44 protein-coding genes are annotated in these 45349 nt (G+C 61.2%); 4 read left to right on the forward strand and 40 right to left on the reverse strand.

Annotated features, from left to right (window positions below; all coding sequences use genetic code 11):
• On the reverse strand, positions 1 to 806 hold an 806-nt coding region (locus JMJ95_RS03335), incomplete at its 3' end, for a sodium-dependent transporter (protein WP_290682630.1).
• A 235-nt stretch (positions 807 to 1041) separates the two neighbouring features.
• Between JMJ95_RS03335 and JMJ95_RS03340 the strand changes: the two genes are divergently transcribed.
• The 3 genes from JMJ95_RS03340 to hypE are packed head-to-tail and all read left to right on the forward strand — an operon-like array spanning position 1042 to position 3333.
• A complete protein-coding gene (locus JMJ95_RS03340; RefSeq protein ID WP_290682632.1) occupies positions 1042 to 1281 on the forward strand; it encodes a HypC/HybG/HupF family hydrogenase formation chaperone in 240 nt (79 codons plus the stop codon).
• On the forward strand, positions 1271 to 2338 hold the full coding sequence (hypD, locus tag JMJ95_RS03345; RefSeq protein WP_290682634.1) for a hydrogenase formation protein HypD: 1068 nt from the start codon (positions 1271 to 1273) through the stop codon (positions 2336 to 2338). The genes JMJ95_RS03340 and hypD overlap by 11 nt, the downstream gene beginning before the upstream one ends.
• Entirely contained in the window at positions 2335 to 3333 is a 999-nt protein-coding gene (hypE, locus tag JMJ95_RS03350; RefSeq protein WP_290682636.1) for a hydrogenase expression/formation protein HypE, read from the forward strand. Before hypD ends, hypE begins: the two co-directional genes overlap by 4 nt.
• Positions 3334 to 3374: 41 nt before the next feature.
• Here hypE and JMJ95_RS03355 read toward each other — a convergent pair whose 3' ends face one another.
• The 11 genes from JMJ95_RS03355 to queD all read right to left on the reverse strand — a co-directional run bounded on the left by JMJ95_RS03355 (position 3375) and on the right by queD (position 12956).
• Positions 3375 to 4154, reverse strand: a complete 780-nt coding sequence (locus JMJ95_RS03355; RefSeq protein WP_290682638.1) for a TIGR00282 family metallophosphoesterase — start codon at positions 4152 to 4154, stop codon at positions 3375 to 3377.
• A 7-nt stretch (positions 4155 to 4161) separates the two neighbouring features.
• On the reverse strand, positions 4162 to 5703 hold the full coding sequence (rny, locus tag JMJ95_RS03360; RefSeq protein ID WP_290682640.1) for a ribonuclease Y: 1542 nt from the start codon (positions 5701 to 5703) through the stop codon (positions 4162 to 4164).
• Positions 5704 to 5797: 94 nt separating this feature from the next.
• Positions 5798 to 6268, reverse strand: coding sequence for a regulatory protein RecX (locus JMJ95_RS03365; RefSeq protein WP_290682642.1), 471 nt, complete (start codon positions 6266 to 6268; stop codon positions 5798 to 5800).
• Positions 6252 to 8330: an ATP-dependent DNA helicase RecG gene (gene recG, locus JMJ95_RS03370; protein ID WP_290682644.1), complete on the reverse strand. Its 2079-nt coding sequence runs from the start codon at positions 8328 to 8330 to the stop codon at positions 6252 to 6254. The genes JMJ95_RS03365 and recG overlap by 17 nt, the downstream gene beginning before the upstream one ends.
• Positions 8327 to 8809 carry a DivIVA domain-containing protein gene (locus tag JMJ95_RS03375; protein ID WP_290682646.1) on the reverse strand — a complete coding sequence of 161 codons (483 nt, stop codon included), beginning with the start codon at positions 8807 to 8809 and terminating at the stop codon, positions 8327 to 8329. Before JMJ95_RS03375 ends, recG begins: the two co-directional genes overlap by 4 nt.
• Entirely contained in the window at positions 8802 to 9188 is a 387-nt protein-coding gene (sepF, locus tag JMJ95_RS03380) for a cell division protein SepF (protein ID WP_290682648.1), read from the reverse strand. Before sepF ends, JMJ95_RS03375 begins: the two co-directional genes overlap by 8 nt.
• Positions 9189 to 9205: 17 nt before the next feature.
• Positions 9206 to 9901 (reverse strand): YggS family pyridoxal phosphate-dependent enzyme, encoded by a 696-nt coding sequence (locus tag JMJ95_RS03385; RefSeq protein WP_290682650.1) that lies wholly within the window; start codon positions 9899 to 9901, stop codon positions 9206 to 9208.
• Entirely contained in the window at positions 9895 to 10824 is a 930-nt protein-coding gene (locus JMJ95_RS03390) for a hypothetical protein (RefSeq protein WP_290682652.1), read from the reverse strand. The genes JMJ95_RS03385 and JMJ95_RS03390 overlap by 7 nt, the downstream gene beginning before the upstream one ends.
• Positions 10821 to 11792, reverse strand: coding sequence for an NAD(P)-dependent oxidoreductase (locus tag JMJ95_RS03395; protein WP_290682654.1), 972 nt, complete (start codon positions 11790 to 11792; stop codon positions 10821 to 10823). The genes JMJ95_RS03390 and JMJ95_RS03395 overlap by 4 nt, the downstream gene beginning before the upstream one ends.
• Positions 11789 to 12592: a GTP cyclohydrolase FolE2 gene (folE2, locus tag JMJ95_RS03400; RefSeq protein ID WP_290682656.1), complete on the reverse strand. Its 804-nt coding sequence runs from the start codon at positions 12590 to 12592 to the stop codon at positions 11789 to 11791. The genes JMJ95_RS03395 and folE2 overlap by 4 nt, the downstream gene beginning before the upstream one ends.
• Positions 12585 to 12956 carry a 6-carboxytetrahydropterin synthase QueD gene (gene queD, locus JMJ95_RS03405; RefSeq protein ID WP_290682658.1) on the reverse strand — a complete coding sequence of 124 codons (372 nt, stop codon included), beginning with the start codon at positions 12954 to 12956 and terminating at the stop codon, positions 12585 to 12587. Before queD ends, folE2 begins: the two co-directional genes overlap by 8 nt.
• A 948-nt stretch (positions 12957 to 13904) precedes the next feature.
• Here queD and JMJ95_RS03410 point away from each other — a divergent pair.
• Positions 13905 to 15983, forward strand: a complete 2079-nt coding sequence (locus tag JMJ95_RS03410) for a glutamine synthetase III (RefSeq protein WP_290682711.1) — start codon at positions 13905 to 13907, stop codon at positions 15981 to 15983.
• Between the two features lie 43 nt (positions 15984 to 16026).
• On the opposite strand, the gene JMJ95_RS03415 is transcribed toward JMJ95_RS03410, so the two are convergent.
• The 28 genes from JMJ95_RS03415 to dnaJ form a co-directional block, all read right to left on the reverse strand.
• Positions 16027 to 17805: an O-antigen ligase gene (locus JMJ95_RS03415; RefSeq protein WP_290682660.1), complete on the reverse strand. Its 1779-nt coding sequence runs from the start codon at positions 17803 to 17805 to the stop codon at positions 16027 to 16029.
• Between the two features lie 6 nt (positions 17806 to 17811).
• Positions 17812 to 18708 carry a ParB/RepB/Spo0J family partition protein gene (locus JMJ95_RS03420; RefSeq protein ID WP_290682662.1) on the reverse strand — a complete coding sequence of 299 codons (897 nt, stop codon included), beginning with the start codon at positions 18706 to 18708 and terminating at the stop codon, positions 17812 to 17814.
• Positions 18709 to 19084: 376 nt separating this feature from the next.
• A complete protein-coding gene (gene dnaB / locus JMJ95_RS03425) occupies positions 19085 to 20437 on the reverse strand; it encodes a replicative DNA helicase (protein ID WP_290682664.1) in 1353 nt (450 codons plus the stop codon).
• Complete coding sequence (gene rplI, locus JMJ95_RS03430; RefSeq protein WP_290682666.1) at positions 20437 to 20883, reverse strand: 50S ribosomal protein L9; 447 nt, start codon at positions 20881 to 20883, stop codon at positions 20437 to 20439. The genes dnaB and rplI overlap by 1 nt, the downstream gene beginning before the upstream one ends.
• Positions 20880 to 21857 carry a YybS family protein gene (locus tag JMJ95_RS03435; protein WP_290682668.1) on the reverse strand — a complete coding sequence of 326 codons (978 nt, stop codon included), beginning with the start codon at positions 21855 to 21857 and terminating at the stop codon, positions 20880 to 20882. Before JMJ95_RS03435 ends, rplI begins: the two co-directional genes overlap by 4 nt.
• Positions 21858 to 21975: 118 nt before the next feature.
• Positions 21976 to 22260, reverse strand: coding sequence for a 30S ribosomal protein S18 (rpsR, locus tag JMJ95_RS03440; protein ID WP_290682670.1), 285 nt, complete (start codon positions 22258 to 22260; stop codon positions 21976 to 21978).
• 30 nt (positions 22261 to 22290) lie between these two features.
• Positions 22291 to 22779, reverse strand: a complete 489-nt coding sequence (locus JMJ95_RS03445; protein ID WP_290682671.1) for a single-stranded DNA-binding protein — start codon at positions 22777 to 22779, stop codon at positions 22291 to 22293.
• A gap of 12 nt (positions 22780 to 22791) precedes the next feature.
• Positions 22792 to 23076: a 30S ribosomal protein S6 gene (rpsF, locus tag JMJ95_RS03450; protein WP_290682672.1), complete on the reverse strand. Its 285-nt coding sequence runs from the start codon at positions 23074 to 23076 to the stop codon at positions 22792 to 22794.
• Positions 23077 to 23155: 79 nt separating this feature from the next.
• The gene (locus tag JMJ95_RS03455) at positions 23156 to 23458 is read right to left on the reverse strand and encodes a septum formation initiator (RefSeq protein WP_290682673.1); all 303 of its coding nucleotides are present in this window, start codon (positions 23456 to 23458) and stop codon (positions 23156 to 23158) included.
• Position 23459: 1 nt separating this feature from the next.
• Positions 23460 to 25136, reverse strand: a complete 1677-nt coding sequence (gene argS / locus JMJ95_RS03460) for an arginine--tRNA ligase (RefSeq protein ID WP_290682675.1) — start codon at positions 25134 to 25136, stop codon at positions 23460 to 23462.
• Between the two features lie 29 nt (positions 25137 to 25165).
• The gene (locus JMJ95_RS03465) at positions 25166 to 27004 is read right to left on the reverse strand and encodes a hypothetical protein (RefSeq protein WP_290682677.1); all 1839 of its coding nucleotides are present in this window, start codon (positions 27002 to 27004) and stop codon (positions 25166 to 25168) included.
• Positions 27005 to 27032: 28 nt separating this feature from the next.
• Positions 27033 to 29702, reverse strand: a complete 2670-nt coding sequence (secA, locus tag JMJ95_RS03470; protein ID WP_290682679.1) for a preprotein translocase subunit SecA — start codon at positions 29700 to 29702, stop codon at positions 27033 to 27035.
• A 126-nt stretch (positions 29703 to 29828) separates the two neighbouring features.
• Positions 29829 to 30404 carry a CDP-diacylglycerol--glycerol-3-phosphate 3-phosphatidyltransferase gene (pgsA, locus tag JMJ95_RS03475; protein ID WP_290682681.1) on the reverse strand — a complete coding sequence of 192 codons (576 nt, stop codon included), beginning with the start codon at positions 30402 to 30404 and terminating at the stop codon, positions 29829 to 29831.
• 192 nt (positions 30405 to 30596) lie between these two features.
• Positions 30597 to 31316: an ABC transporter ATP-binding protein gene (locus JMJ95_RS03480; protein WP_290682683.1), complete on the reverse strand. Its 720-nt coding sequence runs from the start codon at positions 31314 to 31316 to the stop codon at positions 30597 to 30599.
• Positions 31303 to 32097, reverse strand: a complete 795-nt coding sequence (locus JMJ95_RS03485) for an ABC transporter ATP-binding protein (RefSeq protein WP_290682685.1) — start codon at positions 32095 to 32097, stop codon at positions 31303 to 31305. The genes JMJ95_RS03480 and JMJ95_RS03485 overlap by 14 nt, the downstream gene beginning before the upstream one ends.
• Complete coding sequence (locus JMJ95_RS03490) at positions 32094 to 33140, reverse strand: branched-chain amino acid ABC transporter permease (protein ID WP_290682687.1); 1047 nt, start codon at positions 33138 to 33140, stop codon at positions 32094 to 32096. The genes JMJ95_RS03485 and JMJ95_RS03490 overlap by 4 nt, the downstream gene beginning before the upstream one ends.
• A complete protein-coding gene (locus tag JMJ95_RS03495) occupies positions 33137 to 34030 on the reverse strand; it encodes a branched-chain amino acid ABC transporter permease (protein WP_290682689.1) in 894 nt (297 codons plus the stop codon). The genes JMJ95_RS03490 and JMJ95_RS03495 overlap by 4 nt, the downstream gene beginning before the upstream one ends.
• A 97-nt stretch (positions 34031 to 34127) precedes the next feature.
• Positions 34128 to 35261, reverse strand: coding sequence for an ABC transporter substrate-binding protein (locus tag JMJ95_RS03500; RefSeq protein ID WP_290682691.1), 1134 nt, complete (start codon positions 35259 to 35261; stop codon positions 34128 to 34130).
• Positions 35262 to 35365: 104 nt separating this feature from the next.
• A complete protein-coding gene (gene nrdD / locus JMJ95_RS03505; RefSeq protein ID WP_290682713.1) occupies positions 35366 to 37474 on the reverse strand; it encodes an anaerobic ribonucleoside-triphosphate reductase in 2109 nt (702 codons plus the stop codon).
• Between the two features lie 58 nt (positions 37475 to 37532).
• Positions 37533 to 38018, reverse strand: coding sequence for a transcriptional regulator NrdR (gene nrdR / locus JMJ95_RS03510; protein WP_290682693.1), 486 nt, complete (start codon positions 38016 to 38018; stop codon positions 37533 to 37535).
• 224 nt (positions 38019 to 38242) lie between these two features.
• The gene (locus JMJ95_RS03515) at positions 38243 to 38707 is read right to left on the reverse strand and encodes a GatB/YqeY domain-containing protein (protein WP_290682695.1); all 465 of its coding nucleotides are present in this window, start codon (positions 38705 to 38707) and stop codon (positions 38243 to 38245) included.
• Between the two features lie 6 nt (positions 38708 to 38713).
• Positions 38714 to 38902, reverse strand: a complete 189-nt coding sequence (gene rpsU, locus JMJ95_RS03520) for a 30S ribosomal protein S21 (RefSeq protein ID WP_133955639.1) — start codon at positions 38900 to 38902, stop codon at positions 38714 to 38716.
• A 32-nt stretch (positions 38903 to 38934) separates the two neighbouring features.
• Positions 38935 to 39276, reverse strand: a complete 342-nt coding sequence (locus tag JMJ95_RS03525; protein ID WP_290682699.1) for an HIT domain-containing protein — start codon at positions 39274 to 39276, stop codon at positions 38935 to 38937.
• Positions 39277 to 39296: 20 nt separating this feature from the next.
• Positions 39297 to 40304, reverse strand: coding sequence for a DnaJ domain-containing protein (locus JMJ95_RS03530; protein ID WP_290682701.1), 1008 nt, complete (start codon positions 40302 to 40304; stop codon positions 39297 to 39299).
• Position 40305: 1 nt separating this feature from the next.
• A complete protein-coding gene (locus tag JMJ95_RS03535) occupies positions 40306 to 41880 on the reverse strand; it encodes an Hsp70 family protein (RefSeq protein ID WP_290682703.1) in 1575 nt (524 codons plus the stop codon).
• Positions 41877 to 43193, reverse strand: a complete 1317-nt coding sequence (gene mtaB / locus JMJ95_RS03540; protein WP_290682705.1) for a tRNA (N(6)-L-threonylcarbamoyladenosine(37)-C(2))-methylthiotransferase MtaB — start codon at positions 43191 to 43193, stop codon at positions 41877 to 41879. The genes JMJ95_RS03535 and mtaB overlap by 4 nt, the downstream gene beginning before the upstream one ends.
• Positions 43171 to 44058, reverse strand: coding sequence for a 50S ribosomal protein L11 methyltransferase (locus tag JMJ95_RS03545; RefSeq protein ID WP_290682707.1), 888 nt, complete (start codon positions 44056 to 44058; stop codon positions 43171 to 43173). Before JMJ95_RS03545 ends, mtaB begins: the two co-directional genes overlap by 23 nt.
• 123 nt (positions 44059 to 44181) lie before the next feature.
• Positions 44182 to 45327 carry a molecular chaperone DnaJ gene (dnaJ, locus tag JMJ95_RS03550; RefSeq protein ID WP_290682709.1) on the reverse strand — a complete coding sequence of 382 codons (1146 nt, stop codon included), beginning with the start codon at positions 45325 to 45327 and terminating at the stop codon, positions 44182 to 44184.
• Between the last annotated feature and the right edge of the window lie 22 nt (positions 45328 to 45349).

Here is a 45349-nt window from a genome sequence, read left to right on the forward strand (position 1 = left end):
GCGAGTCCCGCAAGGATGGCCACCAAGGTATCGATGACGCAGACCTGGATCGCCGCTCCGGGAAGAGCGGTCTGTTTGTCCACGTAGCTGCCGTAGGTGATCATGCACCCCATTCCCAGGGAGAGGGAGAAAAAGGCCTGCCCGAGGGCGGCAGCGATGGACTCGCCTGTGAGCTTTGAAAAATCAGGTTTGAGGTAGAACTCCAGCCCCTTGCCCGCACCCTCGAGGGTCACGGAACGGACGATGAGGATGAGCAGAATGACGAAAAGGGCCGGCATGAGGATCTTGCAGTATTTCTCGATGCCTTCGCCGATGCCCTTGTAGACCACCCAGACGGTGATGAGCATGAAAATCGCCTGGTAGATGATCACCTGAGGGGTGTTGGAGACAAAGGCTCCGAAGACGTCGCCCGCCTTGCCCGCTGCGGCGTCTCCCATCAGGCCGGTGAAGGACCGGAAGAAGTACTTGATGGTCCAGCCGCCGATGACACCATAAAAAGACAGGATCATAAACCCGGCGGTAACTCCCATCCAGCCGACGATGACCCATGCGCCGCCCCTGAGTTTCTCGAAGGAGCCGACGGCGTTGAGCTGGGCCTTCCTTCCTATGGCCATCTCGGCGAGCATGACGGAGAAGCCGATGATGAAGATAATGGCGAGGTACACAAGAACGAATGCCGCTCCGCCATACTTTCCGGTTATGTACGGGAAACGCCATATATTTCCGAGTCCGACCGCCGATCCGGCAGCCGCCAGTATAAATCCGATTCTGCTTCCCCAATGTTCCCTATGGGCTTCCTGTGCCATTTTTCTCATACCCCTCCTTCGTTGTCTGTGATCAGATATCGGAACAAGCCGCTACTTTCCAATCCCGCTCTGTCCCCGGCATCACCCGCCTTTCACTATTCCGTTTATTTTCTTAATATAGAATAATTGGAGCATATTATACCACCCTCCTTCGATCTTTCCAATCCGTGGAAGGAAATTTTCTTCATTCTCAGGTCATTCTGGAGTACAATAACACGGAAAAGGAGGAGTTCTCATGTGTCTTGCCGTTCCCCACACCATCGAAAAAATTCTCGGAGAGAACCGGGCCCTTGCCGCCGCAGGCGCCGTCCGGACAGAAATCCGCACCGATCTCGTGGATGATGTCGTTCCGGGCGATACGGTCCTCGTTCACGCCGGATTCGCCATAGAAAAGCTCTCCCCGGAGGACTCGGAAGAACTGAAGGACCTCTGGGACGAACTGCGGGCCCTCGCGGGAGAACCCTATGCCCATTGACGCCCCTTCCGCCGCAGAGCTGCTGGGCAAGCTCTCCAGGACACCCCTTTCGGTGATGGAAGTCTGCGGAACCCATACGGTTTCCGTCTTCCGATCCGGGATCAGGTCCGTTCTTCCTCCAACGCTTCGGCTGGTTTCCGGGCCGGGATGTCCGGTGTGCGTCACCGACCAGGGGGAGATCGAAGCCGCCATCTCTCTTCTGGACCGGGGGGCCGTGGTGGCCGCCTACGGCGACATGTTCAAGGTTCCCTGCGATGGAGGCTCTCTTGCGTCGAAGCGGTCCAGGGGACTTGACGCCAGGGTGGTCACAAGCGCCATGGAAGTACTGACCCTCGCCGAAGAGTACAGGTCCCGGGAAGTGGTCTTCCTCGGCGTCGGCTTCGAAACCACCGCCCCGTCCACGGCTGCCCTCGTGGCGGAGGCGGCCCGGAGAGGCACCTCCAATCTCTCGGTGCTCTCGTTTCACAAGCGGACCCCGCCGGCAGTGGAGCTTCTTGCCGCCGACCCGGACCTGCGGCTCTCGGGATTTCTTCTGCCCGGCCACGTGTGCGTCATCCTTGGGCACGATCCCTTCCGTTTTCTGCCCGAAAAGTACGGACTTCCCGGGGTGATTGCGGGTTTCGAGCCGGAGCAGATTCTTCTTGGCCTTGCGGAAATCGTGAGACAGCACGAGCAGGGCACTCCCGCCCTCCGCTCGGTATATGGGAAAGCCGTGAAAAAGGGAGGAAACCCGAAGGCCCTCGGACTGCTCGAAGAGGTCTTCGAACACCGGGACGCCACCTGGAGGGGGATAGGCACCATTCCGGACTCCGGACTGGCCCTGAGAAAGACGTACGAATCCTTCGACGCGGAAAAGCGGTTCGGCATTACTCTCCTGCCGGGAACGCCGCCGGCAGGCTGCCGCTGCGGCGATGTGCTGACTGGAAAGATCACCCCGCCGGAATGCCCCCTGTTCCGCTCGGCATGCACCCCCGTGTCACCCGCCGGCCCCTGCATGGTGTCCGGCGAGGGGACCTGCGGTGCCTATTTCCGGTATTTCAAAGGAGACAAGTCATGAACGACACAACAATCACCCTGGGGCACGGAAGCGGCGGGCGACAGAGCGCGGAGCTCGTCTCCCGCCTGCTCGAGTCCTTCCGCAAACGGGGCATCGGCCCGGAGATGGAGGATGCGGCCCTTCTTCCCGGAGGCTACGCCATGACGATGGACGGCTTTACCGTGTCGCCCCGCAGATTTCCGGGCGGCGACATCGGTCACCTGTGCGTCTGCGGCTGCGCCAACGATCTGGCCGTCCGGGGCGCGAGCCCGGATTTTCTCGGCATCAGCCTCGTCCTCGAGGAGGGGATTTCCCAGGAAGAGGTCGCCTCCTGCATGGAGAGCGCCGCCTCGACCTGCGCCACCCTCGGCATGACCCTCGCCGCCGGGGACACCAAGGTGGTCCCCTCCGGGGCGGTGGAAGGAATGGTCATCACGGGCTGCGCCTTCGGGCAGATCAGGACGCCCCGGACGCTCTCCATGGCCGGCATCCTGGAGGGGGACACTCTTCTCGTCACCACGTCCGTCGGACGGCACGGAGCGGCCATCGCGTCCGCCCGGTTCAACCTTCCCGTGGAGGGTCTGCTGAGCGACTGCGCTCCCCTGTGGCCCGCCCTGAGTCCCCTTCTGCACCTCGAAGGGCTCCGCTGCATGAGGGACTGCACCAGGGGCGGCCTGGGAACGGTGCTCTGCGAGTGGGCTGAGGCCACGGGGCTCCATTTCTCCCTTGACGAGAATTCCATTCCGGTGAGCTTCCAGGTTCAGTCCCTGTGCGATGTTCTCGGCTTCGACCCCCTCTACATGGCGTGCGAAGGATGCGCCGCCCTTGCGGTGGCTCCTTCCGACGCTGAAGAGGCCCTGCGGATCCTCAGGCAGTCGCCTCTCTGCGCGGACGCCGCCGTCATCGGTCGTGTCTCCTCCGCCGAGCCGAAGGGGATGGTCTCCATGAAGACCTCCATCGGGGGCGAACGGCTGGTGGACATGCCCTGGGGGGAGATTCTTCCCAGGATCTGCTGAAACAAAAAAGCTGCAGGGGATGCCTCCCTCGCAGCTTTTTGTCAGTGGGAAAGTTTTTCGTTGATTCTGAGAATGTCCACGGCCAGCCCCGTCTCGTCGTCCAGGGTGACGGTCACCCCGTTCAGGGCGAGCCCTTCTCCCGAGACTTCGAACCTGGAAGGCATGCCGGTAAGAAACTTGGGAAGCACTCCCTCCATCTTCATTCCGATGGAACTTCTGTGTCCTCCGGTCATCCCGGCATCGGTGATGCAGGCCGTGCCGCCGGGAAGTATTTCCTCGTCGGCGGTCTGTACATGGGTATGGGTTCCGATCACCACCGCGGCCCGGCCGTCGAGGTAATGGGCCAGCGCCTTCTTTTCCGATGTGGCCTCCGCGTGGAAATCGAGGAAAAAGGGAACCTCTCCCGCAGCGGTGAGAAGAACGTCCGCCTTCCGGAAGGGACAGTCGATGGGGGGCATGAAAACCCTTCCCTGGAGATTGGCTATGGCGAGACGCCTGCCGTTTTTCTCCAGCACCGTCATTCCCTGTCCCGGACATTCGTCCGGGTAGTTCGCCGGACGGATGATCCGGGGTTCCGCCTCCAGGACGGCAACCCCTTCCGGTCTGTCCCATATGTGGTTCCCCGAGGTCATGCCGTCGATCCCGAGGCCGAAGAGTTCGTCGGCGATTTTCCTGGTGATTCCTTTCCCGGCGGCGGCGTTCTCGCAGTTGGCGAGAACGAAGTCGAAACCGCCGCACCGCTCCCGGAGGAGGGGAAGTACCGCGGCGACAGCCTTGCGCCCGGGACTTCCCATGATGTCCCCGATGAAGAGTATCTTCATTTTTCGCCTATTTCGCGTAATCCGTGGCCCGGGTCTCCCGTGTGACGGTGACCTTGATCTGGCCGGGATACTTCATTTCCTCCTCGATCTTCCGGGCGATGTCGAAGGCTATCTTGTGTACCACGCCGTCGTCGGAGATATTCGGGGATACCACTACCCGGATCTCCCTGCCCGCCTGGATCGCATAGGCCTTGCTGACGCCGTTGAAGCTCTTGGCCAGCTCTTCGAGCTTTTCAAGGCGCTTGACGTAGGCATCGAGGCTTTCCCTGCGGGCCCCGGGGCGGGACGCGCTGACCGCGTCCGCGGCCGCCACAATGACGTCGTAGATGCTCTTCGCCTCCTGGTCTTCGTGGTGGGAGGCGATTGCGTTCACTATTTCGGGCGTTTCGTTGTACCGTCTGGCGAGGTCCGCCCCTATGAGGGCATGGGGCCCCTCAATCTGATGATCCACCGCCTTGCCGAGATCGTGCAGCAGTCCGGCGCGGCGGGCGATTTCCTCGTCAATCCCCAGCTCAGCGGCGATCATGCCAGAAATGTAGGCGACCTCGAGGCTGTGCTGGAGCGCATTTTGTCCGTAACTAAACCTGAACTTGAGCTGTCCGAGAGTATGGATGAGCTCGGAATGCATGTTCTTGATTCCCGTTTCGAGCAGGGCGCTCTCGCCTGCTTCCACAACCTGTTCTTCCACGTCCTTGGTTGCCTTTTCGATGAGTTCCTCGATGCGGGCAGGGTGAATCCTGCCGTCGGTCACGAGACGCTCGAGGGAGAGTCTCGCGATTTCCCTGCGGACGGGATCGAAACTGCTGAGGGTAACCGCCTCCGGTGTGTCGTCCACGATGAGGTCAACGCCCGCGAGGGTCTCGAAGGTCCGGATGTTCCGTCCTTCCCTGCCTATGATTCTTCCCTTCATTTCGTCGGAGGGAAGATGGACGACGCTCACCGCCGCCTCGGAAGTGTGTTCCACGGCGCAACGCTGCACGGCGGTGACGATGATTTCCCGGGCCTTTCTTTCGGCCTCCCGTTTTGCCTTCTCCTCAAGCTCCTTGAGCCTGAGCCCAAGGATGTGCTGGGCATCTTCCTCGGTCTGCTTGAGAAGAAGATCCCGGGCAATTTCCCTGGTCATCCCGGCGATTTCCTCGAGGCGTTCCACCTGTTTCCGCTTCGTCTCCTCGACTTCGAGCAGGCGGGCTTCCAGCTCATCCTGCCTTCCCTTGAGCTCTTCCTCCCGGTGGGCCACCCGGTCGAGCTTGCGGTCAAGGTTTTCCTCCTTCTGTTCCAGCCGGCGTTCGGCCCTCTGGAGTTCGTTGCGGCGTTCCTTGCCTTCCTTCTCGATCTCCTGCCGGAGCCTGAAGATCTCTTCCTTGGCCTCGGTGAGCTTTTCCCGCTTGCTCTGCTCCGCCGCCGCCTGGGCCTCTTTCAGGATATTCCTGGCCTGAGCCTTTGCGCTTTCAAGGTTCCGGGCCCCGAGGGTCTTGGAAAGAAGGAATCCCGCCCCTGTTCCGGCGGCTATTCCCACGACAATTGCGACCATTGCTGTCAAAAAATTCATGGTGCTGTAATCACTCCTCAATTTTATTTTCAAGGTACTGACAAGGGGGAAAACAGACGTCTCCCGTTTTCCGCTCTTTATGTTATTTTAACGGTCAGCCTTCACCCTCACAAGCCCTTTCGGTAACCTTTCTGCAGACGGAGAAGGAAAAACCGCGCCGAAGAAGGCGCCCGACGATCTTTTCCGGCTCCAGTCCTCTTGAAGCCAGCTCCTCCGCGAGGGCGTTCGCTCTTGCCTCCTCGTCGATGTCCGAAAGAGCATCGCGGATGTAGGAAGAGTCTACCCCTCTCCTCCTCAGTTCGTCCCTCAGGCGGAGAGGCCCCCAGTCCTGGTGGGAATCGGCGAACAGGACGGCGTAAGCGGCATCGTCCAGATAGCCTGCCTCACTGAAGCGAAGCACGAGGTCGTCGATTTCTTCCGGAGACGCTCCCCCAGCGGCGAGCTTTTCTCTTACCTTCGCCGTCGGCAGAACTCCCCTGGAGAGGAGGTTCAGAAGATACCCTTCGAGATCTGCACCTCCCGTTTTTTTTCCTTCCGGCAGGTTTCCGTCACGCCGTTTCCACAAGGTTCAGCGACCTCCCCAGCACGGTATACAGGCGGTCCTTCAGTTTCGGGCACGAGTGGAGTCCGGGGTCATTCTCCACCAGTCGGAAGGCCTCTTTTCTTGCGGTTTCAAGAATGTCCCTGTCCTTGATCAGGTCCGCCACGTGGAAGTCCGTGACGCCCGACTGGCGGACACCGCACACCTCGCCGGGCCCCCGGAGCCTAAGGTCAGCCTCGGCGACGGCAAACCCGTCGGAAGTGGCGCAGAACGCTTCGATCCGTTCTCTCGCCTCCGGTGCGGAGGGCGCGCATATGAGGAAGCACCATGATTCGCCGGTCCCCCGCCCCACCCTTCCTCGAAGCTGGTGGAGCTGAGACAGGCCGAACCGGACGGCATCCTCCACCACCATGATGGTGGCCTCCGGCACGTCAACCCCCACCTCCACGACGGTGGTTGATACGAGAAGGGAAATGTCCCCCCGCTGGAAGTCGTCCATGACCTTTTCCTTCTCACCGTTTGGAAGGCGGCCGTGGAGAAGAGCTGTGCCCAGGGAGGGAAACCGCTCCCGGAGCTCGGCGAATCTCGCCTCCGCCGCCGTCAGGTCGAGGGTTTCGCTTTCCTCGATGAGGGGGCATATCCAGTAGACTCGTTCTCCGGCTTTCATCCGTTCCTCGAGAAAGGAGAGGAGGCCCGGAATCTTCTTCGGCGGGATCGCCCTGGTCTCCACAGGTTTTCTTCCCGGGGGCAGCTCGCTGATGACGGAGACGGCAAGGTCGCCGTAGACCGTGAGGGTGAGGGTCCGTGGAATCGGGGTGGCCGTCATGACGAGGACGTGGGGGCTCCCGCCCTTGGAGCGGAAGGTGTGTTTCTGGAGGACGCCGAACCTGTGCTGTTCGTCCACGATGGCGATGCCCATCCTTGCGAAGGCCGTTTTTTCGGAGAGCAGAGCATGGGTTCCGATGGCCACGGAAATTTCCCCCGATTCGAGGCCTTCCTGGATTTCGGCTTTCTCCCTGGACGGGAGGGAGCCTGTGAGAAGGGCACACCTTCCGCCGAGGGCTTCGATCATGGGAGCGAGGCGGAGGTAGTGCTGCCGGGCGAGTATTTCCGTGGGGGCGAGAAACGCGCCCTGGTATCCTCCGTCAAGGGCCGCCAGAAGGGCCAGAAGGGCCACCACCGTCTTGCCCGAACCCACATCACCCTGGAGCAGGCGGTTCATGGGGACCGTCCGGGCCATGTCGGCAAAGATGTCCTCCACCGCTTTTTTCTGCCCGTCCGTGAGGGTAAAAGGGAGCCTGCTTCCGAGACATTCCGCCACAAGTCTCCCGGGAGGAAGGGAGGGCGCCGGGGAGGACGTGTCACCGGCAAGGCTGCGGCGCACGGCGAGTCCCGTCTGGAGCAGGAAGAATTCATCGAAGGCTAGGCGGTTCCGGGCGGCCTTCCACTTCTCCCGGGATTCGGGATAGTGGAGCTGCCGGACCGATTCGGTCACGCCGGGCATGCCGAGCCGGGAACGAAGGTCGTCGGGAAGGTATTCCTCGAGGGAGGGCAGGAAATCGTCCAGGGCCGAGCGGGTCATTCTCCGAAGGGCCTTCTGGGAAAGTCCCGCCGTGGTCGGGTAGACCGGAACGATGGCGAGGGATTTTTCTTCGTCTCCGTCCTCGTCCAGGATCTCGAAGTCGGGATTCGTGAGCTGAACCGATCCTCCCCTTACGTCGACCCGGCCGTAGAAGAGAACCCGGACTCCCGGAAGGAGGATTTTTTCAAGGCCCACCCGGTTGAACCACACGGCTTTGGCCATGGTCCGGCCGTCGGAGATGAGGGCCGTGACAACGGAAAGCCCTTTCCTGGCAGTTTTCCGCCGCTCGAAGGCCGCCACCCGGGCTGCCACCGACACGGTCTCGCCGCCCCGGAGCGATGAAAGGGGGGCGAGGTTCCGCCTGTCCTCGTACCGTGCCGGAAAGAGGAAGAGGAGATCCCCGGCGGAGCGGATTCCGAGCCGGGCAAGCATCGCTTCCCGGGCGGGACCCACTCCCTTCACGAACCGGACGGGGTCGGAGAGACTGCGGACGGGAGCATTCACCGGGAGGACTCTTCCTCCTCGGCAAAGGATTCTTCCTCGCCGTCGGAAAGGGAGGCGAATCGTGAGAGAAGGGCCCTGAACTCCGCCTTGAACTCCTGCTTCATCTGCCGGAGGCGCTGGAGCTCCCGCCGTTCCCTGTCCTTCGCCGCCGAGGCGTCAAGAACGATCTGCTCGGCCTTCAGCCGCGCCTCGTTGAGCAGGGTCTCCGCCTGCCTGCTCGCCGCCTCCTCTTTGGCCTCGGCGCTTTTCTGGGCCATGAGAAGGGTGCCCTGGAGGGTCTCCTTGAGGTTTTCGTACTCCTTGATCTGTTCCTCCAGCCGGTCGATGCGGCGTTCGAGCTCCGCGCACCGAAGGGAGTATTCCTGGATATCCTCCGCCACCCGGTCGAGAAATTCGTCCACCTCGCTGACCGCATAACCCCGCATTGCCCTGGAAAAATACTTGTTTTCGATGTCCCGGGCGGTCAAAAGATCAGGCACCGTTTTCGTCCTCCCATTCCTCTATCATGGTTTTTCTCGGTGCGGCCAGAAAAATGCCTCCCGCAACCCTGAGCACCGTACCCCTGTTGGCGAAGGCGACCCCGCAGAGAAAGTCAAGCAGGCTCTGGCCGGATTCCCGCTCCATCCCCCGCAGGTCCACGAGAAGCATTTTACCCTTTCTGAGGGCCTCCGCGAGCTCTTCTTTTTTGTCGGGGCCGGAAGAGCCCCGGAGGATGATAAGGTCAGCCTCTCCCGCAGCGGGGCGAATCACCCGCTCCTCCCGTTCCTCCAGGTCCGGGCGCGGATCGTCGTTCCAGTCGTCTTCATAATCTCCACCCGGGTCCACCAGTCCCAGGAGCGCCATCAGCCGTTCAAGCATTCCTCCACCCCCGTTCTTCACCGGCGCGCACCGAAAATGGACGAACCGATACGCACCATGGTGCTTCCTTCCTGTACCGCCCAGTAAAAATCGCCGCTCATCCCCATGGAAAGTTCCGGCAGAGCCAGCCCCGTACTTTCACGGGCCGACTCGCAGATGGTCCGCAGAAGGGCGAAGGCCTTCCGTACTTCCTTCTCTCCCCCCGTGAGGGGTCCAATGGTCATGAAGCCTTCCGGGCGAAGGGCGGGGCAGGTCTCGAGAATGCCGTGAAGCAGGGCTTCCGCCTTCTCAGGCGCAACCCCGTGCTTGGAGGCTTCACCGGACGTGTTCACCTCGAGAAGCACGGGAAGGGTTCTGCCCTCCTCTGCGGCAATCCTTGAAAGGACGGCGGCAAGCTCCGGCGAGTCCACCGAGTCCACAGTTGAGGCAGCCGAAAGAGCTTTCCGGGCCTTGTTCCGCTGGAGGTGGCCGATGAGCCGCCACTCCGGTTCTTTCCCCCCGGGCCAGAGGGCCCGCTTCTCCAGGAGTTCCTGAACCCTGTTCTCGCCGACGGACGTCACGCCGCAGCGCACCGCTTCGACTACATCCTCCACCGGACGGGTCTTCGTCACGGCGACGAGAAGAATCTCCTCCTCCCGCCGGCCGCACAGGGCAGCGGCTTTTCGAATCCCCTCCCGGACAATCTCAAGGTTCTCCCGAATAGACGTCACCATAAACGGATTTTCCCTTCCTTTCCGTTCTGGGCATGGAGCACCACGATGTGACCCGGCCTCAGCCCCTCTGTTATGAAAAATCTGCCGCCCTCCACCGGAATACCCCGGACGGGCTGAAAATGAACAATGTTGCCGTCCACCAGGAACACGCCGAGCTGCCCCTTCCTGAAACGCACGGCAGACTCGGGTACGGAGACCCCGCTTCTCTCTCTCGTCTCGAGGAGAAGGCTGATCTCCCTGGAAGCCGCCACGGAGGCGGGGAAAAAGGGAAGCGTCAGGTAAAGCTTCACTTTTGAATCAAAAAACCGGGCGACCCGGACTTCCGCCTTCTCCGGCCACCCTGTTTCCTTCGTCTTCACCCGGACGAATCCTGCCCTGATGTCCCGCTCCAGGGACGGTGTCACGTCCGCATACAGGATGCACCGCAGGTCCTGGGGCTGGGGTATGAGTTTACCCACCGGCCGGCCTTTCTCCACGAAGTCCCCGGCGCCGAAAAACTGCACCGGCGGTGTGGAAGGCAGGGGCTCCATGCCGTTCCAGAAGGCGGCGTAGGTCCACTCTCCCTCGGCGCCGTCGAGGCCTGGGACGAAATAGCCCGTTTTCTCGGCCTTGACCGCCATCTTCCCGGAGGACGAGCTGACCACCGCGAGGGTCTCCCCCTTCGCCACCCGTCTCGGGCCGGGAAAAGGAAAGGTCACCGTGCCGCTCCACCGGGTAGGGACCATTTCCTCCCGCCAGATGAGTACGCCCCGGGCGGGGATCCTGTCGGCATGGGTGCAGGGGACGGCGGACACCACCTCCGGGTTCAGGGACTCCCGTCGCTCCCACCACAGGACATAGATGTACACCACACCGACGGCGATGACAAGGATCAGGAAAAAATACAGGAACCTCCGGAACAGGCCGGACAAGGCTTCTTTCAAGACTTCTCCCGCCCCATCCCGCTTTCGTTGAGACATGACAGGGGCTGCCTGCCCTCGGCGATACGGGACGCATTCCCCGCGATGAACCGGAGGACCCCCTCCTGGGAGGCGTCGTTCACGCCCCCGATGTGGGGGGTCACCACCACCTTCGGGTGAGAGAGGAAGGGATCGTCCGTCCGGTGGGGTTCCTCCCAGAGGACATCAAGCCCCGCACCGGCGATCCATTCTTCCTCCAGGGCCCGCTCCAGGGCCCGTCGGCTCACGATGCCTCCCCTTGCCACGTTGATGAAGAAGGCGTCCCTGTCCATGGCCCGGAAAAGGGGCTCGTCGACGATGTTCTCGGTCTCGGGGGTGAGGGCAAGGGCCGCCACGACGAATTTTGCCCCCTTCACCGCATTTTCGGCATCGGTCAGGGGAACGAAGGCGTCGATCCCCCAGCGGGCGCTGTCCGCCGGAAGGGTCCGGTTGACCCCGGTCACCTTCATGCCGAAGGCCTTCATCCTCACCGTGATGGAGCGCCCCACGTTGCCGAGACCGATGACGCAGGCCTTCTTCCCCCACAGGGCGATGCCCGGAGGCGTGTAGACCTTTCCCTGCAGAAGCTTCTCCCTGGCGCGGAAAAATCGTTTGGCCAGGATCAGCATGTGGAGAAAGGCCACCTCGGCGACCCCTTCGGCGTTTCCCGTTCCGACGGAGGGAACGTTGCAGGCGTAAACTCCCCTGCGGGAACAGGCTTCAAGGTCGATCCCCTCGGCCCCCGCGCCCCACTGCTGAACAAGCTTCAGCGCCGGGGCCCGGGAGAGCAGGGCCTCGTCCACCGTCACAGGCCTTACGACAAGCATTTCCGCCTCCGCCAGGGCCTCCGCACCATCCGCCGTGTCGGCGATGAGGATGTCATGGCCGGCGAAGGCTCTGTCGAGGGATTCCTTCAGACGGAAGAATTCTTTTCCCCAAAACACAACCTTCATTTCTTTTCCTCCCGGTTCTTTCCCTTCCCTTCTTTGTCCCTTTCCAAGGACGCGAAGGCGTCGTGATTGTGTATGCTTTCGTTGCTGACGACACGGATGCTGTACCAGGTAATCCTGTCCTCGGCCTCAAGATCCACCGCCACGTCCCGCAGAACGTCCTCCACGAACCGGGGGGTGTTGTAGGCCTGTTCGGTGACGAACTTCTCATCCTCCCGTTTCAGCAGAGTATACACCGGGGCGGAGGCATTTTTCTCGGCGATGGCGACCAGTTCCTCGATCCACACGAGCCCGTTCATACGAACGGAGATGGTCACAAAAGCCCTCTGGTTATGCGCCCCGGCCTCGGAGATTTCCCGGGAGCACGGGCAGAGAGTCTGGACCGGCACGGTGACGGAGGTCACCAGGTCGAAGAAGTCCTCTCCTTTGACGGCGGTGAAGGAGACGTCGTACCTGGTGAAGCTGCTCAGTTCGGAAACGGGGGCATTTCTCGAAATGAAATAGGGGAAAGAGAAGACGATCTCCGCGCATTCGGCGGATAAGACCGTCCGGAGGTCTTCGGCGATCTGTTCCATGTGGGACAGGGTGACCTTCCCCTGGAATTCGTGGAGCACCTCGATGAACCGGCTCATGTGGGTACCCCGGTATTCGTGGGGCAGGGAGACGGACATAGACACGGAAGCCACCGTGTGCTGTATATTCTCTTTCTGGTCCATGACAACGATGGGGTAGGACACGCCGCTGACCCCCACCCTGTCGATGGGAATGCGCCGGGAGTCCCGTTCGCTCTGTACGTCACGCATGGTCCATGTCCTCGGCGGTGAGCACCGCGCAGCTCGTGGCGGTCTCCCAGACTTCCACGGCCCAGAGCCGGCAGTTCGGGCGGCGGAGTGGTTCCGCCACCTGTTCCCAGACCCACCGGGCGATATACTCCGCCGTGGGCTGGGGGAGAATATCGTTCAGGTAGGCATGGTCAAGCCTGGAGATGACCCGTTCCTTCACCAGAGAGGAGACATCGCAGAAATCCGCGATCATCCCCTCCCGGTCGGGCGCCCCCTTCAGGACCACTGCCAGCCTGTATGTATGTCCATGAAGCCGCTCGCATTTTCCGTGGTATTCCACCAGGTTGTGGGCGGCGTCGAAGGTAAATTCTTTCCGAAGCAGCATGGAAAATCCCCGCCTTTCGAGAAAAATGGGCGCCGGTCCCGGCCGGGGCCGCAGTATAGGGGCACACAGTCCTGAATCCGCAGGTCTTTCAGGCAGAGGGAGTGTCGCCGCCGGCCATACGGTGAATTCGCCCTCCCCAAGGGCGAAGCGGGCTCGATCCGCACTCTTTGCTGATGAATCCCCTGGGGGAGGGCGCCCCGGACGACAGAAACCATACGGATTTCGGTTTCACAGGCAGGCAGCCGGCGAATGCAGGAACCTTGGTGGGGCAGTTGTCACGAACGACAATCTGCACCCCCGGCCCAAGCGGTCCCGTGACGCTCCCGCCGGGGTGCGGATTCAGGATAGTATTCCATGATTGATTTTACACCATTTCCCGGAAAGAGAGGAACGGCTTCCTGAATCCGCTAATTTTTCAGGCAGAGGGAATGTCGCCGGGCATAAGGTGAATTCGCCCCCGCCGGAAGCAAAGAGATAACCCACTGAAGGCAGCGCCCAGGGGAGAGAAACCGACACGGATGTCGGTTTCACAAGCAGGCAACCGGCGAACGCAGGGAGCGGCGGGACTCGCTTGGGCAGTTGTCACGGACGACAATCTGCACCCCCCGCCCAAGCGAGTTCCGGTGACGCTTCCCGCGGAGGTGCGGATTCAGGGGCTTTCGCCTCTCCGCCGCTTTCTGGGGCCTTCCGCAAAGGCACAGGGACCTTTTTTTGCGAATGCTGGAGCCCGCTTCTTTTTATGAAGCTCTTTCTCCCCAAAAAACCGCTTATATTGGATAATGAAATACGAAAAACGGCTTTTCTTGTTTTTTATGCAGTACATTTTGGGTTTTCTCTTGACTAATATCCGGGGAGAGTGTTATAAAGTGGCATCGTTTTTATTTCACGGAATCAGCCGGAAGGAGTTGAACCGAAGTGGAATTCGACAAGGCACGGGATATTTTCGGGATGTACGTTTTCGACAGGCGGGCAATGAAAGAAAGACTTCCCCAGCATATTTTCGAGGCACTCATGGCCTCCATCGAAGGGGGCCAGAAGCTCGACTCGGCCATGGCGGACATGGTGGCGGCGGCCATGAAGGAATGGGCCCTCTCGAAAGGTGCCACCCACTGGACCCACTGGTTTCATCCCCGTACGGAGATGACCGCCGAAAAGCACATGTCCTTCATGTCCAAGGATGAAAGCGGGATGCCCATCGAGTCCTTCAAGGGAAAGGAACTTATCCAGAGCGAACCCGACGCATCCTCCCTCCCCTCGGGGGGCATCAGGTCCACTTTCGAGGCCAGGGGCTACAGCGCATGGGACCCCTCGAGCCCGGCCTTCATCATGATGAGCAAAAAGGGGGGCACGCTCTGCATTCCCTCTGTGTTCATCTCCTACGACGGCACGCCCCTCGACCTCAAGACGCCCCTCCTCAAAGCGGTGGATGCCGTGGAGACCCGCTCCATGCGTCTTCTCAAGCTCTTCGGCAACAGGGGCATCAAGTGGGCCCACGTGACCGTCGGAGCAGAACAGGAGTATTTCCTCGTGGACAGTGCCGTGGCGAAGAACAGGCTTGACATTCGGTACTGCGGCAGGACGATCCTGGGCTGCCCGCCCCCCAAGGGACAACAGATGGAAGACCACTACTTCGGCTCCATTCCTCCCAGGGTCCTCTCTTTCATGGAAGACGTGGAGCGCGACCTGTACCGGCTGGGTGTGGTTATCACCACCAGGCACAACGAGGTGGCTCCCTGCCAGTTCGAGTTCGCCCCCCAGTTCGCCGACGCAAACCTGGCCTGCGACCAGAACCAGCAGATCATGGACGTGATGCGGAAAATGGCCAGGCGCCACGACTTCCACCTCCTGCTCCACGAGAAGCCCTTCGCCGGGCTCAACGGCAGCGGGAAACACGTGAATTTCTCCATTATGGACAGCGAGGGCCGAAACCTCCTGAAGCCGTCGTCGAACCACCGGAAGAACATCCAGTTCCTGACGTTTCTGAGCGCCCTGCTCCTCGGCGTCTCCAGGTTCCACAGCCTGCTCAGGGCCGCCATCGCCTCCCCGGGGAACATGCACAGGCTCGGCGGCAACGAGGCGCCTCCCGCCATCATGAGCGCCTACCTCGGCTCCACCCTGACCGGCATTCTTGAGGCCGTGGAGAAGGGACTTCCCGACGAAATGCCGGCCCAGGCCCTTATCGACCTCGGCATGAACAAACTCCCCTCCGTCATGGCGGACAACTCGGACCGGAACCGCACATCTCCTCTTGCATTCACGGGCAACAAGTTCGAGTTCCGGGCCCCCGGCGCCTCCCAGTCCATCGCCGGACCCCTGACCATGATTCTTGCGGCATGGGCCTGGGGCCTGGAAGCGGTGTGCGACATGATAGAAAGCAGGGTGGGCGAGGTTGATGCCCTGGATGCGGCCCTCGAGTCCATCAAGCATGCCGCCGCCGAGAGCAGGGCTTTCCGCTTCGAGGGGAACGCCTACAGCCCTCAGTGGCAGGAAGAGGCGAAGAAGCGGGGACTCACCATAGTAAACTCCACCCCCGAGGCGCTGGCCCTCTTCCTCCTGCCGGAGAACAGGGAGCTTCTCTCGAAGCTCCACATCATGACCGACCGTGAAGTTATCGCCTACTACGAGATCCGGCTCGAGCAGTTCATCAAGACGGTGGAGATCGAGACGGGCGTTCTCCGCACCATGATCTGGGAGGGGATCCTTCCAGCCCTGTCGAAGCAGATCATTCTGGAAAGCTCCGCCCTGTCGGCCCTGCCGGAAGACACCAGGAAGGAAGCCTGCTCCTGGAGTGCATGCATCGGCAGGCTGGGTTCCCTGAAGACGGCCCTCATTTCCGCCTCGGAGAAACTTGACGCCCTCAAGGAGAGGATGCACGCCCTGGACATGGAGGAGCAGGCGGCCACCATCACCGGGGAAGTACTTCCTCTCTGCGCCCATATCCGAGAGATATGCGACACCGCCGAATCCCTCGTGGCGGGGGACATCTGGCCCTACCCCACCTACACGAAACTGCTCTCCCTTTCCTGAACCGGCCAGGAAAGAACGCGGGGCTTCGGCCCCGCGTTCTTCCTTATCTCTCCCATTTTTCCGGCGGCTGTCCCGACACGGGGCCGCCGTAGGACGAAAACTCGTCGTAGAGCGGAACGTTTTCCAGCCTCCGACTCCACTCCTTGAGGTAATTAAGCTCCCGGACGTGGGGCTGTCTGCCGAAGCAGGCCATGAGACTGTTCAATCCTTCGGACACAATTTCGGGGTCCTTCCGCTCCTGCCCCAGGGAGATAAGAAAATAGGCCCGTTCCTTCTCCGCGAGATCCCGGACCATGGGCGCGGAAAGTGCCCTGGAGAAAAACTGTTCGCTCACGGCCGGATCGTCCGCGTCCGACGCCAGGCGGAGCATCCGGTCACCCCAGACCCCGGAGCCGAAATAGACGAGGCCTATAAGGCAGACCGCCGCCATCACCCCGCCCAAGAGACGGCCGCCTTTCTGGAAATCCTCAGGGGGCGGGGCGTCGAAAAGGGGATGAAGCATCTCCCTGTTGGCTGCGGCGAAGGCGAGAGAGAGCCAGAGGACGTTCTCTATGCGGTGGAAGGGGCGAGTCCACAGGGCGTTGAAGAGGAAAAGGGCAACCATGGCACTCCCCCAATACGCCTCCGGGGAATGGATTTTCTTGCGAAGAAACGCGGAAAAGGCGGAAATCGCCCACCATCCCCAGAGAAACACCATAAGCAGCCCGCCGACGGTACCCGTTTCGGCGAACCACTGGAGAAACTCGTTGTGGGCCCAGTGGGTGTACTGCCATTTCATCCGCGGCCACCGTTTCAGCATCTCCCTCTGGGAGTCCAGGTAATGCCACTTGTACTGCCCGAGCCCCACTCCCCTCAGAGGTCGTGCGGCGTACATGGTCCACGAGGTGGCCCAGATGCTGTCCCGGTTGGCGATGGAAAGGGGGTTTTTCAGCACGTCGTCCATCTTGTGCATCAGGATGCCCCACCGCCCCTCGTTGAGGACCAGGTTGACGCCGAGAACGGCGCAGAAGAGGGCTGCCACGGCGAGGACTTTACCCAGGTTCTTCCTGCCGAGGTTCCGGAGGTAGTAGCAGGAGAGCACCGCAAACCCAGTGAAGAAGGCGAGGATCCCCGAGCGGCTGGTGGTGGAGATCAGGCCCCAGAAGGTGACGGCAAGAAGCATGGTGAGAAGGGCCCGGGTGATCTTTCCGTTTTTTTCGGAGGAAAAGAACAGGAACGTGCCGTTCAGGCCACCGAGGGAGAGCCAGAGGGCGAACATGTTCTGTTGTCCCGTGTTGGCGATGTAATGGCCGGGGGTGGGAAGGATGAAGAACGGAAGGTTCACGGTTTCCCGGACCTGGAGCTCGGCAAAGACAACACTCACGGCACAGTTGACAAGGCATCCCCAGAAAAGGGCCCGGAGCAGCCGTCTTCCGGCGAGCCGGGAGGTGAGGATGTAGACGAGCCAGAGGGAAGCGAAGAAAAACCATTCCTGGAAAAAGGTTTCGGGGGACCGGAGCCCGGACCAAAAGGGCTGGGCCGTCACGTAGAGGAGCAGCAGAAGCCAGATCACGGCGAATCCGTCAATGCTGAAGGCGGTGCGGACCGTGCCCCGGGCGGCGACCGACAATCCGGCCAGGAGACCGCAGAGTGCCACGGGAACCAGGGCGACCGCCCATTTCATGAGATGGAGGGTGGAATAGAAGTAGGGGCCGGAAAAGACAAGGTTCGGCAGCACGAGGGAGACAAAGAGCACAAGGGAGAAAAAAAAACCGTGAAGGAGGAGCGAGTCCGGTTCCTCAGGCGTGGAAAGGCTGCTCCCGCTTTTCAGCGATTCATTCATTCTGCGTCATTCCTCCGTCTCCCCCATATCTTCCTTGAGTTCCACCACGAGTTCCACCACGATTTCCCGCTGAGCGAGTTCTTTCACCTTCCAGACCACTGGTATTCCCTTTTTCCTGTTCTGTTCGACCAGGGCGGCCACGTCCCGGAGGATCTCCCCGATAGGGCCGTCGGGCCCAGCAAAGGAAAGGGGGTTCTTTTTCATCCTCTTCTTCCCGAGTTTCGACGAAGCGGGCGCACGGACCTTCACCCTCTGCTCCACCTCGCCGGCGGCCATGTTTTCCTCAGCCGCCTCCATGGCGAGGGCAATCTGGTCTTCCGGGGGGAGGGACAGAAGCGCCCGGGCCTGTCGTTCACCCAGTTTTCCCTCCATGACAAGACGCTGGACCGGTTCTTCAAGCCGAAGAAGGCGGAGTTTGTTCGCCACGGAAGATTGAGAGCGCCCCAGCTTTCCCGCAAGCTCCGTCTGGGTCCACCCTGAGCGCTCCATGATGGCCTGAAGGCCGGCGGCTTCCTCCACAGCGGAGAGGTTGCTCCTGTGGATGTTTTCCACGAGTGCCAGGATCTGCTGTTCTCCCGGGCCGGCCTCGGTGACGATGGCCGGGATGGTGGAAAGACCGGCCTTCTTTGCCGCCCGAAGCCTCCGTTCCCCCACCACGAGCTCATAGCCCGATTCCACGGCGAGCACCACCACGGGCTGGATAATGCCCACCTGGGAAATGGAGGCCGCAAGATCGTCCAGGTCCCCCTCGTCGAAATGCCGGCGAGGCTGGGCCGGGTTAGGGCTGATCAAATCGACCGGTATTTCGGTGAGCCGCATGGCCTGTCCATCCTCCGGAAGATTCTGTCCGGCATCTTTTTCCTTCCCCATGCCACTCCTCAAAAAATTCAGGACTCCCGCCATGTCGTTCCTCCGGTTTCCAAAGCTTGGACGAAGAAAAAGTTTTACAAGCATTCTACTCCACCGTGCGCCGCCCTATCAAGGGAAATCAACTTAAACCTAAATCCGCAGGCAGTGGGGAGTGTCACCGGAACTCGCTTGGGCGGGGGGTGCAGATTGTCGTTCGTGACAACTGCCCAAGCGAGTCCCGCGGTTCCCTGCGTTCGCCGGTTGCCTGCTTGTGAAACCGACATCCGTGCCGGTTTCTCTCCCCTCAGGCGCCCTTCCCCAGGGGCCTCTCCGCAAAGAGCGCGGAGCGAGATCTCTTCGCCCCTGGGGAGGGCGAATTCACCGTATGCCCGACGATACCCCCTCTGCCTGAAAAACTGAGGTTTTAGGATCAATAGGAACGGTCGGCATTTACAAACCGGGTGTACTCCCGGAGGAAAACGAGGGAGATCTCGCCTGTGGGACCGTTCCTGTGCTTGGCCAGGTTGATGAACGCCCTGTTGTCGTCTTCCTCCCCCGGGGCGCCCGCCTCGTAATAGCCGGGGCGGTACAGCAGCATGACAGTGTCGGCGTCCTGCTCGATGGCGCCGCTGTCCCGCAGGTCGGAGAGCTGGGGTTTTTTTTCCGTCCGCTGCTCCACCGCCCGTGAGAGCTGGGAGAGGGCGATGACGGGGACTTCCAGTTCCCTGGCCACGCCCTTGAGCCCCCGGGAAATTTCCGCCACTTCCTGCTGCTTGTTCTCGATACGCTTCGAAGAGCTCATGAGCTGAAGGTAGTCCACCACGACAAGCCCGAGGTCCTTGTGCCTGGATTTGAAGCGGCGGCACCGCGCCCGGAGCTCCAGGGTGGAGAGCATGGAGCTGTCGTCAATGTAGATCGGAGCCTCGGCGAGCCTTCCGGCCGCTTCTGCCAGGGTCTCCCAGGAAGACTTGGGAAAGGAGCCGTTCCGGAGGTCGTGGATGTTGATCCTGGCTTCGGCGCCGAGCATTCGCTGGACAAGCTGCTCCGCGCCCATTTCCAGGCTGAAGATAAGCACCGGGCGGTTCATTCCCTGGCCGCCGAATTGGGCGATGTTGATGGCGAAGGCCGTTTTTCCCATGGAGGGACGGGCAGCCACGATATTCAGGCTTCCCGGCTGGAATCCGCCCACGAGCCTGTCGAGCTCGTAGAAGCCGGAATTGAAGCCCGCCACGTCCTGGTCCGAACGGTTGTACTGCTCCTCGATCTGGAGGAAGGTCTTGCCGAGAACCTCGCCGATGTGCCGGAAGTTGGTGGTGTTCCTCTTCTGGGCGATCTCGAACACCGCCCGCTCCGCTTCCTCGAGGACCTCGTCCACGTCCAGCTCCTCGGAATAGCCGAGCTTGACTATGGTGTTCCCTGCGGAGATGAGCCGCCTGTGGATGGCCTTGTCCCGCACGATGCCCGCATGGTATTCCACGTTTGCCGTTGTGGGGACGCCGTCCACCAGGGAGGCCACAAAGGGCTGCCCCCCCAGTCGTTCGCTTTTTCCCTGCCTGGCGAGTTCCTCCAGGAAGGTCAGGGGATCCACCGGCTTGTCCCTCTGGGCCATCTCGTAGATGACCTCGTAGGCGGCCCGGTGGTTCAGATCGTAAAAATCCTCCGGCTGAAGAACTTCAAGGACGATATTGAGCGCCTCCCGGTCCATGAGACATGCGCCGAGAGCTGCGCGCTCCGCCTCCGGTGAGACGGGGGGCGTTCTGTCCCACGACGGGAGGGCGGCCATTATTCGCTCTCGACGGTGAGGGTCATCTCCGCCTCGATGCCGGGATAGAGGCGGACGGTGAAGGTATAGCTCCCCGTCTGTTTTACCGTATCGGGCATCCTGATATCCCGCTTGTCCACCGAGGCGGAATGCTGGGCCGCCAAGTTCTCCGCCACCGCCGCGGCGGTAACGCTGCCGAAGAGCTTGCCCGTCTCGCCGGTGCTCGCCCGTACCCGGACGACTTTCCCGGAGAGGCGTTTCTGAAGCTCCCGGGCCTCGTTTTTCAGTTTTTCATCTTTTTTCTTCTTCGCGTCCTTTCGCTCTTTCCACTCTTTCAGGCGTTCCGGGGTGGCCTCCTCGGCAAGTCCCTTCGGGAAGAGAAAATTCCGGGCGTAGCCGTCAGAAGTCTCGACCAGCTCGCCTGCGGCTCCGATCTTGTTCACGTCCTGCTTCAAAATAACCTTCATCGTTCATCATTCCTCCTGAAACGGGTTCGAAAATCAAGCCACATATCCGCTATACCCACCATGACGGTAGCGGTGGAAAGCATAGGCACGAGAACCGCCACTATTATAGCAACGGTCCTGAAGAAACGGCCCGGCCCCCGGTGGGGACTGTCCCCTCCCCCAAGGTAATACCAGTAGAGGGAGAGTCCCTGGAAGAGGAACAAAAAGTTCACGAGCATCCTGACGTTGGTGCCGATGCGCATCGCCATGTTCCATTCCCCTCCCCGCGCCCCGAAGGCGGAAAGAAGCACCGACACCAGAAGGGCGCCGAAGACGCTCTTTGGGAACCTCCACCGGGAGAAGGGCGGCAGGGGAGGAAGGGAGGTTCCGCCGATCCGCTTCAGGACGAAACTGCTCGCAATGTAGCTGAGATAGCAGTCCAGGGCCGCCGACATGCAGAGAATGGTGGGGAAAATGACGGGGAGCACCCGGATGGCTTGGGAAAACTGTTCCTTCACCGCCGACAGGGATTCCCGGGACATTCCCGTAGATTCGTAAAAGCCGAAGATCCTGTCAACCATGGCCTGCATCTCCGCCCCGTCGAGCTGGAAGGGGTTGATGCCCGTCACCCGGGCGGCGATGACCATGAGAAGGAGTTTGCTTCCAAGGGAGAGGAGGATGCCGAAGAGCATCACTTCCACGCCGGAAGAGCACCGCCTGGCCAGGAATCCGAGACCTATGCCCAGAACGCCGAACCCGAGAAGAAAGAAAAGAGAGGACAGGGGGCCGAGGAATACGGCGGTGAGCATGGTGCCTATAGCCAGGCCGAGAGCGGCCTTTTTCAGGTCATGGCGCAGGCCGAGTATCACGAGGGGAGCGGGGGTGAGCAGGGAGAACGCCGCCCCGACGAAGGGGAGAAAATGGGCCGCCAGAAAGAGGATCACGGCAAGGCCCGCAAGGAGGGACGATTCCACCAGGCTTCGTGTGGGGGTCACTTTTTTGGCCTCCTTTCACATCGCCCTGAAGCCGGAAGGCCGGTTCGGGGAACATAAAAATTTCGGAGGAGAAGCTGGGCTCCTCCCCCGAAAAAGGACGTCGTTCCGCTGCGAAGCCTTACTCCACGGAGAAGGGGAGAAGGGCCATGTATCTCGCCCGCTTGATCGCTTCGGTTAGCTGGCGCTGGTGCTTCGCGCAGTTTCCCGTCACGCGGCGGGGCATGATTTTTCCCCTCTCGCTGACGTACTTGCGGAGCTTTTCAACATCTTTGTAGTCCACGTGCTTTATTTTGTCCACGCAGAAGAAACATACCTTCGGCCGGCGCTTCCCGCCTCTCCTGCCGCCGCGGCCTCCCGGGCCGCCGGGTCCTCTGCCTTCGCTTCTGCCTTCATTCACAGCCATTGTGCACTGTCCTCCTTCAAAACCTCTCTGCTAGAAGGGGATATCCGCATCCTCTTCGTTCTGCACCTCGGAAATATCTATGGGGAATTCCTCGTCCTGGGAGCTGAAGCGGCGGTCCTTGCGGACGCTGTCCCCATATCCCGCGTCGCCGCCGAAGGAGCCGGATGACGATTCGTCCTGCCGCTTCGACCCGAGGAACGTCACCCCCGAGGCGACGACATCTGTGGCGTACCGTTTGCCTGAGCCATCCTTCGCCTCATAGCTCCGGACCTGGATCCGGCCTTCCACGAGAACCGGGCTGCCCTTCTTGAGATACCGCTCGCAGTTTTCAGCGGCAGGTCCCCAGACGACCACGGGAATAAAGTCGACGCTCTCCTGCAGTTCGCCGTTCCTGTCCTTCCAGGTATTGTTCACTGCCACGGCAAAACGGGCCATGGCCCGTTTGTCCACTGAATAGCGTATCTCCGGATCCCGGGCAAGGTTGCCCATCAGAATGACCTTGTTGAATCCTCTCGCCACGGTGCTGCCTCCTTATTTTTCTTCAAGACGGACTGTCATCTGACGATAAATATTCGGGCGCAGTCCCATAACACGGTTGAGCTCAACGAGCTGGTCCGGGTTGAGCGAAAAATTGCACACGGCGTAGAAGCCTTCCGTTTTCTTGTCGATGGGATAGGCAAGACGCCTTTTCCCCCAGAAATCGGTCTTGGCCACCTCTCCGCCAAGATTGCGCACGACCTCCTCGACCTTCGCGATCTCTTCTTTCGGATCCTCGATCTCGGCGCTCACAAGCACCATCATTTCATATGGCCGCACGTTCCTTCACCTCCTCCCTTTGGACTTTTGGCCCCTTCCCGCGGAAAGGGCAGGGAAAAACTTGCCCCGGAATTATACCCTATCGCTTCTCCTGAGGCAAGGAATTCTTCTTCACTTCGATCTTGAACACCGTCTCTCCCGGAAAGGAAAGGTTGTACTGCTCCCGTGCGAGATGGGCCACTCCCTCGGGAGTGCTGTAAAAGGCCACCTTTTCCCGGAGTTCCTGAACCGACCGGCTCATGGAGACCAGCACCGCCATCCTTTCGTCCGCCAGCGCCGTGAGGCGGCCTATCTTCCGGAATTCAAGGAAGTAGGCCGTTCCCATGATCGCCGTAAAAAGGAAAACTGCGGCAGCCAGGAGTATCCACCTGAGCCGGAGCATATTACATCCTTTCCGGAGCCGCCACGCCAAGGAGACCGAGGACGGTCGAAATGACCGTTCCGGCGGCTTTCATCAGGAGCAGCCGGGCCTTCATGACCGACTCTTCCTCGCCGAGCACCCGGTTTGCGTTGTAGAAGGAGTGAAAGTCGCCTGCGAGGTCCGAGACGTAGTTCACCAGAATATGGGGGGCCAGGTCCTTCGATGCCTTTTCGACCTCCTTCGGGAAGTCGGCGAGCCGGGAGAGAAGCTTCTTTTCCTCATCGGATCCTAAGATCCCCTCCGGGATATCCGCTCCTGCAGGGACGGCGATCCCCCGGGCTTCGGCCTCGCGAAGAACGCTGCAGATCCTGGCGTGGGCGTACTGGACGTAATAGACCGGGTTGTCGTTGGAGGCCTGCTTCGCCAGTTCGAGGTCAAAGTCGAGATGGGAATCGCTCCGGCGCATGACGAAGAAGAACCGTGCGGCGTCCACGCCGACCTCGTCCATAACATCCCTGAGGGTGACGAACTCGCCGGAGCGGGTCGACATGGCCACCTGCCGGCCATCCCGCAGGAGGTTCACGAACTGGATGAGGAGGATGTCCAGGTCTTCGGGGTTTCTTCCGAGGGATTCCACCCCCGCCTTCATCCTGGGAACGTAACCGTGGTGGTCCGCCCCCCAGATGTCGATGACCCGGTCGAATCCCCGGTCGAACTTTTCCTTGTGGTAGGTGATGTCGGAGGCAAAGTAGGTGGGGACTCCGTTGCTCCGGATGAGCACCCGGTCCTTTTCGTCGGTGAAGTCGGTGGACTTGAACCAGAGGGCGCCGTCCCGCTCGAAGGCGAAGCCCCGGCTCTTCAGGGTTTCCATGGCAGATGGAACGAGATTCCGCTCATACAGGCTCTTCTCGGAAAACCACACGTCGAAGACCACCCCGAAGTCGGCGAGATCCTTCTTGATGGTGGCGAGGATCGTGTCGGCGGCGAAAGCCTTGAAGAAGGGAAGGCTCTCCTCCGGGGGAAGGGCGAGAAACCGGTCGCCTTCGCGCTCCCTGACCGCCCCGGCGATGTCGTAGATGTAGCCGCCCTTGTACCCGTCCGACGGGAAGGGGGCCTTCTCCGGACTGCCGGCGATCTCGAAGTAGCGTGACTGGGTGGAGCGGCCGAGGATATCCATCTGGAGCCCGGCGTCGTTGATGTAGTACTCCCGCTGCACATCCCAGCCCGTGAACTTCAGGATACTGGCGATGATGTCGCCCACGGCGGCGCCCCGTCCGTGCCCCACGTGAAGAGGGCCGGTAGGGTTGGCACTCACGAATTCGACCTGGACTCTTTTGCCTCCGCCGAGATTTGACGAACCATAGTCCTTTCCCCGGGCGAGAATCTCGGCAAGGGTCTCCCCCATCCACCCGGACGAGAGAAAAAAGTTGATAAACCCGGGTCCCGCCGTCTCGACCTTTTCCAGGTACGGGCCGGGGGAGAGCCGTGCCACTATTTTTTCGGCCAGAGCCAGGGGTTTTTCTCCGAAATGCCTGCTCATCTGCATGGCGCAGTTTGTGGAAAGATCCCCCTGGTTTTCCCGCTTCGGCTTCTCGAACACAATTTCGGGCAGTTCGGAGACGGAAATACCCTTTTCCGCCGCGACTTCCCGAAGGGCTCCTTCGACGATTCGCCGAAGGGTTGCCGTAACATCACCCATACACTGCCACCTCCACAAAATCTCTGAGACTATTTAACCCGCAGGGGAAGGGTTTTGGAAGCATAGGCCATCCATTGCTGAACCGATTCGGCCAGGCTCCTTCCGACGCTGTCGTTTATCTCGTCCGTGCTGAGAACGATTTTCGTCCCGGCGGACAGGGTGTTCCGCCGCCTGTTGTGGTACACTGATTCCTCGTATTTCACCCTGTCGAGCGTCCGGTTCACCGACACAGGCATCGTGACCATGTCCGCTTTCGGGGGCAGTTTCAGGGTGAAGCTCTGTTCCACCACGAAGGGGAAACGCATCCGGTATTCACCGGAGGATCGTCCCAGCTCGCCGAGCCACGGCGGCGTCGCCCCCGGGAAGGGGACGAGCATGGCCCCGCCGCTCACGATGGACTGCCTTGGTTCGGCGGGAAGGGTGATCTTCCATCCGTACTTGATGGGGGTGAAGGACGCACTCCCTGCCGGGAAGCGCATCCCCGGGAACAGTTCCGCCGCGAGGCGGTCTATGGAATGTTCGGTCGGCCTTCCCCCGGGGAAGAAAAATCCGACCCATCCGTTGCGGACAAAGATATCCGCCTTGCCCGAGGCAACCCCGTTCACGTCAAGATCGAGAACCCACTCCACGGAAAGGCGGTGCTCGGCGGCGGAGCTGCCGGAGACAGTCCGTCCCTCGAGGCCGCTGCCCGAGGCCGTATAGAGATGCTTGCCCCAGAGGGACGGCGGCGTCTCGCTGGGGCTGCTGCCCTGCTCCAGATCGCAGTAGAACGGGGAAATTCCGGAGATGTTGAGCTCCACCACGGGGCGGATCACCGCCGCTTCAGGCGCTGGAGAGGATGGGTCGAAAGGGTGGGCGGTCAGCCAGTGAATCCTGCTCTCCCAGCCGGCCTTCCGGATCCAGCGGTGCAGAAGAAGGACCTTCTCCCAGTCGGTCCAGGGCCCTTCGCCGGGGATGTCCGGCCGGACGAAAGAGGGAGGGAATCCCTGGGCGAACCCCGGCGCACGGTTCATCCATTCGATAAGCCCCTGTCCCGCCTTCAGCCCATTGGCCTGATCAAGAATATTCCGCACCGCCGCGGGGGGCTGGGGCACAAGAAGGCTCTCCAGGGAGCCCAGGTACCTCGCCAAGGCGTCCGTCCCCTTCCGGGTGCTGAAGGAGAGAAAGGCGCGGTCGTCGCTTTTGAGGGTTCTTCCGCTCCATGGGGGACTGTTCAGCACCTGCCAGGTGTACCGCTCTCCGCCGGCGGCCTTCTCCCTCCGGGGTTCGCCCGCTCCTTCGGAGACAACGGAAAGCTCCATTCCGGCGGGAACATTCACGGCGACCCTCTGCTCCCAGAGGGGCAGCGTCTCGTTGATCCACAGGAAATCCTCCACGGCGAACCGCTTCGGGAGGGCTTCCCGCAGGGAAAGAACGATGATGAACTCGTCCTCGATATCGGGAAAAAGAACCTCGGTGAAGGCGATGCCGTTCACCTGCCCCCTCCTCGGGGGAACAGGGCTGAGAATCCGTCCCGACCCGGGGTCGTAGAGCGCGGCGGAGAGAATCTCGGCGGTTCCTCCCTCGTGAACGGGAATGCTCCACCGGGTCCAGCGGTCGTCGATGCCGCGCCGGGCAAGAATGACCATGGTGGTCTTCCGGGTCATGGAGCCGTCGGCTCCGAGGGAATACTCCAAGTCCTTCAGCCAGATCACCCCATCGCTCCCGGGATAGTCGGAGAAGTGGGGGCATTCCTGAATCATCCTGGGGATATTCAGCGCAGGGCCGGCGCCATAGGCAACGGTCCCTCCCGCGAAGAAAAACGCCAAAAGAAGAGCCGCAATAAACGGGACAGCTCCCGGGCAGGCACTTCTGATCTTCATTGTCATGCTTCCATCCCCTTTCCCGCGCCCGGACCTACTTTCCGGCGCCGCAGCAATACTTGTATTTTTTTCCGCTGCCGCACGGGCAGGGATCGTTCCGTCCCACCTTGGGGCCTTTTCGCACCGGCTTCCGGGGCCCCTCTCCAGCCGGTGCGGGCCGTTCGGCGCTCCCGCCGCTGAAGGGAAGGACGAACTCCCGGCTCTCCCTCAGTTCCGCGGATCTGCCCCTGCCCGTGTCGGACACCACCCGCACCCTGAAGACGAGTTCCGCCACCGATTCCCTGACCCGCTCCATCATTTCCTGGAACAGGTTGTAGGATTCGAACTGGTACTCCAGGAGGGGGTCCTTCTGGCCGATGGCCCTGAGTCCGATTCCCCGGCGCAGCTCGTCCATGGCCAGCAGGTGATCCTTCCAGCCGTTGTCCAGGGTGTGGAGGATGAGAAACCGCAGAAGATCTCCTCCCTCCTCACCGAAGGTTTCTACCTTGCTGAGGAAGCGGCCCCGGATCTCCTCCTTCAAGCCGTCTTTCCGGCCGAGCATGTCTCTGGGGTTGTCCACTCCCTCGAGATGCCCCTCGAGCCCCGGACCGAATATGGCCTTCAGCCTGGCCTGGGCCCGTACCGGATCGGACTCCCCTTCCTCGGGGAAGTACTTCTCGAGGATATCCTCCACCACGCCGTCGATCACTTCCCAGACGCGGTCCACGATGCCGTCGTCCGAGAGAATCTGCTGCCTCTCGGCATAGACGGCCTCCCGCTGCCGGTTCATCACGTTGTCGTAGGCGAGGAGCTGCTTCCGTATGTCGAAGTGCATCTCCTCCACCTTTTTCTGGGCGGAGGCGATGGCCCTGGTAAGAAGGGGGTGTTCGATGGACTCCCCCTCCTCCATCCCCAGCTTCTCCATCAGCCCCTGGATCCTCTCCGAACCGAAGAGGCGAAGGAGATCGTCCTCAAGGGAGAGGTAGAACCGGCTCGAACCGGGATCCCCCTGCCGCCCGGCCCGTCCCCGGAGCTGGTTGTCGATCCTCCGGGCCTCGTGGCGCTCCGTGCCGATGATCTTCAGTCCGCCGAGCTCCTTTACCCGCTCCCGCTCCGCGCGGCACTGCTCCCGGAATTTCTCCAGGAGAGAGGCGTAGACCTCCTGTTCCTTCGAGGGGTCGCGATTCTCCGACCTGAGAGCTTCCTTGGCCAGGAACTCGGGATTGCCGCCGAGAAGGATGTCCGTTCCGCGGCCCGCCATGTTCGTGGCCACAGTGACTGCCCCGAGATGGCCGGCCTGGGCCACGATCTGGGCTTCCCTCTCGTGGTGCTTGGCGTTCAGCACCTGGTGGGGGACCTTCCGGGACTTCAGGAGTTTGCTGATCCTCTCGGAGTTTTCGATGGAGGTGGTGCCCACGAGGACCGGGCAGCCCAGGGAGTGAGACTCCTGTATCTCGTCGGCCACGGCGGCGAACTTTTCGGCCACCGTGCGGTAGATGACGTCGGGATAGTCGTTCCTGATCATGTCCACGTTGGTGGGGACCACGATGACCTCGAGACCGTAGATTTCCTTGAACTCCTCGGCCTCGGTGGCGGCGGTTCCCGTCATGCCCGCCAGTTTGCGGTACATGCGGAAATAATTCTGCAGGGTGATGGTGGCAAGGGTCTGGCTCTCCCTGCCCACCTTGACTCCCTCCTTGGCCTCAATGGCCTGGTGGAGTCCGTCGGAGTACCGCCGTCCCATCATGAGCCTGCCGGTGAATTCGTCGACGATGAGAATCTCCCCGTCTTTGACCACGTAATGGACGTCCTTCTGGAAGAGAACGTGGGCTTTGAGGGCCTGGACTATCCTGTGGGCCAGGTCCGAGTGGGCGGCGTCGGAGAAGAGATCCGGCATCTTCAGAAGTTCCTCGCACCTGGCGATGCCCTCTTCCGTCATAACCACGTTCCGTTCCTTCTCGTCCTTTTCGTAGTCCCGACCCTCCCGGAGCTGCCGGGCCACCCGGTCGGACAGGGTGTACATATCCACGTTGTCGTCGGAGGGGCCGGAGATGATCAGCGGGGTCCGCGCCTCGTCTATGAGGATGGAGTCCACCTCGTCCACGATGCAGTAGGAATGTCCCCGCTGGACGATGTGGTCCTCCGAAGTGGCCATGTTGTCCCTAAGGTAGTCGAAGCCGAATTCGCTGTTCGTTCCGTAGGTGATGTCCGCCCTGTAGGCAGCGAACCGCTCCGCCTGGTCCATGTAGGCGTAGATGACGCCGACCGTGAGGCCGAGAAAGGAGTAAATGGGCCCCATCCATTCGGCATCCCGGCGGGCGAGATAGTCGTTCACCGTCACCACGTGGACGCCTTTGCCGGAGAGGGCATTGAGCACCACCGCCAGGGTGGCTACCAGCGTCTTGCCTTCACCGGTCTTCATCTCCGTGATTTTTCCCTCGTGGAGGGCCATTCCGCCCATGAGCTGGACATCGAAGTGGCGGAGCCCGATGGTCCGCTTCGAGACCTCCCTGACTACGGCAAAAACCTCGGGAAGAAGATCGTCGGGGGATTCGCCGCTTTCAAGGCGCCGTCTGAACTCCGGCCCCTTGTTCCTGAGTTCTTCGTCCGACAGGGCCGCTGTTTCGGGCTCGAGGCGGTTGATCTCATCCGCCTTTTCCCTGTAGCGTTTGAGCGCCCGGTCATTGGGATCGAGGCCCAGGACTTTTTTCAGTTTATCGAGCATTACGTCACCTCAAATGAAAGATCGGCCGCGGGGTGAACTTTCCCACGGCAGTTCACACCAGGACATTATATGCTCCGGGAGTGCACGGGGTCAAAGTATTTCGGCGGAAAAAGGACAGAAGGACGTTCAGTCTGTGAAGAGTTTCTTGCCCTTGACGAGGTAGTCCATGCCGGACCAGACGGTGAGGATCATGGCGACCCACATGAACTGGATGCCGAAAGGAAGATTGAAAATGAGCATGGAGATGGCCACGATCTGGAATACCGTCTTGACCTTGCCTCCCCTGGAGGCGGCGATGACAACCCCTTCGGCGGCGGCGACCATGCGGACGCCGGTGACGACGAGATCCCGTGAGAGGATCACCACCACTATCCACGCCGGAATGCGCTGGAGCTCCACCAGGGAGACGAGGGCGGCCATGACGAGAACCTTGTCGGCCACGGGGTCGATGAACTTGCCCAGGTTGGTCACCATGCCCTTTTTCCTGGCGATGTAGCCGTCTGCGGTATCGGTGAGAGCGGCAAGGATGAAGACCGTCCCTGCGAGAATGTCCCCGAAAGTCACCCGCAGTTCGAGCTCTTCCACGATATACACCGGGTAGGTAAACTTGAAGGTAAGAAAGATAAGCACCAAGGGAGCAAGAAAGACCCTCAGAAGACTCAATATGTTGGGAATATTCCAAGCACTCTTCCTCACGGGCATACCCTCCTTGTGACGGCATTTCGCCTCACAGTCTAGTATAGGAAGCTGAAAAGGACAACGGGCCTTTCCCCCCTCAATCAGCAGGTTTTTCAGGTAGCGGGAGTGTCGCCGGTCTTCGTCCTGCCGGCGGCACTCCCGCTGTTTCCATCCTCTGCGGGCCGCTGTTCCCGGTCCGGCGTTCCTTGCAGGCTGTCAGCCGCCGAGGTAGGCTTCCTTCACCCTGCTGTCCTTGAGCAGATCCTCTCCCCTGCCCTCGAGGACGATGGATCCCACCTCAAGGATATAGGCGTAAGATGCGATCTTGAGCGCCGCGAAGGCGTTTTGCTCCACCAGCAGGACGGTCTTGCCCTGGGCATTGATCTCCCCGATGATGTCAAAGACTTCCTTGACGAGAAGAGGGGCGAGCCCAAGGGAGGGTTCGTCGAGCATCACCAGGTGAGGCCGGCTCATGAGGGCCCGGCCCACGGCGAGCATCTGCTGCTCTCCTCCGGAAAGGGTTCCCCCTTTCTGCCAGGACCGTTCCTTCAGCCGGGGAAACAGTTCGTACACATGGTCCCGGTCACGCTCCACCCCGTCCCTGTCGTTTCTGATGAAGGCACCGAGCTGAAGGTTCTCCTCCACTGTAAGGTGGGGCAAAATCCGCCGCCCTTCTGGGCTCATGGCGATTCCAAGCTTGACCATCTCCTCGGGGGCCTTCCCGACAAGGTTTATAGGTTCCCCTTCAGGCGGGGTGTAGACAATCTTCCCCTTGACGCTCCTCACCAGCCCCGCCACGGCGCGGATGGTGCTGCTCTTTCCCGCCCCGTTGGCACCGATGAGGGTGACGATGCTCCCCTGCGGGATGGAGAGGGAAATTCCCTTGACGGCATGAATGGCCCCGTAGTATACGTTGAGGTCTTCAATTTTCAGCATATTTCACGTACTCCTCTCCGAGGTAGGCCACGATGACTCTCTGGTCCGACTGGATTTCGTCGGGGCCGCCTTCGGCGATTTTCACGCCGTAGTCGAGAACCCAGATGTATTCGCAGACTCCCATGACCACCTTCATGTCGTGTTCGATGAGAAGGATGGTGATGCCGAACCGTTCCCTTATGTTCCGGATGAACTGCATCAGTTCCCGGGATTCCTGGGGGTTCATTCCCGCGGCGGGCTCGTCCAGAAGGAGAAATTTCGGATCCGTGGCGAGAGCCCTGGCGATCTCCAGCCGCCGCTGGGCGCCGTAGGGCAGGGAGGCCGAGTTTTCGTCAGCATACCTGAGCAGGCCCACCGATTCGAGAAGGTTCATGGATTTTTTCCGAATTTCCTCCTCCTCCCTGCGGAAAAGGGGAAGCCCAAGGGGGGCCATCCACCACTTCGCCTTCCTGCGGACGTGGCATCCTATCATCACGTTCTCAAGGACCGTTTCATTGGAGAAGAGGCGGATATTCTGGAACGTCCGGGAGATCCCCGCCCGGCACACCATGTGGGGAGGAATACCGGTGATGTCCCTGCCGTCGAAGAGAACCCGACCCTCCGTGGGTTTGTAGAAGCCGGTCACGATATTGAATACCGTGGTCTTGCCCGCCCCGTTGGGACCTATCAGCCCCACGATCGAACCCCGGGGGACGTCGATGGTGAAATCCCTGACGGCGGTCAGTCCGCCGAACTTCATGGTCACGTTTTCCATGCGGAGTATGGGCTCCTGGGTCGTCATTTCGCTTCACCGCCCCGGGCGGAACGGCCGAACAGCCGGTTCCAGCTTATTTCCCTCATGCCCATGATACCCTCGCTGCGGAAAAGAATGATGAGGATGAGCGAGAGGGAGAAGATGACCATTCTCATCCCCGGAATGCCCGGTATTTCGAAGTCTCCTATTACCAGGGGGTTTTCCACGATCCTGAGCCATTCGAGGAGCACCGTGATAACCACGCTCCCGATCAGACTGCCCGTGATGGAGCCGAGCCCTCCTGCCACGGTGATCATCAGCACGTTGAAGGTCAGGGTGAAGACAAACATCTTCGGGTCGATGGTGGTGACGAGGCTGCCCATGAGGGCGCCGCCCACGCCGGCGAAAAATGCGCCGATAGAGAAGGAGACCACCCTGTAGAAAAAGGTGTTGATGCCCATGTTCTTTGCGGCGATCTCGTCGTCCCGGATGGCCTTGAGCACGTTGCCGAAGTTGCTGTTGACGAGCCTGATGATGAAGAAGAGGGTCAGAAGGAGCCACCCGTAATTCCACCAGAGGTTCGCATAGTTGGGAATGCCCTTGATCCCCAGGGCGCCGTTGGTGATGAAGCTGAGGTTCGTGAGGACCACCCGGATTATCTCGGCGAAGCCCAGGGTGGCGATGCCGAGGTAGTCGCCGCCCAGGCGCAGCACCGGGATGGCGATGAGCAGGCCGCAAAGGGCAGCTATGATCCCCGCCAGGAGCACCGCCACAAAGAAGGGTGCCTGGATCACCGACAGGGGCCAGATGAGAGGCTCGAGGATCCACATGGTCTCCTTCTGGGCAGGGGTCAGGATGAGCAGGGCGCACACGTAGGCACCTATGGCCATGAAGCCTGCGTGGCCGAGGGAAAACATGCCGGTGAAGCCGTAGATCAGGTTCAGGCTGAGGGCGAGGATGGCGTTTACGGCAATCAGGTTGAGCACCTGGATCTTGTAGCCGTCCAGGTTTCCCTGGGCCCACCAGATGAACGCCCCGATACCCGCGATGGCCACGCCGTTGAGGATGAGGTTTCTCGTCCGGGTATTCATATCTTGTCCTCCAGCTTCTCTCCCATGAGCCCTGTGGGCTTCATGAGCAGAATGATGATGAGGAGTACGAAGGCGAAAGCGTCACGGTATCCCGACAGGGTGGGGAAAAAGGCGACCGCCATGATTTCGATGACGCCGAGGAACATTCCGCCGATCACCGCCCCCTGGATGGAGCCGATGCCGCCGAAAACGGCGGCGATGAAGGCTTTCAGGCCCGGGAAGAGGCCCATGAAGGGATGGATCTGGGGATAGCGAAGGGCCCACATGATACCCGATGCGGCTGCAAGGGCAGAGCCGATGCCGAAGGTGATGGAGATGATCCTGTTCACCGACACGCCCATGAGCCTCGTGGTTTCGATGTCCTTCGAGATGGCTCTCATGGCGAGCCCGGGCTTGGTTCTGTAAACGATCCAGAGGAGCCCGAGCACAAGGAAGAGCGTCACCACGGGGACGACGATGGCAAGGGGCAGAATGCGGATTTCTCCGAACTTGATGACCTTCACGAGCCAGTCGGGCCGCGACACGGGTCGAGGAAGACCGGTAAAGATCACGATGCTGAGGTTCTGGATAAAGAAGGACACGCCAATGGCGCTGATGAGGGCGGAAATACGGGGGGCGTTCCTGAGGGGCTTGTAGGCGATCTTGTCCACAAGGACACCGCAGAAGGAGCTGGCGGCCACGGCAAGGACCGCGGCCAGTCCCCAGGGGAGATGCAGCAGTGTAATGGCGAAGAAGATAAAGTAGGCGCCCAGCATGAAGATTTCTCCGTGGGCAAAGTTGATGAGCCTGAGAATTCCGTAGACCATGGTGTATCCGATGGCGATGAGGCCGTAGAGAGATCCGAGTGTTATCGCGTTGAAAAGATGCTGGAAAAACATGCTTCCGCTCATAGAGGTTCCCCCCTGACTTCAAGAAAATGGAGGGTGGAGGCGTTCCCCCACCCTCCGGACAAAGAAGTGCGAACGAACCTTGAGGAAGGGGGATCCCTTACATCTCGGGCTCGACGGTTCCGATGAACAGTTTCTTTCCGTCCTTGATCTGCACGATACCCACCGGGCTCTCAGCGTCGTGGGTCTCATTGATGGTCTTGCTGCCGGTGACGCCGGGGAAGTTCTTCGTCTTTGCGAGGGCGTCGCGGATGGCATCGGGTTCGGCGGATCCGGCAACCTTGATGGCGTTGGCGACGAGCATGTAAGAGTCGTAGCCGAGAGCGGCGTTGACGTTGGGGTCCTTTTCAGGGTGAGCCTTCTTCCAGTTCTCGGTGAAGGTTCTGGCGATCGGGCTCATGTCGGTCATGGAAGGATCGTAGGGGAAGGTGGTGTGGATGAAGCCTTCCACGGCGTCTCCGCCGATCTTCACGATCTCGGGGTTGTCCATGGCGTCGCCGCCCATGATCTGGAACTCGGCGCCGAGCTCCCGTGCCTGCTTCATGATGATGGCGCCCTCGGCGAAGTCGGCGGGGATGAAGAGAAGATCAGGCTTCTTGCTGATGATCTCGGTGAGCTGGGCGGTGAAGTCCTGGTCGCCGGAGTTGTACTTCAGTTCGGAGACAATTTCGCCGCCGAGCTTCTTGTAGGACTGCTTGAAGAAACTGGCGAGGCCCACGCAGTAGTCGTTGGCCACGTCCACGAGAAGGGCTGCCTTCTTCAGGTTGAGGTCCTTCATGGCATAGGTAGCGGCACCGGCGCCCTGGAAGGGGTCGATGAAGCAGGCCCTGAAGACGTACTTTTTGCCCTGGGTCACGAGAGGGTTGGTGCAGGAGGTTCCCATCATGGGGATCCCTGCAGCCTCGGCCACTTCGCCGCCCGCCATGGCGAGGGAGGAGCCGTAGGTTCCGATGACCGCGACGACCTTGTCGCGTTCCACCAGACGCTTCACCGCGTTCGCCGCTTCGACCTTGTCTGTCTTGTTGTCCACGACGACGAGTTCCACTTTCTTCCCGAGAAGTTCGGGCAGTTCCTTGTGGGCCATCTGGATGCCCTCGAGCTCGAGCTGGCCGCCGAACGCCGTCCTTCCCGTCAGGGGAAGATACACGCCGATCTTGATGGTATCGGCCGCAAAAGCAGTTCCCGCAAGAACCATAACAAGAATTGCCGCAAGCAGTACGTTACGAAGCTTCATTTGGATATTCCCTCCTCGGATGTGGTTTACATACTTCCCCGGAATTATACACAAAAAAGGCGCCTACAGGAAGAGTGCATTTGCATCTGCGGCAGCGCGAAAAATCATCCCCGCAGGCCGGACGATTGCAGGGATGTCCGTACCCGATCCCGGAGTTCAGCCCTCTTGCCGCCGTTCCAACTCGAGGTCCGGGTGAAATAGCCCGTGATCCTCGTGATGCCGTCCACGTCACGGCTTCCGCACCAGCCGCATTCCGTCCGGAGCCCGCGGCTCACCCGGCCGCAGCTGTTGCAGATGGTGAACTCGGGACTGAAAGCCACTTGGGCGTTCTCCGTGTGACGGAAAATCTTCCGGATAAAGGACGCCAGAGCGTCCGGATCCGGCTTATGCTCCCCCATCCAGAGATGGGTGATGGCTCCGGCGGAAATCATGGGATGGAACCGCCCTTCCCACAGCACCTTGTCCGCCGGGTCCATCCGGACGGAGTAGGGGATATGGCTGCTGTTGGTGTAGTACACCTCGCCGCTGCAGGGATCGCCCTTCACCACCGACGCGGCTTCCGGCCAGTCTTTCAGGTCGAGCTTGGCGAAGCGGTAGGCGGTGCTCTCCGCCGGAGTCTGCTCCAGCACCACGGAAAGCCCCGTGCGCTCCGTGAGGGCTTCGCACTTCAGGTTCATGTACTGGACCGCGGCGAGGGCAAGGCCGAGGGCCTCCTCGGACTCGTGGAGCTGTTTCCCCGTCATCACCTGGACCATCTCATTCACGCCGAGGATGCCGATGAGGTACTTCGCCTTGTCAATCCGGAGATAGGCCTCGCCGTCGTGGTCCATGCAGAGCACTGAGAGGGGCCCCTTCTTCCCCTGGGCAAGGATGCTCCCCAGGAACTCTCTTTTCTGGACGTGAGCCTTTGCCGCGAGTTCCATGTAATGGTCGATCAGATCAAACAGGCTTTCCCTGTCTCCCCCGCTCCGGTAGGCGAGCCGGGGCAGGTTCAGGGTGACGTTCTGCAGGGCGCAGAAGCGGAGCTTCCATGGAGTGCGTGCATCGAGGAGATCCCTGTCGTCGAGCTCGAAGCTCAGGCGGCAGCACTCCGAGAGCTTCACCACGTCCCCGCGGTCGAAGACATAATAGGTGTTCCCCTTTTCCGCTGACAGTTCGCAGGCGAGGGAAAGCATCTCCTCCCACCCCTCCTCGCGGAAGAAATCCTCGGTGATGTGCAGCAGCGGCTTGGGGAAAAAGAAAGGCTGCCCCCGGCTGTCCCCCTCCAGGTAGACCCGGAAGAGGGCCTTCAGGAAGCTCTTCGCCTCGGCGGCATAGTCGCCGTAGGTCTTTCCCGTCTCCACCCCTCCCGGTCCGATGGCGGGCACGTCCCGGAAGTGTTTCGGGATCTCGTAGTAGAGGTTGATGTCCGTGAAGGCGACCTGTCCTCCCCTGCCGCCGGCGAGCTGGTTGAACTCGAAAATGAGCATCTGGGCGAGCTGGTGGATCCGCTCCTCCGGCAGACCGGCGAGATAGGGGGCGAAAAAGGTGTTCACCGCATCCCACCCGATGGCCCCGGCAAAGTTGTTCTGGAGCACCGAAGTCATCTTGAGCAGGTGGGCCAGCAGGACGTCAGGGTGCTTCGCCGGCTTGGAAATGCTCGTGATGGACGGCAGGTTGAGGCCGAACTTCGCCACGTAGGCGACGCTCTGGCCGGAACAGTAGGGCCGGTTTACCATGCCCAGATCATGGAGGTGGATGGTCCCCGACAGGTGGGCTTCCGCCACATCCCTGGAGAAAACCTTCGTAAGGGCGTACTGCTTCAGCGCCAGCTCCGCAATGGAGAGATTGATGGATTCCGGGTTATGGGTGGTGTTGCTGTTCTCCCGGTTGGGGTTCAGCATCATGGTCTCCAGGTCATGGATGGGAATGCCGATCCGGCTGTGGTCCTGGAGCTTGGCGTCCAATCCCCTCTGGAAGAGCTTGACGTTGACAAGCTCCCTGACAAGGGACGTGGTGACCCTGTCCCTTCCCCACCGCAGAAGGTCCGACTCCACCTCGGAGGCGATCTCGCCGGCAAGGCCGGGCTCCACGCCCGCTTCCTTCACCAGCGCGTCCCGGATCCGGGACGGGTGCCAGGACCGAGTTTCCTCGTGGGCAAGGGCGTCCACCATGAGGGCGAGGTCCGTGGACTCGCCCCCCGGGGCAAACATGACCATCTGCCGTCCGGGCATGTCCTGTTCCCTTCCCGGGGAAGGCTCTTCCCTTCCCCGGAGGAACGCCGCCTGTTCGTCAGTCTTCTTCGCCATTTCCGGAAACCTCCTTTTCGCCGATGAGACGGGCAATTTCGTGCTGGAAACTCTGAAGATCCGTGAACTCCCTGTAGACCGAGGCAAACCGGACGTAGGCAACCTGGTTGATCTTCCGGAGGCCTTCCATGACCCTCCGGCCGATCTCCGACACGGGAACCTCGCCGTACCCTTCCGTCTTGAGATCGTCCTCGATCTTCGAGGCCAAGTCTTCTATCTGTTCAAGGGAGACGGGGAGCTTTTCGCAGGCCCTGCTTATGCCCCGGATGATCTTGTCCCGGCCGAAGCTCTCCCTGCTTCCGTCCTTCTTGATCACCCGCAGGGTTCGCTTCTCCTCGGCCTTCTCATAGGTGGTGAAGCGGCTGGAGCACTCGGGACACTCCCTCCGCCGACGGACCACCCGGCCTTCGTCGGCGGTCCGGGTCTCGATGACCCGTGTTTCCATGGCTCCGCAGGATGGACATCTCATGGGCGAACCTCCCTATATGTAGGACATCATTCGGTATGATACCCCAATATGTGGTGTTTTTCCAGAGAGACAAAGAGCCCATTTCCCTGGGTCCCCGTGCCTATGGGCCGTTGTCCACAATGTCACCGGAAGAAACACCGGGGAGAAAAGACGAAAAAAGCCGGGTTTCCCCGGCTTTCAGTTCACTATGACTGGTTGAATTACACAAACCGCTGCGGCAAGGACTATTCGACAAGGGACTGGAGATATTCCTGAACCCTGGCCCTGACCCTTTTCCCGTCGGCGCGACCCCTGACTGCAGCCATAACCTTGCCCATGACCCGGCCCATGTCCTTGGGACCGGTGGCTTTCGCAAGGGCGCCCGCCTCCTCGACGATCTGACCGAGTTCTTCGTCACTGAGCTGTTCCGGAAGATAAGTCTCGATGAACAGAGCCTCTTTCAGTTCCCGGGCTGCACGATCGCCCGCTCCGACGGCCGTGTACTGGTCTGCCGCCTCGCGGCGCTGCTTCACAAGCCGCTGGATCACGGATATGACCTCGTCCTCCGACAGCTCGCCGGCGTGTCCCTTCTCCGTTTTGGCCCGCTGGAACTCCGCCTTGAGCATTCGGAGGGAGGACAGCTCCATCTCCTTCTTCTCTTTCATGGCGGCAAGGAGATCGTCTGAAATCCGTTTCTCGAGATCAATCACCGTGTTCTACCCCCTGGACTTGGTCCGCCTCTTCCGCGCGGCTTCGGCCCGTTTCGTCTTCTTCGCTTCACTGGGCTTCTCGTAGTGCTCTCTCTTGCGCACCTCGCGCAGGGTCCCTACCTTGGAGACCTCGCGTTTGAACCGTCTGAGAGCGTCATCAAGGGATTCGTTTTCTCTCCGAACGACAGTCGTCATACACCATTCCCCCCTTTCTTCGCCACCCGCATCTACCCCGGTGGCCAGCGGAAACTGCGTCCCGCCAACAGGTGAATATGAAGGTGGGGAATCGTCTGCCCGGCCTGTTCGCCGCAATTTACCACCAGCCTGTATCCGCCCGGGGCAAACCCGAGACGGAAGGCCGTCTGCACGGCACAGTCCATGACTTTCGACCACACTTCGGGCTTTCGGACATGGGCCGCTGATTCCACGTGTTCTCTCGGTATGATCAGAAGGTGCAGGGGCGCCTGGGGAGCTATATCCCGGATCGCGATCACATCTTCGTCGCCGTACACTATATCCGCAGGGACCCTTCCCGCCGAAATTTCGCAGAACAGACACTTTCCGTCCAAAAATCCCACCTCACAGTATTTTATACCAGATTTTGGGCCCGCACAATACTCCGGGCCCAAACTCTGACGGCAGCGGAAGGATGTTTTTCCGATAGTGCAGCAAGCCGTGGGCCGGCCCACGGAGGGGCTCCCCCGGACTTCAGTATTCTCAGGAGGGGGACGAGAATCTCCTCTTCATCCCGCTTCAGCAGACGGATGAGGGCAAGGTCGTCCGGAAGGGTGCCCCCCGGCCAGAGAGAAAGGGCCGAGGCAAGTACCCGAGCCGACTGGTGTGAAAGGATTTTCCCCAGGAAGTCCGCCCTGTCCGGGAGGGGGGACATCCACCGGAGAAAGGCCAGGGCCGGCCGTTCAGGCAAGGAAGCCGCCCGGGCGGCGAGAGCTTCGGCCATCTTTCTCCTCCGCTCCTGGGAATAGTCCAAGAGGACCAGGTGTTCAAGCACATCTTCATCCACGGGCCAGAGGCGCACCATTTCAAGGAGGGCGGCAAACACTTCTTCCCCGGGCGCCTTCCGGCCCAGGGCTCCCAGGGCAAGAAGCCGCACTCCGGGGTGAGCCCCGAGGAGGCGCTTCACCAGTTGGGAAACATTTTCGGCACTCTCCCCCGCCCTGGCCCTTTCAAGCAGTCTGGCAACCGAGAGCTCCGCCTCCACCAGGGCCCGTTCCAGGAGGAGTTCCCGGATCCTTCCCGAGCCGTCCCCCTCTTCCTCCGTTTTTCCTGAAGGGGATGAAGTCGCCTTTCCCTTTCTCCACCGGCGGAAGGGGGAGCTGCCCCGTTCCTTCCGGGGTGCAGCCCCCGGAGATTTTTTCCTCTTTTTCAGAGCATCGGCCACTTCTCCCGGACTTGCCGACTTCAGGACGGCGTAGGCAGCGGCAATGGTCTCGAACTTGCCCGCTTCCCCGGGACCGGCCACGTCAGGGTGGAAAGAGAGGGCAAGGCGGCGGAAGGCTGACCGGATTTCTCCGGGATGGGCGCCGGGAGTAATGCCGAGAATTTCAAAGCAGTCCAGTATTTCCATGGGCGCGGCCATTTCAGCGAATCACCCTCTCCATCTCGGCCACCATCTGCTCCAGGAATTCAGCCCCCTCGGGGTAGTACCCCTCGTCCCGGAGGCTCTTCACGGTTCGGAAAAGAAGCTCTCCCCTGGCCTGCTGCGCCGGGGACAGGACCGGGGAGACCATGGCGAACCGCTTTTCGAGGTCGAGAAGATCCTCTGGCTGCGGGTCGAAGGAGGATGCGCCGGAAGATCCGACCTCGAGGGGCGGTATGACTGCGGCGCGCCCGTCCTCCCTGAGGATGTCCATCCGGAGCAGTCCCCCGGAGTCGACGGCAAAGACGAGGGTGATGGACTCTCCTTTTTCTGCGTCAGGAATCCTCACGGTTGAAATGACCCGATTCCGGTCTCCCTGGAAAACACGGAGGATGAACGGACCGCTGCCGACGCTGGTGAATTTTTTTCCCACTCTCGCAGGGAGGTGCATGCCTTTCTCCAGCAGCGGAACAGGAGTTCCGTCGGCGGCGAGTATTCCGAGGTCATCCGACAGCACATCCAGAAGCAGCCGTTCCGTCCCGGCCCGGCTGCCGTACAGGGCGGCCCCGGTGACCACCGCCTCGTCGGGGCACCGGCTGAGGTGTTCAGGCCTGGCCACCCGTTCAGCGAGAAGGGTTCTCAGGAGGGGAATCCGGCTCCCTCCGCCGACGAGAAGGAGTTTCGCCGGCCCGTGCTCATCCCGGAGGGACGCAGCCATGGCGACAACCCGTTCCAGGGACGGACGGACCAGGTCTTCGAACTCCCTTCGGGTGACCGTCACGGAAGAAGCTCCCGGACCCGCCGGAGGGGTCCACTCATGGGAGAGGCAGGCGGAAAGGGCGATCTTGACCTCCTCGGCTTCGGAGAGAAGCATGCGGTGAAGGGGCGAGTCCGCTCCTCCGGGGTTGATCCCGCTCTTTTCGGCCAGAAGCACCGCCAGGGCGGCGTCGAAATCCCGGCCGCCGCAGGAGGGTGTTCCACTGCTCTCGATGACCTGCCAGACTCCGCCGCCGCACTCCACCACCGACAGGTCCACGGTGCCGGCGCCGTAGTCGAGGATGAGAAATCTCCCCGACGAGCCGAAGGCAAGAGCCGCAGCCGTGGGTTCGTTGACGATCCTCAACCGCGAAAAGCCTGCCGAACGGGCGGCCCGGGCCATGGCGGACCGCTCGGCAAAGCTGAAGGAGGCGGGAACGGCAAGGACGCAGGCCTCCACAAAGGTGCCCAGAAAGGCCTCCCCGTCCTCCCGGAGAAGGGTCAATAGCGGAACGAGGGCATCCTCGGCGGAGACGGAGGCCCGGCCGCACCGTCCTTTCCACGGTGTGCCGACCTTGCGCTTCAGGTCCCACCACGTGGTGGAGGGGTGCTTCATTTCCCCCGCCGCCGCAGTCTCTCCGGCCGTCCATCCGTTCCCCGTCCACGCGGTCACCGAGGGAGTGGATCTCTTCCCCCAGCGGTTCGGAACGACCAGGGGTCCCTGTGCGTCGTCGAAAACGGCACACAAGGCGTATCTCGTTCCGAGGTCGATTCCGAGAACGGGACCGTCACCGGAGGAAAACGAACCGACGGTCCTCACGGCGTCCTCTTCCCCCTCAGGGAATCACCGGATATCCGGGTTATCTTCACCTGCACCTCTTCCCCCCGCTCCGCCCTGCCCCCGGCCACCACCCGCAGGAAAGACGGAGTCAGACCCTGGAAGGAGTTTCCCGCCGTTTCCTCGGCGAGGACGGCAACATCGGCCCCCACCCACCGGGAGGCATACCGGACCAGCAGATCATCGGCGGCGGAGAGGGCCTCCCGGGTCCTGCGGAGCACCGTTTCCCGGGGAACCCTGTCGGGATAGGACCATGCCTCAGTCCCTTCCCTTGGGGAGAAGGGGAAGACGTGTACCTTGCCGAACCGGCATTCGTTCATAAGGGAAAGGGTGTCGGCAAAATCGCCGTCGGTCTCGCCGGGGAAGCCCACGAGAACGTCGGTGCTGATGTGAAGATCGTCGCCCAGGAAGCTCCTCGCCTTCTCCGCGAGGGCCAGGAATTCCTCCGGGCCGTAGCCCCGCTTCATCCGGCCCAGCACGGAGCCGCTTCCGCTCTGAAGAGGCAGGTGAAGGTGACGGCAGAACCGGGGTGCGGCCGCCAGGGTTTCCAGGAGTTCATCGTCGAGGCCGAAGGGTTCGAGAGAACCGAAACGGATCCTTCGTATCCCCTCCACGGCGGCGATGCGGCGGACAAGCTCCGCCAGGGAAACGGAGCCGTACTTTCCGTACAGGCCGAGATGGACGCCTGTAAGCACCACCTCGGGGCATCCCGAAGCGGCGATGCGTTCTATTTCGGCGAGGACATCGCCGGGATCCCGGCTTACGGGAAACCCCCGCACGTAGGGGATGGCGCAGTAGGAACAGAAATGGTTGCAGCCGTCCTGGATCTTCACGAAGGCCCGCGTATGGAGCAGCGGCCGGGTGAGGGCAAGATCGTCCCATTCCCTCGACCGCAATACATCGATTCGGTCTTCGGCAAAGGAAGGAGACTCCCCGCCGAGGGCTGCGGCGAGCAAGGCCGGCAGCTCGCCCTTGCGCCTGTTGCCCACAACGACGGAGATGCCCAGGGAAGCGGCTTCCTCCCTGGAGATCTTCTGGGCCCAGCAGCCGCAGACGGCGACAAGGGCGTTCCGGGAAAGCCTCCGGACCCTGCGGACAGCCTGCCGGCATTTCTTGTCCGCCATGGCGGTGACGGTACAGCTCACCAGCACCGCCCCATCGCACTCCTCCGGCGATTTCACGAGCTCCGCGCCGGCATCGGCGAAGGCGTTGGCGAGGGCTTCTCCGTCATAATGGTTGGAGCGGCACCCGAGGGAACAGATCCAGATTTTCCTACCTTCCAGGCCGTTCATCATTCCGTTCAGCGACAACCCCCCACCAATCGTTGATCACCAGTTCGTCCACAATCCGCAGTCCCTGCTCCTCCAAGGCGGCGGAGAACCGTTCCCTCTCCTTCGCCAGGAGACCGGAGAAGATCGCCCGGCCGCCTTCCGCGAGCATCCCCGGAACAGAGGGCAGCATGTCAAGGAGAGGCTCTATGATGATGTTCGCCGTAAGGAGGTTCACAGGCCCTTCCATGCCGTCCAGGAGGTTTCCCTCCTCGAGCTCCACTCTGCCGGGTTCGATACCGTTGAGTTCCAGGTTATGCCGGACCTCGGACAGGACGGCAGGGTCCAGGTCCCTGGCCCGCACCCCGGCTGCCCCCATCTTGACGGCCGCTATGGCGAGGATGCCGGACCCGGTGCCGATGTCGGCCCCCTCGGCTCCCTCCAGGGGGAGTTTTTCCATCAGGGTCAGGACAATCTGGGTGCTCTCGTGGTACCCAGTGCCGAAAGCGGAGCCGGGGTAAATGTACAGGGGCATCCTGCCCTCCGGCTCGGTGCCCTTGTGCCACGGGGCGAGGACCACCAGCTTCTCCCCCACCGGGAGTGGCGGGAAGGCGTCCTTCCAGTCGGTGTTCCACTGCTTGTTCTCTATTTTCCCCATGTCGGCGATTTTTATCTCCGGCCAGGGGCTGAGGGCTTCTTCCAGGCGCTGTACCCAGAACCCCAGATCCTGGGAGGTACGGTAATAGGCCCTGATGAGAACGGAATTGCCTGCCACGCTCTCCTCGGACCCGATGCTTCCCGACATTTCAGCGAGGGAAGCGAGCACTTCCTCACTCCCGGGGCCTCCTTCCAGGGTGACATACCACCAGTAGCTGTCTGTCGTATTCGTCATGGAAAATCTCCTCCGGGAATATGAAGTAAGGGAGGCTTAAGCCTCCCTTAAACAGAAAAAGTGTACCAGATGAGAAGCGATTTTGACAGGGAGGAGGGATGGATATTCCCCGGGACCGTTTTCTCAGGAGTCGAAAAGTTTCCGGAAGAACTTGCCGAATACACCGGAGTCCTCCACTTCAACCTGCATCTCCCTGGCCAGCTCCTCGATGAGGGCCCGCTGCCGGTCGGTCAGCTTCTTGGGCACGTCCACCACTACATGGACATGAAGGTCTCCCGTTCCCCTGGCCCCACGGAGCCGGGGCATTCCTTTTCCCCTGAGGGTAAACACCTTTCCCGGCTGGGTTCCGGCAGGAACGGAAAGATTCTCCGGTTCACCCGAGAGCACCGGGACCGGCACGGTACAGCCCAGAGCCGCTTGGGGGAAGGTGAGGACCAGCCTGGTGTGCAGATCCGCGCCGTCCCTCCTGAAATCGGGGTGTTCCGCCACCGTTACCACCAGGAAGAGGTCGCCGGAGGACCCGCCGTTGGTCCCGGGCTCCCCTTCTCCGGCAACACGCAGCCGTGTTCCCGTATCCACCCCGGCGGGGATTTTTACCTCCACCCTGCGGGTCTTCCTGGTTCGCCCGGTACCGCCGCAGGACGGACATTTTTCCTTTACCACCCTGCCTGCGCCGTTGCACCGGGGACAGGTGTTCACCGTCACGAACTGGCCGAAGGGCGTATGTTGTTTCGTCTCCACCTGACCCCTGCCTCCGCAGGACGGACAGGTCTCGGGAGAGGTTCCGGGCTTCGCGCCGGAACCTCCGCACTCCCCGCAGGGCTCCCACCGGGGGATCTGGAACTCCCTGGTCACGCCGGCAGCTGCTTCCAGAAGGGTGACCTCCGTTTCCATCTCGAGGTCGGCTCCCCTCCGCGGGGCGTTGGGGTTGGCCCTTCTCCGGCCTCCCGCCCCCCCGAAGAAATTGTCGAAAATATCGCCGAATATGTCGCCCACGCCCCCGCCGAAGCCGTCGAAGGGGCTTCCGCCGGGCATGTTGTCCATGGTGCCGAACTGGTCGTACTGGGCGCGCTTCTGGGTGTCGCTCAGGATTTCGTAAGCCTGGTTGATCTTCTTGAAATGCTCTTCCGCTTCCTTGTTTCCCGGGTTGGCGTCGGGATGGTACTTCCGCACCAGCTGCCTGTACGCCTTCTTTATCTCAGCCGCCGAGGCGTCCCGCGAAACCCCGAGTACCCGGTACAGATCGTCGGTCTCTCCCCGGCCGTACATCTTCGGTCACTCCTACGCCTGG

Source organism: Aminivibrio sp., assembly GCF_016756745.1.
Taxonomy (GTDB): domain Bacteria; phylum Synergistota; class Synergistia; order Synergistales; family Aminobacteriaceae; genus Aminivibrio.

Coding starts and splice junctions, on each gene's coding strand:
- JMJ95_RS03355 (WP_290682638.1), bottom strand. CDS start 4,154: ATGAAGATACTCTTCATCGGGGACATCATGGGAAGTCCCGGGCGCAAG.
- JMJ95_RS03480 (WP_290682683.1), bottom strand. CDS start 31,316: ATGCTGAAAATTGAAGACCTCAACGTATACTACGGGGCCATTCATGCC.
- JMJ95_RS03420 (WP_290682662.1), bottom strand. CDS start 18,708: ATGGCGGGAGTCCTGAATTTTTTGAGGAGTGGCATGGGGAAGGAAAAA.
- JMJ95_RS03410 (WP_290682711.1), top strand. CDS start 13,905: ATGTACGTTTTCGACAGGCGGGCAATGAAAGAAAGACTTCCCCAGCAT.
- folE2 (WP_290682656.1), bottom strand. CDS start 12,592: ATGCGTGACGTACAGAGCGAACGGGACTCCCGGCGCATTCCCATCGAC.
- nrdD (WP_290682713.1), bottom strand. CDS start 37,474: ATGCCCGGACGGCAGATGGTCATGTTTGCCCCGGGGGGCGAGTCCACG.
- JMJ95_RS03530 (WP_290682701.1), bottom strand. CDS start 40,304: ATGGCCGCGCCCATGGAAATACTGGACTGCTTTGAAATTCTCGGCATT.
- JMJ95_RS03500 (WP_290682691.1), bottom strand. CDS start 35,261: ATGAAGCTTCGTAACGTACTGCTTGCGGCAATTCTTGTTATGGTTCTT.
- hypD (WP_290682634.1), top strand. CDS start 1,271: ATGCCCATTGACGCCCCTTCCGCCGCAGAGCTGCTGGGCAAGCTCTCC.
- pgsA (WP_290682681.1), bottom strand. CDS start 30,404: ATGCCCGTGAGGAAGAGTGCTTGGAATATTCCCAACATATTGAGTCTT.
- sepF (WP_290682648.1), bottom strand. CDS start 9,188: ATGCTTGAACGGCTGATGGCGCTCCTGGGACTGGTGGACCCGGGTGGA.
- argS (WP_290682675.1), bottom strand. CDS start 25,136: ATGGGTGATGTTACGGCAACCCTTCGGCGAATCGTCGAAGGAGCCCTT.
- JMJ95_RS03465 (WP_290682677.1), bottom strand. CDS start 27,004: ATGACAATGAAGATCAGAAGTGCCTGCCCGGGAGCTGTCCCGTTTATT.
- secA (WP_290682679.1), bottom strand. CDS start 29,702: ATGCTCGATAAACTGAAAAAAGTCCTGGGCCTCGATCCCAATGACCGG.
- rpsU (WP_133955639.1), bottom strand. CDS start 38,902: ATGACGACTGTCGTTCGGAGAGAAAACGAATCCCTTGATGACGCTCTC.
- rplI (WP_290682666.1), bottom strand. CDS start 20,883: ATGAAGGTTATTTTGAAGCAGGACGTGAACAAGATCGGAGCCGCAGGC.
- nrdR (WP_290682693.1), bottom strand. CDS start 38,018: ATGAGATGTCCATCCTGCGGAGCCATGGAAACACGGGTCATCGAGACC.
- JMJ95_RS03545 (WP_290682707.1), bottom strand. CDS start 44,058: ATGACGAATACGACAGACAGCTACTGGTGGTATGTCACCCTGGAAGGA.
- JMJ95_RS03490 (WP_290682687.1), bottom strand. CDS start 33,140: ATGAATACCCGGACGAGAAACCTCATCCTCAACGGCGTGGCCATCGCG.
- JMJ95_RS03485 (WP_290682685.1), bottom strand. CDS start 32,097: ATGACGACCCAGGAGCCCATACTCCGCATGGAAAACGTGACCATGAAG.
- JMJ95_RS03385 (WP_290682650.1), bottom strand. CDS start 9,901: ATGGTGACGTCTATTCGGGAGAACCTTGAGATTGTCCGGGAGGGGATT.
- rpsR (WP_290682670.1), bottom strand. CDS start 22,260: ATGGCTGTGAATGAAGGCAGAAGCGAAGGCAGAGGACCCGGCGGCCCG.
- hypE (WP_290682636.1), top strand. CDS start 2,335: ATGAACGACACAACAATCACCCTGGGGCACGGAAGCGGCGGGCGACAG.
- JMJ95_RS03415 (WP_290682660.1), bottom strand. CDS start 17,805: ATGAATGAATCGCTGAAAAGCGGGAGCAGCCTTTCCACGCCTGAGGAA.
- JMJ95_RS03340 (WP_290682632.1), top strand. CDS start 1,042: ATGTGTCTTGCCGTTCCCCACACCATCGAAAAAATTCTCGGAGAGAAC.
- mtaB (WP_290682705.1), bottom strand. CDS start 43,193: ATGATGAACGGCCTGGAAGGTAGGAAAATCTGGATCTGTTCCCTCGGG.
- queD (WP_290682658.1), bottom strand. CDS start 12,956: ATGCTGCTTCGGAAAGAATTTACCTTCGACGCCGCCCACAACCTGGTG.
- JMJ95_RS03495 (WP_290682689.1), bottom strand. CDS start 34,030: ATGAGCGGAAGCATGTTTTTCCAGCATCTTTTCAACGCGATAACACTC.
- JMJ95_RS03455 (WP_290682673.1), bottom strand. CDS start 23,458: ATGCTCCGGCTCAGGTGGATACTCCTGGCTGCCGCAGTTTTCCTTTTT.
- rny (WP_290682640.1), bottom strand. CDS start 5,703: ATGAATTTTTTGACAGCAATGGTCGCAATTGTCGTGGGAATAGCCGCC.
- dnaJ (WP_290682709.1), bottom strand. CDS start 45,327: ATGTACGGCCGGGGAGAGACCGACGATCTGTACCGGGTACTCGGGGTT.
- JMJ95_RS03395 (WP_290682654.1), bottom strand. CDS start 11,792: ATGAAGGTTGTGTTTTGGGGAAAAGAATTCTTCCGTCTGAAGGAATCC.
- dnaB (WP_290682664.1), bottom strand. CDS start 20,437: ATGGCCGCCCTCCCGTCGTGGGACAGAACGCCCCCCGTCTCACCGGAG.